This is a genomic window from Psychrobacter urativorans (assembly GCF_904846695.1).
Classification (GTDB): domain Bacteria; phylum Pseudomonadota; class Gammaproteobacteria; order Pseudomonadales; family Moraxellaceae; genus Psychrobacter; species Psychrobacter urativorans.
Genome location: NZ_CAJHBR010000019.1, coordinates 1 through 57,671, shown reverse-complemented (window position 1 = coordinate 57,671; position 57,671 = coordinate 1). Strand labels below are relative to the sequence as shown.

The 57,671-nt window shown below is 42.4% G+C and carries 40 protein-coding genes (1 of these 40 running past the window's edge); 21 read left to right on the top strand and 19 right to left on the bottom strand.

Annotation, left to right across the window (positions count from 1 at the left end; genetic code table 11):
• Positions 1-353, top strand: the end of a protein-coding gene (locus JMY09_RS11695) for a S1C family serine protease (RefSeq protein ID WP_201623774.1). Its footprint begins 967 nt before the window's first position; the window shows 353 of its 1,320 coding nt (coding positions 968-1,320); its start codon lies off the left edge, out of view; it ends in the stop codon at positions 351-353.
• Between the two features lie 112 nt (positions 354-465).
• Here the strand turns inward: JMY09_RS11695 and yfaE are convergent, their stop codons facing one another.
• From yfaE to JMY09_RS11630, 13 genes are all read right to left on the bottom strand, one after another.
• Positions 466-732, bottom strand: a complete 267-nt coding sequence (gene yfaE / locus JMY09_RS11690) for a class I ribonucleotide reductase maintenance protein YfaE (RefSeq protein ID WP_201623773.1) — start codon at positions 730-732, stop codon at positions 466-468.
• A 210-nt stretch (positions 733-942) separates the two neighbouring features.
• A complete protein-coding gene (nrdB, locus tag JMY09_RS11685; RefSeq protein WP_201623772.1) occupies positions 943-2,076 on the bottom strand; it encodes a class Ia ribonucleoside-diphosphate reductase subunit beta in 1,134 nt (377 codons plus the stop codon).
• An 84-nt stretch (positions 2,077-2,160) separates the two neighbouring features.
• Positions 2,161-2,307 (bottom strand): hypothetical protein, encoded by a 147-nt coding sequence (locus tag JMY09_RS11680; RefSeq protein ID WP_201623771.1) that lies wholly within the window; start codon positions 2,305-2,307, stop codon positions 2,161-2,163.
• Positions 2,308-2,352: 45 nt separating this feature from the next.
• Entirely contained in the window at positions 2,353-2,700 is a 348-nt protein-coding gene (locus tag JMY09_RS11675) for a hypothetical protein (protein WP_201623770.1), read from the bottom strand.
• 467 nt (positions 2,701-3,167) lie between these two features.
• Entirely contained in the window at positions 3,168-4,508 is a 1,341-nt protein-coding gene (locus tag JMY09_RS11670) for an SMODS domain-containing nucleotidyltransferase (protein ID WP_201623769.1), read from the bottom strand.
• A complete protein-coding gene (locus JMY09_RS11665; protein WP_201623768.1) occupies positions 4,505-5,158 on the bottom strand; it encodes an SLATT domain-containing protein in 654 nt (217 codons plus the stop codon). The genes JMY09_RS11670 and JMY09_RS11665 overlap by 4 nt, the downstream gene beginning before the upstream one ends.
• Before the next feature lie 114 nt (positions 5,159-5,272).
• Entirely contained in the window at positions 5,273-7,549 is a 2,277-nt protein-coding gene (nrdA, locus tag JMY09_RS11660; RefSeq protein ID WP_201623767.1) for a class 1a ribonucleoside-diphosphate reductase subunit alpha, read from the bottom strand.
• Positions 7,550-8,071: 522 nt separating this feature from the next.
• Positions 8,072-8,431 (bottom strand): YbeD family protein, encoded by a 360-nt coding sequence (locus JMY09_RS11655; protein ID WP_227677302.1) that lies wholly within the window; start codon positions 8,429-8,431, stop codon positions 8,072-8,074.
• Positions 8,432-8,815: 384 nt separating this feature from the next.
• Entirely contained in the window at positions 8,816-9,514 is a 699-nt protein-coding gene (locus tag JMY09_RS11650) for a class I SAM-dependent DNA methyltransferase (RefSeq protein ID WP_201623766.1), read from the bottom strand.
• Between the two features lie 66 nt (positions 9,515-9,580).
• Entirely contained in the window at positions 9,581-10,228 is a 648-nt protein-coding gene (tenA, locus tag JMY09_RS11645) for a thiaminase II (protein ID WP_201623765.1), read from the bottom strand.
• A gap of 615 nt (positions 10,229-10,843) precedes the next feature.
• The gene (gene rpoD, locus JMY09_RS11640) at positions 10,844-12,763 is read right to left on the bottom strand and encodes an RNA polymerase sigma factor RpoD (RefSeq protein ID WP_201623764.1); all 1,920 of its coding nucleotides are present in this window, start codon (positions 12,761-12,763) and stop codon (positions 10,844-10,846) included.
• A gap of 499 nt (positions 12,764-13,262) precedes the next feature.
• Entirely contained in the window at positions 13,263-15,566 is a 2,304-nt protein-coding gene (locus tag JMY09_RS11635; protein WP_201623763.1) for a DNA primase, read from the bottom strand.
• A gap of 206 nt (positions 15,567-15,772) precedes the next feature.
• Positions 15,773-16,981 carry an outer membrane protein assembly factor BamD gene (locus JMY09_RS11630; protein WP_201623762.1) on the bottom strand — a complete coding sequence of 403 codons (1,209 nt, stop codon included), beginning with the start codon at positions 16,979-16,981 and terminating at the stop codon, positions 15,773-15,775.
• Positions 16,982-17,657: 676 nt separating this feature from the next.
• On the opposite strand from JMY09_RS11630, the gene JMY09_RS11625 reads away from it, so the two are divergent.
• The 6 genes from JMY09_RS11625 to JMY09_RS11600 all read left to right on the top strand — a co-directional run bounded on the left by JMY09_RS11625 (position 17,658) and on the right by JMY09_RS11600 (position 25,688).
• A complete protein-coding gene (locus tag JMY09_RS11625) occupies positions 17,658-18,860 on the top strand; it encodes an RluA family pseudouridine synthase (protein WP_379606736.1) in 1,203 nt (400 codons plus the stop codon).
• 43 nt (positions 18,861-18,903) lie between these two features.
• On the top strand, positions 18,904-19,989 hold the full coding sequence (locus JMY09_RS11620) for a polyphenol oxidase family protein (RefSeq protein WP_201623760.1): 1,086 nt from the start codon (positions 18,904-18,906) through the stop codon (positions 19,987-19,989).
• Positions 19,990-20,071: 82 nt separating this feature from the next.
• Complete coding sequence (locus JMY09_RS11615; protein ID WP_201623759.1) at positions 20,072-20,677, top strand: flavodoxin family protein; 606 nt, start codon at positions 20,072-20,074, stop codon at positions 20,675-20,677.
• Positions 20,678-21,686: 1,009 nt separating this feature from the next.
• The gene (locus JMY09_RS11610; protein WP_201623758.1) at positions 21,687-23,171 is read left to right on the top strand and encodes a cytochrome c; all 1,485 of its coding nucleotides are present in this window, start codon (positions 21,687-21,689) and stop codon (positions 23,169-23,171) included.
• 223 nt (positions 23,172-23,394) lie between these two features.
• On the top strand, positions 23,395-24,990 hold the full coding sequence (locus tag JMY09_RS11605; protein ID WP_201623757.1) for a flavin monoamine oxidase family protein: 1,596 nt from the start codon (positions 23,395-23,397) through the stop codon (positions 24,988-24,990).
• Between the two features lie 35 nt (positions 24,991-25,025).
• Positions 25,026-25,688, top strand: coding sequence for a c-type cytochrome (locus JMY09_RS11600; RefSeq protein ID WP_201623756.1), 663 nt, complete (start codon positions 25,026-25,028; stop codon positions 25,686-25,688).
• 161 nt (positions 25,689-25,849) lie between these two features.
• On the opposite strand, the gene JMY09_RS11595 is transcribed toward JMY09_RS11600, so the two are convergent.
• From JMY09_RS11595 to tolQ, 5 genes are all read right to left on the bottom strand, one after another.
• Complete coding sequence (locus tag JMY09_RS11595) at positions 25,850-27,151, bottom strand: PD40 domain-containing protein (RefSeq protein WP_201623755.1); 1,302 nt, start codon at positions 27,149-27,151, stop codon at positions 25,850-25,852.
• Positions 27,152-27,374: 223 nt separating this feature from the next.
• Positions 27,375-27,863 (bottom strand): FlgO family outer membrane protein, encoded by a 489-nt coding sequence (locus tag JMY09_RS11590; protein WP_201623754.1) that lies wholly within the window; start codon positions 27,861-27,863, stop codon positions 27,375-27,377.
• Between the two features lie 81 nt (positions 27,864-27,944).
• A complete protein-coding gene (locus JMY09_RS11585) occupies positions 27,945-28,910 on the bottom strand; it encodes a TonB C-terminal domain-containing protein (RefSeq protein ID WP_201623753.1) in 966 nt (321 codons plus the stop codon).
• 166 nt (positions 28,911-29,076) lie between these two features.
• Positions 29,077-29,535 carry a protein TolR gene (gene tolR, locus JMY09_RS11580; protein ID WP_201623752.1) on the bottom strand — a complete coding sequence of 153 codons (459 nt, stop codon included), beginning with the start codon at positions 29,533-29,535 and terminating at the stop codon, positions 29,077-29,079.
• Entirely contained in the window at positions 29,532-30,254 is a 723-nt protein-coding gene (gene tolQ / locus JMY09_RS11575) for a protein TolQ (protein WP_201623751.1), read from the bottom strand. The genes tolR and tolQ overlap by 4 nt, the downstream gene beginning before the upstream one ends.
• Before the next feature lie 500 nt (positions 30,255-30,754).
• Between tolQ and JMY09_RS11570 the strand changes: the two genes are divergently transcribed.
• From JMY09_RS11570 to JMY09_RS11510, 13 genes are all read left to right on the top strand, one after another.
• Positions 30,755-32,050, top strand: a complete 1,296-nt coding sequence (locus tag JMY09_RS11570) for an NCS2 family permease (RefSeq protein ID WP_201623750.1) — start codon at positions 30,755-30,757, stop codon at positions 32,048-32,050.
• Between the two features lie 745 nt (positions 32,051-32,795).
• A complete protein-coding gene (gene putA, locus JMY09_RS11565) occupies positions 32,796-36,074 on the top strand; it encodes a bifunctional proline dehydrogenase/L-glutamate gamma-semialdehyde dehydrogenase PutA (protein ID WP_201623749.1) in 3,279 nt (1,092 codons plus the stop codon).
• Positions 36,075-36,085: 11 nt separating this feature from the next.
• Positions 36,086-36,775, top strand: a complete 690-nt coding sequence (locus JMY09_RS11560) for a 1-pyrroline-5-carboxylate dehydrogenase (protein WP_201623748.1) — start codon at positions 36,086-36,088, stop codon at positions 36,773-36,775.
• 469 nt (positions 36,776-37,244) lie between these two features.
• On the top strand, positions 37,245-38,609 hold the full coding sequence (locus JMY09_RS11555) for a uracil-xanthine permease family protein (RefSeq protein WP_201623747.1): 1,365 nt from the start codon (positions 37,245-37,247) through the stop codon (positions 38,607-38,609).
• Between the two features lie 762 nt (positions 38,610-39,371).
• Complete coding sequence (locus JMY09_RS11550; protein ID WP_201623746.1) at positions 39,372-41,048, top strand: xanthine dehydrogenase small subunit; 1,677 nt, start codon at positions 39,372-39,374, stop codon at positions 41,046-41,048.
• Positions 41,049-41,142: 94 nt separating this feature from the next.
• Entirely contained in the window at positions 41,143-43,737 is a 2,595-nt protein-coding gene (xdhB, locus tag JMY09_RS11545) for a xanthine dehydrogenase molybdopterin binding subunit (protein ID WP_201623745.1), read from the top strand.
• Positions 43,730-44,692, top strand: a complete 963-nt coding sequence (gene xdhC, locus JMY09_RS11540) for a xanthine dehydrogenase accessory protein XdhC (protein ID WP_227677301.1) — start codon at positions 43,730-43,732, stop codon at positions 44,690-44,692. Before xdhB ends, xdhC begins: the two co-directional genes overlap by 8 nt.
• 365 nt (positions 44,693-45,057) lie before the next feature.
• On the top strand, positions 45,058-46,461 hold the full coding sequence (guaD, locus tag JMY09_RS11535) for a guanine deaminase (protein WP_201623744.1): 1,404 nt from the start codon (positions 45,058-45,060) through the stop codon (positions 46,459-46,461).
• Positions 46,462-46,692: 231 nt separating this feature from the next.
• Entirely contained in the window at positions 46,693-49,068 is a 2,376-nt protein-coding gene (locus JMY09_RS11530; RefSeq protein ID WP_201623743.1) for a WG repeat-containing protein, read from the top strand.
• 80 nt (positions 49,069-49,148) lie between these two features.
• The gene (locus JMY09_RS11525; protein ID WP_227677300.1) at positions 49,149-50,168 is read left to right on the top strand and encodes an alpha/beta fold hydrolase; all 1,020 of its coding nucleotides are present in this window, start codon (positions 49,149-49,151) and stop codon (positions 50,166-50,168) included.
• A gap of 53 nt (positions 50,169-50,221) precedes the next feature.
• Positions 50,222-51,049, top strand: a complete 828-nt coding sequence (locus JMY09_RS11520; protein ID WP_201623742.1) for a metallophosphoesterase family protein — start codon at positions 50,222-50,224, stop codon at positions 51,047-51,049.
• Between the two features lie 132 nt (positions 51,050-51,181).
• Positions 51,182-51,784 (top strand): DUF1543 domain-containing protein, encoded by a 603-nt coding sequence (locus JMY09_RS11515; protein WP_201623741.1) that lies wholly within the window; start codon positions 51,182-51,184, stop codon positions 51,782-51,784.
• Positions 51,785-51,797: 13 nt separating this feature from the next.
• Complete coding sequence (locus JMY09_RS11510) at positions 51,798-52,103, top strand: hypothetical protein (RefSeq protein WP_201623740.1); 306 nt, start codon at positions 51,798-51,800, stop codon at positions 52,101-52,103.
• 128 nt (positions 52,104-52,231) lie between these two features.
• Here JMY09_RS11510 and JMY09_RS11505 read toward each other — a convergent pair whose 3' ends face one another.
• Positions 52,232-52,834 carry a hypothetical protein gene (locus tag JMY09_RS11505; RefSeq protein WP_201623739.1) on the bottom strand — a complete coding sequence of 201 codons (603 nt, stop codon included), beginning with the start codon at positions 52,832-52,834 and terminating at the stop codon, positions 52,232-52,234.
• Positions 52,835-53,152: 318 nt separating this feature from the next.
• Between JMY09_RS11505 and hrpA the strand changes: the two genes are divergently transcribed.
• A complete protein-coding gene (gene hrpA / locus JMY09_RS11500) occupies positions 53,153-57,325 on the top strand; it encodes an ATP-dependent RNA helicase HrpA (RefSeq protein ID WP_379606735.1) in 4,173 nt (1,390 codons plus the stop codon).
• Positions 57,326-57,671 lie beyond the last annotated feature (346 nt).

Genomic DNA, 57,671 nt, shown 5'->3' with positions numbered 1-57,671 from the left:
AAGGTCCTGCGGATAAAAGCGGTCTAAAAGTGGGCGATATCATCTTGACTATTGATGGTGTTGAGATGACTGATGCTAATAGTCTTATTCAATATGTGGCACGCAAACCCCCTAATACTACATTGGATACGCAGATTTTACGTAATGGTAAAAATGCCCAAGTCGATGTGTTACTAACAGAACGCCCAGCGCAACAAGTGGTGGAAGTCCCAATAGTCATCAATGAGGGTCTGAGTGGACAGCCTAACTATCATGGCGAGTCAGCGAATAGACCTATGATGTCAAAAGAAGAGCGTGACCGAATGCGTGAAGAGCTGTTAAAGCTATTTGAACAAGACGCTGTCGCTCAGTAATATTAAGCTAGTAGTAGCCATAAAAAACGCGCTGCCTTATTAAAGGCAGCGCGTTTTTTATGGCTAGTGTTTTTGCGGTAGTGATTAAAGTCTACTAGCAGTTTGCCTGATTTTATTCATCAATGAATTCATGATTAATATAGATAACCCCTTGTACTCGGCAGCAGCAGGGCAGTATCTCGTTGTCTTCAATCATTGCCAAAGGCACAAACGGATAGTCAATCGGATGTGAGCTGGCAATACGCCGTACTCGGCAGCTGCCACAGTAGCCTTCTCGGCACTGAAAGCTGACATCGTGCCCCGTACGCAGCAAGCCATCTAGCAGGCTCTCATCGTCATGCAAGTAAAACTGCCGCTTACTAGTCATCACCCATGTCATAACGAATCCTGCATACTAAAAAGGAGTAAATAAAGTATCTTTTATACTGCAATTATAAAGCTCAGTTCTATAGCTATAGTGCATAAATAGATTCTATATCTTTGCGATAAAGCCTGATTTTATAATCAAGCTTTATAGCTGACGGTTATCGCTGATTTTCACTGTTGAGGCTTATCGTTGCCTTTTACAATTGAATTTTATAACTCAATCTTATAATTCAAAGTCATCAAAATCACTGTTAGATAAGTCTGAATCAATCTGACCTACTAAGTAAGAGCTAATCTCTGTCTCTTGTGGCGCCACTTGCACATTATCAGAAGATAACCAAGTATTGATCCAAGGGATAGGATTAGATTTCGATTTCGGGAACGCTGATGGCAAGCCGACTGCTTCCATACGTAAGTTAGTAATGTATTCGATATATTGGCAAAGAATATCTCTATTGAGACCGATCATTGAGCCGTCTTTAAACAGATAACCTGCCCATTCTTTTTCTTGCTCAGCGGCTTTACGGAAGATCTCGATACCTTGCTCATGACACTCAGCGGCAATCTCTACCATCTCTGGGTCATCTCGGCCATTACGCATTAAGTTTAGGATATGCTGAGTACCAGTCAAGTGCAGCGCTTCATCACGAGCGATTAGCTTGATGATCTTGGCATTACCTTCCATCAGCTTACGCTCAGCAAAAGCAAACGAGCAAGCAAATGAGACATAAAAACGTATAGCCTCTAAAACGTTAACCGCCATGATACAAAGATATAGCTGTTTTTTGAGCGATCTAAGATCTACAGTAACGGTCTGACCATTAATATTATGGGTACCGGCACCATACAAGCTATAAAGCTGCGAGTTACGATACAGCTCATCATAATACTGGGCAATATCAGAGGCACGCTCAAGAATATGCTCGTTTTTCATAATATCATCGAACACTAAGCTTGGGTCATTGACGATATTACGAATAATATGAGTATAGCTGCGTGAGTGGATAGTCTCGCTAAAAGACCAAGTCTCAATCCAAGTCTCAAGCTCTGGAATCGATACTAGTGGCAATAACACGATATTCGGGCTACGACCTTGGATGGAGTCGAGTAGGGTTTGGTACTTTAGATTACTCAAAAATATATGCTGCTCATGCGAGGACAAGTTGCCAAAGTCCATACGATCTTTTGAGACATCGACTTCTTCTGGACGCCAAAAGAAGGACAGTTGCTTTTCGATCAACTGCTCAAAGATAGGGTGCTTTTGTTGGTCATAGCGAGCGATATTGACTGGCTGGCCGAAGAACATAGGCTCTTTCATAGCATCATTTGGCGTTTGATTAAAGATTGAGTAAGTCATGAGGTTGGCCTTTGTTTTTATACGTTTAGTAGGTGTTATAGGCTGTGGTTTTAGCCCAGCAAAAATAAAATTTTGGTTATACTATTATAGATCGTCTAGTGTTACTCGAGTAGGTGTTTGCTCGTCATTCATTCGCAGTTCAACTATTTTACCCAGCTCTATATCATTTTGTTCCTCAGAAATATCTACTGCACTCAATATATTTGTCTGTTCATGAATTTCGTAGCTCATCACAACTTCCATTTTTCATTGATCTTGACTATTTTGCAAAAACAACTATAAATTCTCCAAAGATATCTGCTCTGGCACTTGTTCATTATTCATATAAGCTTTGAGCATTTCACTTAACTCACCATCATCGAATGACTCTAATTCATCGATATTATTCTTACGCAGCGTATCTACTGCTGCTGGTTTTTGCAGCTCTTTTTTGCCCGATTTTTTTACGGGTTTTTTCGCCTGTTTCGGCGCTGATTTTATAGGGTCTTGGTTTAAGCTTAACTGTTGACGAACTTCTTCGATATCGACGACCACTTCCACTATATGAGACTGCCCATCATTTAGGTCTGAAAATACGTTAGGGATAAACAATCCACCATCTTTAATGATTGCAGTATAGTTCATGTTTATAACCTCTGTTCTTTTATCTATTGGTATGTATTTTAATTATAAAAGCCAAAATTTATGCCTTTAATATTATGATGTTTAAGTAGCCAATCCCGCCTACCGCTTGTATCTGCCTAGCCGCTGGCGTGCAGTCTATGGTGTCTGGTCGCATTCCTGTTGCCTCGATACTACGCCCAGTCACAGCCTGCAACGCCATCAGCGTTGGCAGGATACCGCTATAGTCAGGTCTAAAAAGCCTTGTTGTAGCAAGGTTGGTCTTTCTTAACAACTTTGCCTTTTGAGCTTGGTTTGTAAGGTGGGTTAGCTCAAGCGTAACCCGCCTCCAGTTTGAAACTTTCATAAATGGTGGGTTACGTTTTACCTTCATTCTCTGCGAGACCTTGGAAAAACTAACCCACCCTACGCACGTTTTCAAACATAATTTTATTATCATGGTGCGCGGGGCCCACCCTACATTACTACAGCTAAATTGGTACAGAGATTCTATCTCTAGCTACACATATGTTGTTTTTGATAATGTAACATTCTACCCAATGTTCCCCATTAAAATTACTGGATTCAACAAGTTTAGAAGTTTTGTGCTTACCAGATGAACTGGGTTGCAATTTACCTCTTTGCTGTTTTTTTTCTTTTGCCAAAGAACCAACATTACGAACTTTCCACTTAACTTCGTATGGTGGCTCAACATCTATTGAGTGGATATAGAATTCTAACGTTCGGCTCATTGGAACAGTTCTTGAAGGAAGTAAGTTCTTAAGTGTTTTCCAAGTCTTGGACTCTTGACTTATAGAGTAATCAATTGAAACATAGTTTTTTATATCTATATGGCCATTGTATACATATTCAACAAATTGCTCGTCAGGTGCTTTACGTAAAACTAATAAACTTTCTGAGATAGTTTTATCATCTTCTATTGGAAAGCTAACTCCGAAAACTTTCGACCAATTTTCGTTCGCTATTTCTTCGTCCTCAAGTGACTCCAAACATAATTGGTAAGCTTTTTTAATTTTTCTATGACCCTGCCAAGACCCGTGGACTACTTGGTTGCTACCAGGAGCACGCCAAATTTTCTTATCTGGAGAAATCTCATATTGATCATATAAGTATTTAAAAAAATCTTTTACTAAGCTAGCGTAACTCTTGTAGCTACTATTTTTATGTTCTGAATGTGAAACGAAAAAGTTATAAACTAATGTATCTATCCATAGGCCAGAAAAATTAATTCCGACATTGTTTTTCCATGCTCTTATCATTCTACATAAGTGACGATATGTATTATTTATACATTCTTCATTTAAGTCTCTAGTTGTTCTTATCTCTTTCTTAGGTTTAGTTTTTTTCCAACTACCACCATCATTTGAATCAGGATAAGTATATATATCCTTATCTAAATTACTATCATCATATTTATCAAGGTAAAAAGTCGGTAGAACCTCTATACGAAAACCATCTAAGTTAACACCTACAATTTGTCCATCAGCTTTTACCTTGTCATCTTCATAAACCTCTTGAAGCGCTTTTTTTACATCTTGTAGTAGCGAGCTTTGCTCAGAGCCAGAATAATTATTAAACTTGTCATATGTACTTCTAGGTAACTCAAAAGCCATATCTAAATCGCTTATACCATGTATTCCTGTTCGGCGACCATATGAACCTATTTGGTAACAGTTATTAGAGTCATTATCTAACGCATAATAGTAGTCATTTAACGCTTTAGTAACTTTTTTATAGTTTTCGGAAATTTCATCGCTATTGTTTATGTGAATATTCTTTATAAACTGATTAAACAATGATGCCGTAGTCATGTGCATACTTCCTTAATAAAACTTATAATTGAAATAGCATAACCACTTTCTACAAGATAATACGCCAAGAAGAATGTAATGAATCCTAAAAATACTATGCTTAAAAAAGCAAAAACACATAGAAAAAAAGATAAAGGTAGTTTATCTATTAACTTTAATTCAAGTTCATCAACAAACCATTTAGAATTAATTTTTTTATTCCAAAAGGTTTTCTGATGAGCATATAGGTCACTTCCGAAAATTTGTTTACCAATCGCTGCTTCTTTTTGCTTCTTATCTAAACTCTTTAAATTTTTAATTAATAGTGTTAGATCCGCATCGCTATCCTGATTTTTAACTTCGAAATATAGCATTTGTAATTCACGCTCAATACTTTCGAGTTCCTTTGCTGATTTTATATATTGATCGTGTTCTGTATATTTGCTTATGTATAAGACTAGGACTGTTAAGGTCGCACCTAAGGCAATTATAAATTGCGCTTTACTAATAATTGGATAAATTAATCCGAATATGAATATTAACGCTCCGATAACGCCGAATCTAGTAGATGTTTTACTTGTTATGTCGACAGTTGAATAAGATTTATCACGGCCATAACTAGTTAGATATCCGATATTTGCAATTTGATATAACAATTGTTCTTTTGTCATTGATATTACTCATTTTTATAGCATTAACTTCCATATTATGCTTTCCTATTTATACAGGTAGACGTAGGTTTGATTGCTAAATTACCTACGTCTCCATTCTATAATTTACAGATCCTAAATTTTACAAGCCCCACCAGCACAATCATCTTCCATATCCGCTTGCGCATCATTGGCACCATCACGAGTGTTGTGATAATACAAAGTTTTTACGCCTAGCTTATACGCCGTCAACAAGTCTTGTAGGAGCACTTTCATCGGCACACGACCGCCCTCAAAATGCGTGGGATCATAATTAGTATTGGCTGAGATACTTTGGTCAACGAACTTTTGCATAATAGCGACTAATTTTAGATAGCCATCATTGTTAGGCATTTGCCATAGTAGCTCGTACTGACTACCTAGCTTTTCGATCTCAGGCACCACTTGCTTGAGGATGCCATCTTTCGACGCTTTAATAGATACTAAGCCGCGTGGTGGCTCGATGCCATTAGTAGCGTTGGCAATCTGACTAGACGTCTCAGACGGCATCAAGGCAGTCAAAGTCGAGTTGCGCAGACCATGAGTAGTGATCTCAGTACGCAGGGTTTCCCAATCAAGATGCAATGGCTCCTGACAGATTTTGTCCAGATCCTTTTTATACGTATCGATCGGTAAGATACCTTGCGAATACGTGGTCTCATTAAACGCCGGACAAGCGCCTTGCTCTTTGGCTAATTTATTAGAGGCTTTTAACAGGTAATATTGTAGCGCTTCAAAAGTCTGGTGGGTTAACCCTAACGCTGAACCATCTGAATAGCGTACGCCATTCTTAGCAAGGTAATAAGCATAGTTGATCACTCCGACACCTAAGGTACGGCGACGCATACTGCCGTTCTCAGCAGCTTTGACCGGATAGTCTTGATAATCGAGCAGCGCATCGAGAGCACGGACGATCAGCTCAGCTGGCTCTTCGATATCGCTGACATGCTCAACTTTGCCTAAGTTAACCGCTGATAGAGTACACAGGGCAATTTCGCCTGCTTCGTCATTGATGTTATCAAGTGGCTTAGTCGGTAGCGCAATCTCCATACATAGATTGGACTGACGGATAGGCGCAACGGTGGGGTCAAACGGGCTATGAGTATTGCAATGATCGACGTTTTGAATGTAGATACGACCAGTGCTGGCACGCTCTTGCATCATTAAGCTGAACAGTTCCGTCGCTGGAATCTTACGCTGACGAATAGACTCGTCATTCTCATACTTATTATATAGCTCTTCAAACTTATCTTGATCTTCAAAGAACGCATCGTACAAGCCCGGAGTATCGCCCGGTGAGAAGATAGTGATGTCTTGGCCTTTGATTAGGCGAGTGTACATAGTCTTGTTTAGCTGTACGCCATAATCCATGTGACGGACACGGTTGTCCTCAACGCCACGGTTATTCTTCAGGACTAATAGCGACTCAACTTCTAGATGCCATAACGGATAGAATAGGGTAGCTGCACCGCCACGTACGCCGCCTTGTGAGCAACATTTTACCGCAGTTTGGAATAGCTTGTAAAAAGGCACACAGCCAGTATGTTGAGCTTCGCCGCCACGGATAGGGCTACCAAGGGCACGAATACGGCCAGCATTGATGCCGATACCAGCGCGCTGCGAGACATAGCGTACGATGGCGCTGGTAGTGGCGTTGATAGAGTCAAGGCTGTCACCACATTCAATCAGTACGCAAGAGCTAAACTGACGTGATGGGGTGCGCACACCAGACATAATCGGCGTAGGTAGCGAGATCTTAAACTGTGAGGTGGCATCATAAAAACGCTTCACATAGTCCATACGCTCAGCTCTATCGTAGCTAGCGAACAGACACATACCTACTAGCACATACAAGAATTGCGGGCTCTCATATACAGTCTTAGTGACTCGATCTTGCACTAAGTATTTACCAGCCATTTGCTCAACAGCAGCATAAGCCAAATTCATATCACGCCAGTGATCGATATAGTCATTAAGCTCATCGAACTCTTCACGGCTATAATCAGCTAGAATATGGGCATCATATTTACCAGCATCAGTTAAGGTTTTGACTTGGTCATATAAATGCGGTGGGGTAAATTTGTTATAAGCGATTTTGCGCAGATGGAAGATAGCCAAACGTGCGGCTAGATACTGATAATCAGGAGTAGATTCTGATATCAAGTCAGCAGCAGACTTAATAATAGTCTCATGGATATCACGAGTCTTGATACCTTCATAAAACTGAATATGCGACTTTAGCTCAACTTGTGATACCGACACATTATCTAACTTGTGAGCTGCCCACTCGATAACTTTATGGATTTTATCTAAATCAATAGGCTCTAAACGTCCATCGCGTTTGGTCACTTGAATCTGGTCGATATGTGTCATGCTACCCTCGTAAATAATTGCTTATATTATTCGCCAAGCGGTTAAGTCCGCGAAGCGTTTATTATCAAATGAATAATCAAACTACTAATAATCAACAGCTTAGCTGAGCTTTTTAAGGCAAAAACAGGCTACTGCTCACTATAGTGATAAAAATCACTGAGCACTACATATAGCGTGTTTATTAGTAGGTAGGCACAATATAGCGGGAAAATTTTGAAAATACTATATTGATTTTATGCAGATTATATGTTCGCAGCAGAGTGAAGGACTCTGTTTTTGCCCTAAAGAACGATGGGGCAAGGGATAGAAGAATTATCAAAAAAAATAAAATAAATGGCTTGCGTTTTTGTTTTTATATTTCTACCAAATTATCTATGCTCGTTGCTGCAATAGTCATAATAATAGGGCCGATGATTGTACCTGAGACCACAAAAAATCGCCACCCATAAGAGTGACGATAGTGATGCTAAAAAGTTATTTCTATATTTTGCCAATGTCTTATTTCATTAATAGCTTTGCAGCTTATACCACCATGCGTACGGTTTTTGCCTCATCAAGAGCAGCATAAAGGCTGTTAACTTGCTCGGCAGTAGTCAAATATAGATTGACACGGGCAGAGTGAAAACGACCGGTTTTTGAAGGTTTAACTTCGATAGAAGCTAGATCAAAATCGGGGAACTGGCTACCTAAAATTAGCTTTATTTCATTTAGTAAGCTCTCATGCTCACCTTCATGACCGATAATGCTCATCGGATAATCCATTGGGAAGTCCCATAATTCTGGGTTCTGGATATCCGTTTTTTTGCCTTTTAAGTTATCGGTACTGTTCTCTAATTCGGCTATATTGAGCTCTTTTTTAGTGGTTTGTTGCTTATCACTCATTGGGTAATCCTTATGGCTAATTTCAGTTTTAATTTCATTTTTAATTTCAGTTTTAATGCGACTTCTCAAGGTAATGCACTATAGTAAATTTTTTGCCTAACACCTTTAATAGGTGAAAACAGCAGCCACAAAAAAGCTGAGAGCGACTCAGTCTTTCGATGTATTTAACTTTTTGTTGGGCATGACTAATGATAGTAGCGGTTGTATGCATGGTTTATAGTGGCAGTTAAGCGGTTATTCAAGGGCTGTAAGGGTAAAGGCAATAGGCCGTTACCGTAAAGCACCGGTTAATTTTATCTACCTAAAGGCTAGCCAAGCTTGCACCACTTAAGCTAGGCTCTTGGCATTAACAGAGATAGGCTTGCAAAAATAGTCAGCAGTTAGCTACTTTTTAGAAGCACAGATAGCCACATAGTCGCCACGGTCATAACCTGTAAGCACTTCTTGTACTGTATCGTTGGCGTACATAGGGTGAGTGACTAAAGTCTGCGCATACTGAAAGTCGACGAAGCCATTGCTTTGCATAAGGGCGATTTTTTCATCAGAGGTGCGCCAGTTGGCCGATTTAACCAACTCGATCGGATAAGGGTCGGCGGGTGCTATATGCTCAAGCAGCGGATGTTGCCAAGTGCCTAATGAGCTGGCCAAGTTGTATAAGCTGGCAAAGCCACTCTCCTTTGGTACATCGATGAGCACCAGCTTACCGCCACGCTTTAAGGCAGCAAAAGCTTTTTTAATACACAAGTCTAAATCAGTAATGTAGCTGACACTGCCATTGAACATAATGATATCGAACTTATTGGCCTCAATCTCACAAGTTTCCGCAGGGCTAACATCGACTTTAATACCGCGTTTTTCAGCGACTTCTGCCATATCTTTTGAAGGCTCGATGCCGTGCTTGATATGGATGTCATAGTCCTTCGCCAACAGCATCTCAAACAAGCCACTACCACAGCCAACAGATAAGATTTCACTGTGCTTATCCAAAAAATGGGCGACTAATTTTAACTCGCTAGTAAGTAAATTCTGGTTATCAAAAAACCAGCTGTCGTAGGCGCTTGCATGTTCATCGAATGCAGCCATGATAGTTATCCTCCAAAAGGTTTATAGTGATGGGTTGATAAGTCAATGCGTTGATACGTTAATTAATTAAGTCCGATCTAAAGCCATCTGCCAAAAATTAACTTCCATCCGTGAGGCGGTGTTAAATAACTGTTGAAATTTGTCTGCTTGCGAGGGGCTTGCTTGGGCTAATAACTGATTAATATAAGCCTCGTTTTGGGCGGTGATCGCCTGAAAGTCATCGCTAGCAAAGACATCAATCCATAACTGGTAAGGATTATTGGCAATAAAACCTTGAGCTTTAAGGCGTTTACCGATTTCGCCATAGCCCATCAAGCAAGGGGCGATTGCGGCATACAGCTCAGCCAGGGAGCCTGACATAGCGGTATCTAACAGATAGCGGCTATAAGCGATAGTGGCTACCGATTCAGCCGTGTTTTCTACCTCTTCTACTTTTATGCCCCACTGCTGACAAAAATCTAAATACATACCTATTTCCATATCCAGCATAGCGTTAATGCCTGCTTGCCCGATACGCATTTGGGCTAGCGTATCGCTTTTATAGACGCTTAAAGCCATTACCCGAGTGTAGTGAAACAAATATAAATAATCTTGCACTAAGTAGTGGCGAAAGCTGTCAGGATCGAGAGTACCTGCAGCGAGCTGATTGACGAAGTCATGCTCAACGTAACTGTCCCAAGTCGGGCAGTTATAACGTAAGGTTTGATAGTTCATAAGATTAAGAGGTCCATAAAAAGTGTAAAGCTATTGTCGATAGCAATTAACAATTAGCAATCAGTCATCAGTGAGCCTAGAAGTATAAAATAGTGACAAAGTTATTAGCTTAGGCTGCAATAAGCACAAATAAGTAGCACAAGCAAAATAGTAACGGGCAGTAAAATAAGCGCTAAGCAGGCAATGAGTAAGCAATGAGCAGCCAAAAACAGCCACAAAAAAACCTCAGCCGTTTATAGTGAATAAACGACTAAGGTTTTAGTAAAAGGTATGGAGTAAAGAGTCACGCTTGTTTCCTACGTCAGTGTTAACTGCATCAGGTTCGCGGGTAATTCTCAGCAATGGTTATCATAGTGCCACTAGAGCCAAAATAGGCTCTAAAAGGGACATCTGATAGCCAAAGCACCCCGACAAGGTTGGTTGGTTTTTTTAAGCTAAATATCTAAGTTAAACGCTGGTTGATTAACCCATTGGTCTCTATGATAGACGAACTCAGCCATCATAAGCAAGCCATACTCAGAGTTAACTGTACCTATCTAGCAGACACAAAAAAGCTGAGACTTAGCTCAGCTTTTTTGTGATTAATCAGGACTGTTTAAGCGACTGGTCTAAAGATTAGTCATTTTCAAGGAACGAGCGTAAATGCTCAGAACGTGAAGGATGACGCAATTTACGTAGTGCTTTGGCTTCAATCTGACGAATACGTTCACGAGTAACATCGAACTGCTTACCGACTTCCTCAAGAGTATGATCCGTTGGCATATCGATACCGAAACGCATTTTTAGCACGCGTGCTTCACGTTCAGTTAAGTTACTCAATACATCACGAGTCGCTTCACGTAGACCTGCTGAAGTCGCATCATCAACTGGGCTGGAGATAGTTTGATCTTCAATGAAATCGCCTAAATGCGAGTCTTCATCATCACCGATTGGCGTCTCCATAGAGATAGGCTCTTTGGCAATCTTCAGTACTTTACGTACTTTGACTTCGTCCATCTCTAAACGTTCGCCTAATTCCTCAGGCGTCGGCTCACGGCCCATCTCTTGCAACAGCTGGCGAGAGACACGGTTGATCTTATTAATAGTCTCAATCATGTGTACTGGAATACGAATAGTACGCGCCTGATCAGCGATAGAGCGGGTTATTGCCTGACGAATCCACCAAGTGGCATAAGTCGAGAACTTGTAACCACGACGATATTCAAATTTATCAACCGCTTTCATCAGACCGATATTACCTTCTTGAATAAGATCCAAGAACTGTAGGCCACGGTTAGTATATTTTTTGGCGATAGAGATAACTAGACGTAAGTTAGCTTCTACCATCTCTTTTTTGGCGCGGCGAGCTTTAGCTTCACCGATAGCCATACGACGAGCGACGTCCTTCATATCGTGAATTTCCATGTCGAGCTTTTGCTCGTAATCACGGATTTTACGTTGTAGAAGAATAACATCGTCAGTCACTTTTTCTAGAGTCTCAGCGAATGCAGGCTTACCTTTAAGACGTTCAGTCAACCAATCAACGTTAGCCTCATTACTAGGGAAGGTCTTACGGAACTCTTCACGCGGCATACGCCCACGACGAATCACTAAGCGCATGATTTGACGTTCTTGTTTACGCACATCATCATAAACGTCATGCATAATAGCCATAACTTGATCAGACATACGGTTATTAAGCTTGAGCATCATAAAGCGTACAGCCAGCTGCTCGTAGGCTTCGTTAGCTTGGACGCTGCCACGACCAAAATCAAGCAAGGCTTGCTTGGCCGTCATGAATAAGCCTTCGATCTCTTCTAAACGAATACGTACTTCTTCTGGATCGATACCGCTGGTTTCTTCTTCTTCGCTCTCGTCTTCTACGTCATCAGCATCGTCTTCGTCATCATCTTTATCAGCCTTGGCTTTAACCTTAGCTTTGACAACTGGCATTTTCTCTTTCTCTTTTTCTCTTTCTCGCTCTTCTTTAACACGCTCTTTTTCTAGCTTGGCAGCCGCTATATCTTCTTCAGTTTCAGGATCTAAGAAACCCGTAATGACGTCAGAGAGTTTTTTATCACCTTCTAAGACGCGCTGATATTCATCGAGGACATACTGGACAGTACCAGGCCAATATGACATGGCATGCTGGACGTCACGAATACCTTCTTCGATACGCTTAGCAATAGCGATCTCGCCTTCACGAGTCAATAGATCAACTGTGCCCATCTCACGCATGTACATACGTACAGGGTCAGTAGTACGACCTGGATCAGTCTCAACCGCTGCCAATACTGCTGCTGCTTCATCAGCTGCTGATTCATCATCACTCGAATCATCGTTCATCAAGATATCGTCGTCATCAGGTGCAGACTCAAATATCTTAATACCGACATCAGTCAGCATCTGTACAATATCTTCGATTTGATCACTTTCAGTGATAGAGTCGGGTAGCTGGTCATTAACCTCAGCATAAGTTAAATAGCCTTGCTCTTTACCCATTTGGATTAAGGTGGCTAGCTGAGATGTGGACTTAGAAACTGACTTATCGTTCATAAATACTCACTTTTGCGTCGGACATTTTCGCAATACGATAAGCTAATTCTGGCTTCGACCAATGAATCTAGTGAATCGATCATAGCTAAGCACAGTAATTATAAATAATTATCGATAATAACGAAAATGAGTTGATATGAATAAAAAACTCAAAATACTACAATAATAAAACCCAAAAAGCAGGTAACGAGTAAAAGATGGCAAAACAGCCGCAACGCTTTAACTAATGTCCTATTTCACTATTACTCACCAGTCAAGCATAGCGTCTTTTAGGGAGTAAAAAGGTCAATCCAAAACCCCTTTTCACCATTAAATAGTAACGCTACTAATATAGCGACGGCGTAGTTTAACACAGACCCTAGTATTCAAACATAAGCTAGTGCATTTACTATCCGCTAGTAGCACAGACATTATCAGCCATAATCATAAACAATGGGGACAAGCGGGTTGCTTTTAAAGGCCTGACGTCTGCTTTGACTGATTAAGCGCTAAAAATTCATTAAATAATGACCATTTGCGCTGACTGCTCTGCTTGCTGCTCACGCAACCAGTCATTTAAGCGCTGGGTCTGTTTGCGTACGATCGCCAGTTTGACATGATCGGGGTTTTTGATCAGCTCTTGCATCTTTTTTTGTAGATGTAGTTTGAGCAGCTGCATCACTAGATTCTCAATCAGCTCATCTAAGCTCAATACATTGCGCGCACTTAAAGTTTTATAAAAAGCGCCCCAACTTCGGCTCAAGGATAATTGAGTCATTGGCTTGAGATTAGATAAAATAAAATGTGCTGCTGCATTAGCATCACTTGGCAAATAGTTTAAGCAGCGCTTGATAGTGCTAACCATATCCAGTAGGGCCGCGTCCTGCAAATCCTCCCATGCCAGCGCTCGAAAGGCATCAGTAGCTGCTCTTTTTTGAATGTGGGCTGGGAACTGTAATCGATCAATACCGGCCTGCTGCCAAATCATGACAATAGGATCATCGACTAAGGCGCTAGGCTGAAACAAAAAACACAATTGTAATTGTTGACTGATGGTCATATCACCATCGAAGTCTAGCAAGGCATCTTTGGCCTCGATATTTTGACTGCGCTTGCCACCTAGCTTTTGATAGATATCGTTATTGAGCAAATAGCGAAAACTACTGCCTTTTGGCAATAGCGTAGTCAAAGTGCGTACTTGTGACATCAGCTTAGCTTTACCTTCTGCTAAGCTCAAGTCATAGCGCTCGCTCAGATAAGCAAAGATATACTGCGATAACGGCATGGCGTTGGCGATCTGCTCACGCATAGCCTCAGCGCCTTGACTGCTAATAAAAGTATCAGGGTCATGATTATTCGGTAAGCTTAAAAACCGCAGTTCTTTATCGTCCCCAAGGACGGGCAGGGCAATCTCCAGAGTACGCCAAGCCGCCTTTTGACCAGCGCTATCGCCATCGAAGCTTAAGGTTAAGGTTGGGTTAAGAGTCAATAGACGAGCGATTTGGCTCTCATTAATAGCTGTACCCATAGAGGCAATCGCCCCATAGATACCAGCTTGATAAAGGGCGATCACATCCATGTAGCCTTCGACTACCAGCCAATGGTCCGCACGCTGCTGGCGAGACTCATAATAGCCATAGAGTACATGCTGCTTATGAAATACTGGCGAGTCAGAGGAGTTGATATATTTAGGCTTAACTTCATCATCGAGTGCCCGTCCAGCAAAGCCAATGATTCGGCCCTGATTATCATGGATAGGGAAGATAACCCGATCACGCAGTAGGTCATAGTCGCGTCCTGAATCTGAGCTACGCACTAAGCCTAAGGCCTTGAGACCAGCGATATCTTGCGGAAACTCATGCTCTAGATGCTGCCAACCAAAAGGCGCGTAACCTAAGCCAAAAGTGTCTAAACTCTGCTCAGTGACGCCGCGAGTCATAAAGTAATGTTTAGCGTGCGGATGAGTATTTAGATTACGTTGGTAAAACTGCTGGATCTGTATCAGTAGCTCGTATAAGTTGCCGTCTTTTTCACTATTATCATCGGCGCTCGACACTACAAATGAGTCATCGCTCAACCAGGTAGGTGCAGAGCCTTGCTGTGCAGCTGAAGGGTAGTCAGCAGGATGATAGTCGTTGTGATCATAAGCGCTACTGCCGTAATCTGGGTTGCCGTACGGCTCATTACTGTACTGCTCATTACCGTATTCCATATCACCAGCATTGCTGTAGTCGATATCTGAGTAAGGAATATAGGGCGTTACGCTCAGCTCATTAGCGTTGTGCTCATAAGTAGGGTGGCCAGTATCACTATCGTCAGGCTGGCCACTTCGCTGTTGAATATTATCACTATAGTTAGCAGTACTAGACTTAGACGACAGCTTGGACAATGGCGCAAATGACGGCTTAGTAGAAGGTACGGGCGCTGTTCTAGGATTAGAGCTAGGCTGTGGCGAGTTATACGCTGGCTGGCTGGCTGATCTATTAACGGGTTTGGCTGTGCTACGCCGATAACTAACGTTTTGTTGATCTTCTTCAGGTATTTCTATCCCTGTCTGCTTGGATAGCTCTTTAACCGCTTCCATAAACGTCAGGTTTTCGTAGTCACGCAAAAAGCTAATAGCATTACCACCAACGCTACAGCCAAAGCAATGATAAATGTTCTTTTGCGGATTAACATAAAACGAAGGCGACTTCTCACCATGAAACGGACAACAGCCTTTATACTCGCTACCCGCACGTTTAAGCGTGGTATGACGACCAATAATGCTGATAAGATCAGCTTGGCTACTGAGTTGTTCGAGGATATGGTTGGGGATACTCATGAGAGAAATATTTTACCCTAAGACTGCATAATTAAATTTTATTACAAATATTTTATTCTAGGATAGTAGCTACCCTATCATAAATAGAACAGCAAAAGGGCTCAGCCAAAGCTCAAAAAGTAAGGCCAACATAGTCGTTGACCTTACTTTTATGATTTATCCTAATACCAAGACCAGTAACTATTTACTGGTCTTGTGACAGCGACTTATCTTTCATTATTAGTATTAGGGGTATTGTTTGGATTCAGCTGAATACGATCGCGACCACTGTCATTAGGCAGAGTAGTGAGGCGAGTCGGATTGGTATTTAGCGGATCGACAGCAGCTTCTATAGCAGCAGCGCTAGCACTACCTTGTCCAGAAACCTGTTCAGTAGCACTTTCAGGCAGACCTAAACCGATATTGACTCCACCACGGCGAGTTGGCAAAGTGCCAATACCCGATGCAGAAGTGTTGGCGCTAGGCAATTGTAGCTGTGCCGCGTCAAGGACGATTTGGGTTTTGGTAGCACCGCTATACTGACCGTCAGCGTTGGACTTATCCATCATGCTGGCCCGACCCAATTGACCGAAGGTTAGCTTGTTCAGCCATGAGCGATCGGCTCTAGTATCGAGCTTGACTTGTCCATTGCTAGTCAGCATATTTGGATAGTTAATCTGTAGCAGCGTGCGATATTGTTCAGCTAGATCATTCAACCCTAATTGCTTATTGCTATAAGCTAGGATAGCGATAGCATTTGGTACTGACTCGCTAAGAGGATAATATTGGAAAGCCCACTTAGCACGGTTAGCGGCGGCGACATAAGCCTCACGTTTAATATACCAATTGGCGGCAGTCAATTCACTATCAGCGAATTGATTATAAATAAAAGTCATGCGTTGAGCGGCGTCAGGAGCATAAGGGCTGTTAGGGTATTTATTAACAAGCTCTTGGAAGTTGGCAAAAGCAATACGCAAGTAAGCGGTATCACGCTCAGCTTGGTTAGTTTTGAACAGCTTAATGCCTTCAGATGAGCCTTGCATGTTAGCCACACCACGTACGTAATAAGCGTAGCTGACTTGTGGGTTTGAGGGATAAAGACTTATAAAACGCTCAGCACTAGAGGCTGCCGTCTCATAATTACCCGCAGCAAATTGCGCATACATGATATCAAGCAGCGATTGCTCGGCATATTGGCCAGTAGGATAAAAGGTACGTAGACTGTTCAGATCTTCAATCGCTTGAGTATAGCGACCTTTATCAATCTGATCGACAGCATCACGATAGTAGGCTTGCTCAGTTTTTTCGGCGGTTTCAACCGCATCGACATTTTTGCCAGTCAGATTCTTAAAAGTCTGACAGCCCACTAAGTTCACGCTTAATGCTAGCAAGGTTACTGATGATAATTTGATAAAGGTGTTGCCTACAGGACGCATACTTCTCTCCGCACAAAATGCATAACAGCAGCAATGCCATCATACTTATAACAGGTTAATGATAAAAAGGCAGCCCTAGCCAAGTACCGTAAAGTCGTCTGCAAAACAATGGATAAAGCCATCTGCAAATAACGGGACATGACTTATGCTAACGCTAGCAACAAAATCTTGCTTACTTTATAGAATAATAGTGGTGTAGTCTATTTTTTCATGGTTTATTTTAGTCACTTGCATACAGTTTGATGGTCTACTGTCTTTATTTGATAGCCTTTAGCTAGAGCAATAAACCGAGTAACAGAGCACAATAATCTTGCTAGTTTAGCACGAGCGACGATAATGGGCGACGAAGAATCCAATCCACGCTGTTAAATATACAGTAAATTACCACGATGTTATATTGTAGAGAGTTAATAGTGTGCTAATAAGGACTACATAATTGCGCAATCATTACTAGGGTAGCTCAAGCATTAGCGGCGGTTGAGCGGTCAAAAATAACAGATAACTCACAGTGGCTATAGGGCTTGAGCATTTGCCATGCTACACTAGCCAATAACTAAACCGGCTTTTTGTTTCGGCTATTGCCTAAGGGCTAGATAGTCAGATAATTATCTATATTTTTCATAAAGTCCACTATTGTGGCTTTACTATGTATGAATTTGCTATGAATGATAATGCTATGAATAATAATCCAGCGCTAGATGACCAACGAGTTGCAAAAGATTTGTTAGCTACTAATGAGCTATCTGATAATAATGCTAGTGACGAGCTTGACGATGGGGTGGCGGTAGACTTTGATGAGGAAAACGCTGAGCTACTTGACGATGATGAGTTGCTCGATGATGAAGACGAAGATCAAGATCAAGATGAAGAAAGCAGCTATAGTGATGAGCCACGCGTAGCGGGTCAGCCGATACCAGAAGTGATTAACGTCACTCATATCGTTGCAGAAAACGAAGCAGGCTTACGTATTGATAAAGTGGCTTCACTGATATTTACCGACTTTTCGCGGGCGCAACTGCAAGGTTGGATTGCTGATGGCAGTTTATTACATAATGGTAAAGTGCAAAAATCAAAGCAACGAGTAAAACCTAATGATGTTTTACACTTATCGACTACTCTACAGCAGCACGGTGAAGATCAGCCAGAAAATATCGATATCGAAGTGGTTTATGAGGATGAGGCGGTATTAGTCATTAATAAACCAGTTGGCATAGTAGTGCATCCTGGGGCAGGCAATCAGACCGGTACGCTAGTCAACGCCTTGCTTTATCACTATCCGCAGCAACATCATTTGCCACGTGCTGGACTAGTCCATCGTATCGATAAGGATACTTCGGGTCTACTACTCATAGGCAAAACTAAGCCGGCACAAATGGCATTGATGGCGCAATTAAAAGATAAATCAGTTTATCGTCATTATCAGTGTGTAGTAGCTGGTGATCAAGCCAGCTTGATGCGTCACCGTCGTATCGATGCCCCTATTGGTCGCCATCGTAATCAGCGTACTAAGATGACCGTGATGACCGCAGGGCGTGAGGCGGTGACCCATTTATTAGAAGTCACTGCTCTTAATGATAACTATACTTTGTTAGATGTGGGTCTTGAGACTGGCCGTACCCATCAGATTCGGGTGCATTTAAGCCATATTACTTATCCTATAGTCGGTGATCGGGTTTATGGCGGTCGTCGCCAGTTACGCTCAGGGCTGACAGACAAGCAGCGTGAAACTATTAGTAACTTCCCACGTCAAGCTTTGCATGCTTATGCTTTAGGGTTTGTACATCCAACCACTGGTGAAGATATTGAAGTCACTACCCCTATTCCTGAAGATATGCAGCAGCTAATCGCTGTACTAAGCGAAGGTTACTTTCCTGAATAAAAATCGCTAAATAAGCTGTTTATAAAAAGGCGGGCCATAACAGATGATCGATAAGTTGCCTATTAGTGTTTATTCTGATAATAGTCAGGTAGTTAAGCCAGCTCCTATCACTGTGCTGGCTCGGCTGGATGATATTATAGTATTGCAAACGGCTGCTTTTAGTAAAGCGAGCTTATCATCGGCTGCGGTTGCAGCTACGGCTACAATTTCTGATGCTGATGCTGGCAATAATAGCAACGCCATCGATGATGCTAATAGCTCGGATGCTAAAAACGATCAGCATATGCTCGCAGAAGGTCAGAGCAGCTATGCGGCGCTAAATCTAGGTCTACACGTACAAGATAACGCTGAGCAAGTACTGCAAAACCGTATGCGGTTATTGAGCGCTATTAATGAGCAGCTAGCGAGCACACATCAGCCTATCAAAGCTTTGCACTGGGTCAATCAAGTGCATGGTAAGCAAGTCCACGATATTGATGCCACTATGCTAACTATGCAACCGGTGGATGCTGATACTATGGTCAGTTACCAAGACAATATTGGCTTAGCCATTATGACTGCCGACTGTGTGCCTATCGTGCTATATCAGCCTACTACTGGACAGATAGCGGCTATTCATGCTGGCTGGCAAGGGCTGGCTTGTGGGGTTATAAAAGCTACAGCTAAAAGCTTTGATCTGAGCGCACCGATTATGGCTTGGATTGGGGTCTGTATTAGTCAACAGCATTACCAAGTTAATGCAGAAGTAGCAGAGCGTTTACTGACCGGCTGTGTCGATAATCGGTTATTAGCGCCAGAGGCTATCGACAATTTTCAGTCTTGGTTCTGCAAGTGTGTCGATACTGATACTGATACTGATACTGATACTGATACTGATACTGATACTGATACTGATACTGATACTGATACTGACGCTAACAACTGGGCGGGTAAGCTAAACCTTGATTTACCGAAGATTGCCGCCGCTCAGCTACAGTTATTAAATATTAGTGTCGCCAATGAGTTGCCAGTTGCCTGTAGTTATGATGACAGTCGCTATTACTCTTATCGGCGTCAAACTCATAGACAACAACCAGCAACGGGACGCATGGCGTTGATTATTGCTCGCAGTGACCCAATAAAAAGCTAGCTGCTGCCAAAACAGTGAGCGTTAATTATTGTAGCACTGAGTTTTTGCTAACAGACATCATCAATTTATTATTAGAGTTTGTATGAATACATCTATAGAGCCCCCTTTAGTCCCTCCTAACAACACGATATCCATAGCGGTTATTTACCATAGTAACTATGGTCATACTAAAAGGGTTGCTGAAGCTATAGTGACGGGTGCACGCCAGCAGCTACCAGAGTTGCAAGTGAAAGCAGTAGATGTTCATGAGGTCGACTGGGATTTTGTAGACCAGGCGGACTTATTAGTATTCGGAAGTGCAGTCTATATGGGTAGTGTGCCCGCCGGTTTTAAGACTTTTATGGATGAGACCTCAAAGCGTTGGTACAATCGTGAGTGGGAAGGGAAGTGGGCGGCAGGCTTTGCCAACTCAGGTGGTTTAAGCGGTGATAAGCTGGCGGTATTACAGCAGATCTGTCTTTATACTATGCAACACGGTATGAACTGGATTGGCTTACCTTTGATGCCTACAGGTCACAAGGAGCATGATCTAAATCGACTATCTAGTTTCTTAGGCTTGATGACTCAGTCAGGGGATGCTTCTCCTGAAGAAACCCCATGTAAAGGCGATATCGATACCGCTATTTGGTTTGGCGATCATTTAGCCAAGACTATTATCAAGCATAAGCCAGCAGCTACTAACAGTTAGCATAATCAAAGTAATGTAGCGAGTCAGTGTTTATAACTAGTCGGTCGAGCGCAGTGTTATTAGCAAGTTTTATAACTAAATTTTGCAACTGTCTTTGTTAAGTAAGAGCTTTGAATAAGCGCTTCAACCACATTCTATAAATAATTTTTACTAGCATCAAAGGGCAGATATCTTAATAGATATCTGCCCTTTTTAGTACTGGTGAAGTTAGCCCTAACTTTAAAAGCTGCCAAGCTTTAACAATTAGCTATTTGGCACTATCGTAAGCAATAACAGGAATAGGACTGGCGCCAAGCTGTAGGTTTTGACAGCCATTTAACCCTGTTGCTAGCACCAACAGCCCAGTGAGCATCAATATTTTCATATAATTTTTAACCTAGGATAGCTAAGCAATAAAAGAGGTATAAATGTAGATAGAAGTCAGCAATGAAGCGGCAGATCTGCTAATTAGCCACTGTTTGTTAAGGAGTGTCGATAACTTAATGCCATTATAGCTTTGCAGCTAGGATTAACTGGCTGTCTATTCTATTGCTATCAAAATCTCATAATTCGCCCATACTACTGTAGTGATTATGTACAAGCTATAATCGTCATAACGCTAGCAATGACTGGATACTGTACAAGATTACTTAATAAGTAGCGGTTAAAGTTTAGCTGAGTTAATAGATTATGCCGCTTAGTAGCTGTTTTTAATTAGCTTTATTAATAAGTTATCAATACAGCAGTATTCGATAACATTAATGTTGCTAAAATTACCTAATTAATCAATATTTTTACTTTTGTAAAATAATAGAACAAGTAGGTTATTATTCTAGCAATATTAGCGAAATAGTTCTAAATTGTCAGCTATTAGAGTAACGCTAATGCTCTGTGACTACTGCTTAGGATAAACCATCTCAAGCAGGGTCATCCCCAGCACTATAAGTAGTTGTAACATGACAATTGCAAAATATTGAAGATAATTAAAATGCCAGCAATTTACTTAGGTTGCCAGCTATAAGAGGAAATTATGAAGCCACTTTCTATGATGTTGTCGATGCTGACCATCGCTATCATCTCCAGTGCTGCCATGGCTGATGTCGCTACCTCACCAGTTGTTATTGCTAACACTAACAGTGTCGCTCACGCCAGCGGCCTACCAGAAGCAAGCAGCCTGCCCAATGTCAAACCAACTAACAGCGACTTAGTCAATCGTGGCGCTTATATTGCGCGCGCTGCTGACTGTATGGCCTGTCACGGCGAAGATTATACTGGCGGCTCACCGATTGCCACTCCTATGGGTGATATCTATTCTACTAATATCACGCCATCCAAACGTTATGGTATCGGTAAATATACCGAAAAAGATTTAAAAAATGCTCTGCAAAAAGGTCGTACCCCTAAGCATATGCTATATCCTGCCATGCCATATCCTTCTTACAATGGCATGACTGATGAAGACATCAATGCTCTGTTTGCGTATTTACAGACTGTACCAGCATTCGATGAAGCGCCTGAGCACAAAACTAGCCTGCCATTCCCGTTTAATTTTCGCACCTTAATGTTAGGGTGGAATGCTATTAATATTCCTTCTTCACATAAGCGTGAAGGTTTAACTGAGCCTCAAAAACGTGGCGAATATTTAGTCAATAATTTAGAGCATTGTGGCACTTGTCATACACCGCGTAACAGTACTATGGGCTTTAATAAGGGCATGTACTTATCGGGTGCCCCTTTGGGTAACTGGTATGCCCCTAATATCACTCCTGACAACGACAGTGGTATTGGTAGTTGGACTGAGCATGACATTGTCACTTATTTGCGTACGGGTAAGCTTGATAAGCGTGCTTATGCTGGCGGACCTATGGCCGAGGCAGTGGCACACAGTACCCGTTATCTAAAAGACGAAGATTTAAACTCTATAGCTTCTTATCTAAAAGCTGTACCGGCGATCGCTACTGAAAACAAGATCACTGCTGTAGATATCTCAAAGCTACCAAATCCAGTCAGCCAGTCAATCACTCATGACCTTATTGCGCAAAAAGACCATCTAAAACAAGCCAAGGCTAAGGTAGATGGTAACTCTGCAGAAGGCTTATACCTTGCTGCTTGTGCTAGCTGTCATGGGGTCAATGGATACGCTCAGCCCGATGCAGGTTATGCACCTATCGTGGGCCTAACTAGTCTGCGCCGTGAGCAGCCTAATGCCATTATTAATGTGATCGCACATGGGGTTAAAGGCGGTACTAATACTAGCCCGAGTATGCCAGGATTCTCAGAAGATTTGAGCAGCGCACAAATAGCCGATATTACTAACTATGTACGCGTCAACTTCGGTGGTTTGCCTAGTAGTGATGTCAGTGCTGATGATGTTGATCGGGTGGCGACTGCGGAGCCTGAGCAGCCTTTTTTAATCAAATATGCCGGCTTTTTAGCGATACTAGGTATGGTCGTAGCGTTGATAGTTATTGCCTTTATTATTCGCACTATGATCCGCTCACGCCGTCGTACTTAGCTACAAGGTATAGGTTTTTGCTTTAAAAAACCTTAGCCTACCGTATTAATTTTAAAGACAGCTATAACAAAATTAGGGTTAATGACTAGGGAGTAGAGAGTAGGGTATTTATTTACGATTGACTATTATTTTGAGTGACAGCGAAGATCTAGCCCTCCTCAATAGTAATCGTACTACTAAATATTGCCTACCGTCATACTAGTTATCCCATAAGGATAAGATTATGAAAGATATGCTTCAATCACCCACCCGGCGCCAACTATTGTCAATGATTGGTAAGACTGCTGGCGCAACGGCAATGTACCAAGCAATGACTACTTTGGGTTTTGCCTCAGAGTCTAGTTTTAAACAGAGTATGGAATTATCAGGTGCTCCTGCTGGCGCTAGTATTATTATTCTCGGGGCTGGTCTTGCTGGACTCACTGCCGCTTATGAGCTACGTAAAGCGGGTTATAGCGTCAAGGTATTAGAGTACCAAAATCGTGGTGGCGGTCGTAGCTGGTCTGTTAATGGTGGTGAGAGCTACACTGAGCTTGGTGGCGAAACGGTAACTTGTGATTTTGAAGAGGGTAATTATCTCAATGGTGGACCTTGGCGTTTGCCGAGCCATCACTATGCCGTTATGAGCTACTGCAAAAAATTCGGCGTAGCGATGGAACCTTTTATCCAAGATAACTCTAGAGCCTATTTGCATCGTACTAACCACTTTAATGGGGTACCGCAGCGTTTAGGGGATGTACAATCTGACGTCAGAGGCTATGTCTCAGAGCTATTATCAAAAGCGGTTAACGTCGGTAGTCTTGATCGATCAGTGAATACTGAAGATAAAGAGAAACTGCTTGAGGGCCTAAAAGGCTGGGGCGTGCTCGATAAAGATTATCGCTATCTTCGCAGCCATGATACTGGTATTTACCGTGGGTTTAGCGTCTATCCGGGTGGGGGCTTGATGCCTGATGCTAAGCCTTCGAAGCCTATTCCGCTCAATAGCTTATTAAACTCAGGAATGTGGGCTGACTTATCTAACTTCACTATTGAGAACCATCAGCCAACGATGTTTCAGCCTGTAGGCGGCATGGGTAAAATTGGCGATGCATTCACTCGTGAGTGCCGTGACATGATCACTCTGAATGCCAAAGTGACCAAAATCGAGCAGGATGATACTGGGGTTACTGTACAGTATGTCGACAGCAATGGTGGCGGCAATGAGGCCAAAACAGTGCGCGCGGATTGGTGTATTTGTACTATTCCGTTAACGATATTGACCCAGATGGATATCAATGTTTCAGCGCCTATGAAGCAAGCTATGGCCGCTGTGCCTTATGACACATCATTCAAAGTAGGACTTGAGTTTAAACGTCGCTTTTGGGAAGAGGATGAGTGGATTTATGGTGGGGTGACTTATACCGATATGCCTATCACCCAAATATCTTATCCTTCGCAGAATATGTTCAAAGATGGCACAGGGGTATTACTTGGCGGCTATGGCTTTGGTGAGACCTCTTATAAATTTAATGCGCTAACGCCGCAACAGCGTATTGATGCCGCTTTAGCCTATGGTAAGCATATTCATCCCCAGTATCCGAAAGAGTTTAAGGCGGGTACTTCGGTAGTCTGGCATCGTATTCCATGGACGCTCGGCTGTTATGGTATATGGAGTGCATCTAGTCGCGAGCAGTACTACGATACGCTGTGTAGCATTGATAATCGTATTGTATTGGCGGGTGAGCATTGCTCCCATATCCCTGCATGGCAAGAAGGGGCAATTTTGTCCGGACTCGACACTGCTAATCGACTACACAAAAGAGCGAAGGCCGTATAGCCATCCGTCATAGATAAAGAAATAAAGAGGTGACTATGAATTATTTTAAATATCCACTTGTGACGGTTATTGCTAGTGTTAGTTTGGCCATGTCAGCATTGACTGGCTGCTCGTCTACAGATGCAGATGCGCCAACGATAGCAGAACCTGCAGTACAAGCTAATGGCACGGATTCTGCCAACAGTAATGATGACCCTAAAGCTTATGATGTTCAATCTAGCCGTAATGATGGCGCTTGGGGCGGGGTATATATGACTCGTGAAGAACTTACTGAGAAGCCGGTCAATATTGTGGATACTAGCTCATTACCAACGATAGCAGATGATCCTGAACTGAAGCAGTGGCAAGCGATATTTGGTACAGACAACTCCTATAGTACTAATGATGGTGAAAAACTATATCATGAGTCTTGTGCGGCCTGTCATATGCATAAAGGCGAAGGGGCTATAGGTGCCGGTTATTATCCTCCGCTAGCTAATAATAGTAAGATGGAGTCTAAGTACTACGTGATTGATATTTTGATCAATGGTTTTCGTGGCATGCCCTCATTCCATACTATGATGGATGATGAGCAAATGGCAGCAGTGACTCAATATATTCGTACTGATTTGAATGGTTATAAAGATCCAGTGACTGCCGCTGACGTGGCAAAACTTCGTCAAGATAATCCACCAGGTCATGACCCTTCTGATGATTAACGGCTATAGCTGGTTTTTTAGAGTAAACCACTAGAATATAATAAGCCACTATAATTAGTACTCATAAAAAAAGCGTCCGATACTAGTATCGGACGCTTTTTTGTTCATAATGCTAACTATAATAAGGGCGTTAGAATTTAACAGTTGTTAATTGTTAATTGTTAGTTGTTAGGATTGGCTGACCAGACAGGTGAGCGGATAGTTCCTTGACCAGATTTACCAAAAGATGCCCCGCCATTAAGCGACTTAATAGTGATCACTCCTTTGCCCCCTTGTGACGATGCGTAGACCACACGCTTACCATTAGGTGAGAAACTGACCCCTTCATCGAGACCTGTGTTACCAATGTTAGTGATTATCGCACCATTATTATCCATAATAGCCGCTGAGCGCCCACTCAAGAAACCAATTTGTTTACCATCACTGCTGTATTTGGGCGTAGAGGCATAGCCACCTCTAGAGACTTTACTGATACGTCCTGAGTCAAACTCATAACGATAGATCTCAGGTCTGCTAAATGCCGCTTTGTTAGAGGCAAATACAAAAGATTTGCCATCAGGAGCATAGCTTGGTTGCGATTCACTCGACGACCAGTTAGTCAGTTTTCTTAAGTTGCCTCCACCAGCATTGATCTCATAAATATTTTCGCTGCCTTCAAAGCTTCCCGAAAATATAATTTTGCTACCATCAGGGGAGAAGGACGGGCTAATACTAGTACCATTGTAAGGGGTGATATGGGTGGCACCGCCGCCGTTAACATTCTGTACATAGATCGTCTGATAAGATTTATCACGCAGGACGGAATAAGCTATTTTTGAACCATCAGGTGACCAAGCGGGAGCAAAGATAGAACCTTTTACTTCAGTAATAGTCTTAGCATTCTCACCGTCAGCATCCATCACTTTTAGGCGTGAGACTTTATTTTTACCTACGCCAGTCTCTTCAATATAGGCAATACGGCCTGAGAAGTCACCGGGTATACCAGTGATTAGCTGATATATTTTGTTAGCGATAACGTGGCCTGCATAGCGCATGCTCTCTTTATTGTTATCAGCGCTTAAGGTCTGTTTGCCCTCAAGCAAGCGCCCAGCTTTGACATCTATTACTTCATAATCAGTGACGATCTTACCGCGATCAGTGCGGGTGCTACCTACTACTAAGTAGGGAATACCAGTATTTTGCCAAACGGGCAAGGTTCCTGCCAACTCACTGATACTACGAGGCTGTTGTGGCAATCCGGTACTAGTGGCTTTTAATTCGGTACGGTTCAAATCGTTTAGCACCACTGCAGACATAACCGAATCCCCAGCAAAAGGCACAAAAGCCACTTGGTTTTGTTCGACAGGAATTTCATAGTCCAACTGTAATACTACAGGAGCGGCAAAGGCAGTAGGGGCGACAAGTAAACTTGTGACGCTAGCCAGTAGCACTGTTAATAACTTTTTGTGAGTATGTAAGGCCAAATCAAGCTCCTATTAGCATTAAGATAAGTGTGTCATAAACGGATAATTTCATTAAAGATAAGTTTAATATGAAAGTAATAGGGTAAATGTAACAAATTACTAAAATAAAAATCACAAAGGCTCAGCTAAAGTTGAGTTAATAGTAAGTAGGGGCGCTGATATTCGCTCTTAGGTAATCGACTATTGTTGTAAAAAAACTTTGTTAGAAGGATCACGAGCGTTATTACTTCTGACTATTGTCGATTATCTCATAAAGGCTGTCAGCAATGCGGTGAGCACCATAACGTAAACTATAGTCATCATTATCTAAAATCAAATGTTGTTCGTTGGCAACGATTTGCCCTGAATGTATATCGACAACTTTATAATTGATGATTATTTTAGCATTATTAACAGTGGTAGTGCCTGTAATAAGATAGTCAGCAATATCTGGCCCCTGTGATAGATAACTGGTATCGTCAACATCATTAGGGGAGCGTAAGGGCGAATTTTCGCTAATGATAGTCAGCTCAGTGCGCTGCAGATCCTTTATTATCATCGGCGATAAGATACTATCATTAGTAAAAGGTATAAAAATAGCGGTAGCGGGTGGCAGGCTTGTATCAAGATTTAGGGATGCAGGGATGTTCTTGGCCGTTAATAGGGGAGATGCAAATAGGCTTAAAACCGCTATTGAGATGACAAGCAATATTGTTATAGGGTGAAGTCTCATCCGACGAATCTCCTAGACTAAGCTCCTACATTAGGCTCCTAAAGTAAGCTCAGTTATTGGCTCAGTGAGCTTTTATCCATGCTAGTTACTGCCATTAAACTGAATAGTAAAGGTAGGGTATTTAGGGTCATCAGTATCAATAGGTAGGTTGCGAGCCCCTCTTACCGCTTGCTTGGCGGCTTCGTTGACCGCCTCATTGGCACCAGAAGCAGAAACGCTGACTACATCACCATTAGCATTAACAGTGATAGATAAGGTAGTGCGCTGAGTTGAGCCTTTAGCACCAGTAGGAGGGCTATAGTTGCGTTTGATTAAATTGACGATCTCACCATTACTGGCACCACGACTGCCCCCTGAGGACTTGTTACTCGTTCCAGATGAGCTGCCAGCACTGGCTGTCGACTGACCGTCTGATAGATCAAAGCTCTTGCCTGAACCGCCCAATTCGATATTTATGTTGCGATCATCTCTACTAGGCTTGTTAATTTTAACTTGATCAGTACTTTTGGCTCGGGAGTCTGCAGGCTTTTTTTGCTCGTCAATTTGCTGTTGATCGGCTTGAGTTAGATTTTCCAGACTACTGTCATCTAAGTCTGTAGTCCACTCAGCTATGCTGCGATCATAATCTCTCGATTGCTCAAGTAAGCGCTGTTGCTGCTCTTCACTCATTAGCAGCGGTCGAGTCGCTGGGTCATTAGATTGGGTGAACACCGAGGATTGTTGTGAGTTTGACTGCGAGCTACTTGGATTGGCAAAGCTATTATTAGACTCGTTCATTGGCATAGTCGCTGAGTTGCTACTGGCACTGGAGGCTTGCGCTTGGGCAGCAGCACGGTTGGCCAGTATCTGTCCTTGCATCTGTGCCAACTCTCCTGGAGATACCATAGTAGTCTCAATACTGCCAGCCGGTTCTATTTCAGGCTGCTGGTAAGTATAGATTAGTACGCCAAGCACTATACCATGCGCCAGCAAACTGAGTAGCATAGGCAAGGTGAGCCCATTGCCTTCAGGTTCGGTTGGCACGTAGACGGCAGGGGCATTGTTCATGGTATAAACACTCGTGGAGATGCAGTAGTAAAAAATCGATAATAGCTATATTAACCAGCTGTTTTCAAGCCCTAAAGCTTACTATTAGTAAATCCGCCAATCAATAGTTAGTGATGGTTTTAGGATCTAGGATGATGCTTTTAGGGCTGTTGTTTAACGGTGGTGATTACAGTGTAGGGGTAGCCAAAGGTGCACCAGTCAATAGTCCTACCTTTTGGATACCTGCTCGCTGCAGCGTCGCCATTAAAGTCACGATATCACCATATTGATTGCTTTGGTCAGCGTTAATCATAATCTGTACAGGTTGGCCGCCCTCAGCATTACTCTGAGCCTGCAGATTAGATAAAGTATCGATCAGCTCAGGCTCACTAACGGGTACATCCATATTGTCTTCATAACTGATAAAAGTTTCACCACTGCTAGTCAAAGAGATGATAACCGGTAGCTGATTTTGACTCAAGCTAGTGGTCTGCTCTTTGGGTAAGTCAACATCTACACCAGTAGTGAGCATAGGGGCAGTTACCATGAAGATTACTAATAGTACTAACATCACATCGATGTAAGGTACGACGTTCATCTCAGCATTGAGGGGGCTTTTCTTCCGGCTATAAGGACTTGGTTTCATAGACCAGTACCTTGACTGATCGCCGTAGTAGGCATAGCGGCGGCTAGGTTTTCTGTACTAGTTTCACGCTGTAGCATACCCGTCATCTCATCACAGAATAGTGCACGTGTCTCATAGAGTCGGACTGACTTTGCGGTAAAATGATTATAAGCAAGTACCGCTGGAATAGCCGCAAATAGGCCCATCGCTGTGGCAATTAGCGCCTCAGCAATACCAGGAGCGACAGAGGCTAGAGTAGCTTGCTCAGTTTGTGACAAGCCTAAAAAGGCATTCATAATACCCCATACCGTACCGAATAAGCCCACATAAGGTGCTACCGAACCTATACTAGCAAGCGTGGCGATACCAGATTCTAATTGCTGCTGCTGACGACCGAGTCCAACCCGTAGTTTACGCTCGACGCCATCGATAATATCGTCTTTGGGTTGGCGTTTTTTATGCATTCTTAAATATTCAGAAAATCCTACATAAAAAATCTGTTCAAGGCCTTGGCGATCAGGCGATCCTTGAATACCTTGATAGAGTTTAGCTAAGTCTTCTCCTGACCAAAACCAAGTCTCAAACTGCTGATCAAAGTTTTTAGCAGTACCTAAACGGGAACTCAGACGAAAGATAATCACCCAACTTAGCAAAGACGCTAATAATAGTAGTCCCATGACAATCTGTACCAAGAGACTGGCTTGGGTAATAAGGTCAATAATATTTAAAGATTCAGGCATACGAAGAACTCATGGGTAATGAACAATAAGCCAGTATCAGTGGCACTTTTGCGTTAGGCCACTAGTGTACTGCTAAAAATGCATACTGGACAGTCGTTTTATGAAATTTGTAATGACAAGTTAATAAAAATGTAATATTGTTTCTAGCAATAATCTAATTGTATCTATAAAATTACAAAGTAACTGTAGGAATTTCAATTGTAAATTAATTCCTAATTAAGGTTATACTTTGTTACTGAGGTTTTTATGAGTTCTATTCTATGTTGTCAGTATTGTCCTAGTTAAAGCTAGGGTCACTGAATGATTAGCATCATAATTCAACTTAGTATAAAACGCCATCTACAGTCGCAATTTGGAAGCGTCATCTACAGCCGCAATTTGGAAGCGTCATTTTATCCTTAGTTTATAAGCGACATCTATAGTTGCAATTTGGAAGCAGCGTTTACATTCGCAATTTGGAAGCGAAAGACACTTATCAACGCAATTTGGAAGCGATACTTATGAATGCTATTGAACGCTATTTTGGAATTAATGGCGAAAATACCACCATCAAAACAGAGATTCTTGCTGGTATAACCACGTTTTTGACGATGGCTTATATCATTTTTGTCAACCCTAACGTGTTAGCAGATGCTGGCATGGATAAAGGTGCGGTCTTCGTTGCTACTTGTCTAGCAGCAGCGATAGGTTGTTTTATAATGGGTATTTATGCCCGCTTGCCAGTGGCTTTAGCCCCCGGCATGGGTCTTAATGCTTTTTTTACTTATGGCGTAGTTTTAGGTATGGGTTACACTTGGCAAACCGCGCTTGGTGCGGTATTCCTGTCCGGTTGTATCTTCATACTTTTAAGCCTGTTTAAGATCCGTGAAATAATTATTAATGCCATCCCAACTTGCCTTAAGCAGGGCGTAGTCGCTGGTATTGGTGCGTTTTTAGCCTTTATTGCGATGCAAACTTCAGGCGTAATCGTCAATAACGATGCGACTTTGGTTAGCTTAGGTGATATGACTACCTTTTCACCAGCAATGGCAGCTTTAGGTTTTATTGTCATTATTGGCCTGTCTTATAAAAAGGTGCCAGGGGCAGTAACTATTGGTATCTTGCTAGTGGCTTTAATCAGCTTACTAACGGGCCATACTGAGTTTACCGGTATCATATCGGCACCCCCAGCCATTGCACCGACCCTCATGCAACTGGATATCGCTGGTGCCTTTGATGTAGGTATGATCAGTGTTATTTTTGCTTTCTTATTCGTGGATTTGTTTGATACGGCAGGGACTTTGATCGCGACTACTACTCAAGCAGGCTTAGTGGGCAAAGACGGCAAAATTCCTAACATGGGCAAAGCCTTACTTGCAGATTCAACAGCGACAGTAGCAGGTACGTTACTAGGTACTTCATCGACTACTAGTTATATTGAAAGTGGTTCTGGTATTGCTGCAGGTGGCCGTACTGGTCTAGTTGCTGTAGTAGTGGGTACTTTATTTCTACTAAGTATTTTCTTTGCCCCTCTAGCTAGTATGATTCCAGGCTATGCTACCGCTGGCGCTATCTTTTATGTGGCTGTATTAATGATGGCTACTCTAAAAGATATCGATTGGCATGATTTAACAGAGTCAGCTCCAGTAGTCGTCGTGCTGTTATTCACGCCTCTCACGTATTCTATAGCCGATGGTATTGCGCTAGGGTTTATTACTTACACTGCGGTTAAAGTATTAGGTGGTAGGTTTGCTGAAGTCAGCGTTCCCGTCTGGTTGTTGACAGCAGTATTACTGGCTAAAATTGTATTTATATAAGTCTTTAAGATTTATGTTTTTAGGATACGGTCGTACTGAACCCTTCTAATCAAAGACTGTCTTTATTAGCTACTATTATCCTCTTTGCCTATTATGGGTTGAGAGGATTTTTTTGTTTAAATAGGGGGTATTTTTGAGTAATTAATAGGCAATTGTCAGGACATTAATAATAAAAATTAGCAGCGCTAGGGCCACTGAGTACCTTTGTTCACTGAATATTATACTTATACTGACAACTATAGTTAGGTGGTTGTTTTTAAGATAGAAATTTGCATAAAATCGTTAGTTCGAAAAAAACTTTCATGCTAACATAGCAACGTTAAGCGCATCACCTCAATCAACGCCGTAGAGGTTTTTCTTACCAGTGAATTAGTTCTAAACAAGATGACGGATTTGGGTTCATTAAAGTAGCGCTATATTGGACATTACTTAGATAAAAACCAGTGCTATCACTATTTTTAGCGTTAGTATCAGTTTTTATTAGTATTGCCCTTTAAGGGTTACCCTTTATTGATAGTGCTCCCATCACCTGTCTATCATGCTCCTTTCACTACTAACAAGAAGAAGGCATTAATGCTGCTTAACTGTTTGTTGTTGCCTTTGAATTGTTAACGTAGCCCGTTTAACATCAAACGACCTACTTGACCTTATCTAGCTGATGCTGGATTTGCTGGTATTGTGATGAGACTTCTATTTTGGACGTCGCATTTATTATGGTTTTTTAAACGCTAGTTATGGAGTTGGTATGAATCCTGTAGAACAGTTTACCCCGCAAGAACCTATTTTATTTAGCCCAACAGCTATGTTGGCTCCTGAGTATATTAGTGTGTCGACAGCAGAGCTTTACGCCCGTATATCGCCTTTATATAGTGTCGATGAGCAGCGTTGGTTGTCAGAGTTATTGCCTTTAGCTAAACCTAGTGATGAGGAGCGACAAGCTTCTGCTGACCAAACGCGCAAACTGGTTGAGTATGTGCGTAACGATGGTAAAGCTATCAAAATGGTTGATTCACTGTTGCTAGAGTACAGCTTAGATACCCAAGAAGGTATCTTGTTGATGAGTCTAGCTGAAGCTTTGATTCGGGTGCCTGATAATTATACTGCCGATGCGCTTATTCGCGATAAAATGAGTGTAGCGGATTGGAAAAAACATCTTAAAAATGATAACGGTATGATGGTCAATGCTTCGACTTGGGGTCTGATGATGACCGGACGGGTAGTAAGCATAGATAATGGCACTACGGCTGCTGGATTTTTGGATAGAATGACCAAAAAGATGGGCGAGCCGATGATTCGTGCTGCTATGCAAAAAGCTATGCGTATTATGGGTCATCAGTTTGTATTGGGCGAGACTATTGAAGACGCTAATAAGAACAGCAAAGTCTACCGTGATAAAGGCTATACCTATTCGTTCGATATGCTTGGCGAAGCGGCTATCACCCATCATGATGCCGAGAAATATTTTAATGATTATTTGCATGCTATCAAAGCCACTGCCAATGTAAAAGTTAAAGAAGGTATGCCTAAACCTTCAGTTTCTATCAAGCTGTCGGCCTTGCATCCACGCTACGAAGCTACCCAAGAATCACAAGTTATGGGCTTGTTACGCCAGCGTTGTATGCTGCTTATTGAGGCGGCGCGCGAGGTCAATGTCGATCTTAGTGTCGATGCTGAAGAAGCCGATCGTCTAGAGATCTCTCTAAAATTATTTGAATCACTATATCGCGATCCGTTAACCGCTGGTTGGGATGGTTTGGGTATCGTAGTACAAGGCTATTCAAAACGTGCTATTGCTATTTTTGCTTGGCTAGCGAGCTTATCTACTGAAGTCGGTGACCGTATTCCTATCCGTTTAGTTAAAGGCGCTTATTGGGATACTGAGATTAAACTGGCTCAGCAAAAAGGCTTGTCAGGCTATCCAGTATGGACTCGTAAAGAAGGTACTGACACCGCCTATCTTGCTTGTGCTCGCTTCTTATTATCAGATCATCTGCGTGGACTCATTTGGCCACAGTTTGCCACTCACAATGCGCATACTTTAGCGACTGTGATGACTATGAGCGCGCACAGAGATTTTGAGTTCCAGCGCCTGCATGGTATGGGTGATGCATTGTATGATCATATTTTGCAAACCTATCAGATACCTGTGCGTATCTATGCTCCTGTTGGTGCGCATAAAGACTTGCTACCTTACTTAGTGCGCCGCTTGCTGGAGAACGGAGCTAATAGCTCATTCGTCCATCAGCTGCTAGACAAGTCTTATCCTATTGATAAGCTAGTAGTGCATCCGTATGACAAGCTACTGAGCAATGCCACTTTGCATAATCCAGATATTCCATTACCACTCGATGTTTATGGTGAGCGTAGAGCCAGTTTTGGTCCTAATATCTTTATTGAATCGCAGTGGACGCTGTTTAAAGCAGCTATCGATAAACAGCTAGAAAAAACTTGGTCAGCAACGCCTATTATTGATGGTCAAGCTATTAGTACTTACTCAAATAATGGCACGTCTGAAAATCTCGATAAGCACAGCATACGTGCGCCTTGGAATCATGAAGTGGTGGCCGGTGAAGTGTACTATGCCAATGCCGCTATCGCTCGTCAGGCTATCGATGCTGCAGTTGCCGGTCAACAAGCATGGCAAGCGGTATCTGCTAGCAAGCGCGCTGATATACTGCGCAAAACTGCTGATTTATTTGAAGAGAATTATGCTGAGCTGATGGCTTTATGCCAAGTTGAAGCTGGCAAGACTATTCAAGATAGTATTGATGAAATCAAAGAAGCCGTTGATTTCTGTCGCTTCTATGCCGATGAGGCAGAGCGCCTAGACGCTCATGCTTATGAATTCACTGACTTGTCTGGCAAGCTGACGCGTCAAGTCTATAAAGCGCGCGGTACTTTTGTCTGTATTAGTCCTTGGAACTTTCCATTAGCGATTTATACCGGTCAGATAGTAGCAGCATTAGCAGCAGGTAATACTGTTGTTGCTAAGCCTGCAGAACAAACCAGTCTGATTGCTCACTTCGGTGCACAATTGATGTATCAAGCCGGTGTTCCTGCTACTGCGCTACAACTGGTTACGGGCGCGGGAGAAGTTGGAGCTGCCTTGACCATGGCGGATAATCTTTCAGGGGTTATCTTTACTGGCTCAACCCAAACCGCTCAACGTATCAATCAAAGCCTCAACAGTCATCCGCAAGCTAATGGTGAATTGCCAATCTTAATCGCTGAGACTGGCGGTCAAAACGCTATGATTGCTGATTCAACAGCATTGCCGGAACAAGTGGTTGGGGATGCAGTATTGTCAGCCTTTGGGTCAGCAGGTCAGCGTTGTTCTGCTTGTCGTATTCTATGCGTACAAGAGGAAGTCGCTGATGGCATAATCGAGCTATTGCAAGGTCATATGGCAGAGCTAATAGTAGGCAACCCAACGCAAGTTTCTACTGATGTAGGCCCCGTAATTGATGCTGATGCCAAGCAGAGTCTTGAGCGTCATATCGAACGGATGACAAACGAGCCGACAGCCAGTATCTTGGCCCAGACGCCGATGAGTGTTAGCTCGATGGTTAGCGAAGATCAGGCTACTTTTGTACTGCCAACAGCCATTGAAGTTAACAGTATTGATGTGATTGGTGGTGAGCATTTTGGGCCAATATTACATGTATTGCGCTATAAAGCTCGTGATTTAGATAAGTTGATTGATGCGATCAATGCTACGGGCTTCGGTCTGACCTTAGGTATCCATAGCCGCATCGAAAATATCACTGAACACATAGAGCGCCGTGCTTATGTGGGTAATACTTACATTAATCGTAATCAGATCGGTGCAGTAGTGAATGTCCAGCCGTTCGGCGGTTGCGGCTTATCAGGTACTGGCCCTAAAGCTGGCGGTCCTCATTATGTACCTCGCTTGATGCGTCTCATCACTGAAGTCATCACTGACTCTAATACTGATGCCAATACGCAAGCAGCTATTGAGACTGCAAACCATACTTCATCTAGCACTCAAACAGAACTCGCATAGGGACTAGCAACATGGCAACTGAATTCAAAAAAGATCATGGCCAAGTTTGTGAAGCTTGGCGTCTATTAACGGCAACTGATCGTGCTACTCATCTTCAAGCCGCTATTGCTAAGCTGGCTCTGCTCACGGGTGATAGCAAAAAAGCTCGTAAGCTATTCAATCATTTATTAAGCTTTGCACCTATGCTTGATGAAGTACAACAGATGAATGGGGCTACTGGTGAGTCTAATGAGTTGTATGTGACTGCCCGTGGCAAGACTATGGTCATCGGCGGTGAGTCAGCAAAAGCTTTGGTGATACTAGGCCAGCTTGTTGCCGCATTATTGACTGGTAATGAAGTCATTCTACATTGCCCAAGCCAAGAAGAGATGTGCCTTGAGGCAGTAAAAGCGCTCTATGAGGCAGGCATTAGCGAAGATGTTATTAGTATCGCTAACGACTCACAGCTAGTGACTTTATTGCATATGGATCGTCTGTCACAAGTAGCAGTGGCTGGCATTACTAGCGAAGTACAAAGCATTAGTCAAGAATTAGCCAATACTGATGGTATTTTGACTCAAGTTATTGCCGTTACGGATATGGACGGTTTAGCAGAGATGCTAACCCCAGATTATCTGTACCGTTTTGTCACTGAGCGGGTAAGAACTATTAACACTACCGCTATTGGTGGTAATGCTACTTTGCTTGAGCTGGGTACTTAATAGCTTAGCGTTAGTTAGATAATTTTTAACTTTGCAAGCATTTTAGGGCTAGCAGTTTACAGTCTTATAAGCATTGGAAAACTAAGGTCAGCAGTTATTTATCAGGATTGAGAAAATCTATGATAAATAACTACTGGCCTTTTTTGTGCACTACAGTATTCCTGATTTGTAGTGTCAAATGATAGTCAATTAATTTAATATAAGTTTTTGTTTTTATTGAATATTTATATTATATGCTAGGAAGGATTTTTTGTGGCTTGCAAAGGAAATGATAACGATGATAGGATATGAAAAACTGACTAAATAGTCAGCTGTTGTTTAATATTAATACCTTGAATCAGGATGATATAAAGGCTTTTTTAAATCAAAATACAGTAAGTAGTAAGTAGTAAGTAGTACCCACAATGGATAAAAAATAAACCCAAGCTACTAATTAGCTTTCGGTTATATTAATCAAGGATGATTACTCATGTCTGAATATTTAGAGTCAGAACATAATAGCGAGTTGATGTATCAACTTGACGATAAGCCTAGCTTTTGGCCTGCCAGCTTTGCCGCTCTACAACATTTGCTAGCCAGCATTGTTGCCATTGTCACACCCACCTTAATCGTTGCTGGAACTCTAGATCTAGGGGAGTATGTACCTTATCTCATCAGCTGTGCTTTAATATCCTCTGGTATTGGTACTTATATTCAATGTAAAAAAATAGGACCGATAGGCGCTGGGATGTTGTCTTTACAAGGTACCAGTTTTGCTTTTCTAACCGCTATTATTGCAGCAGGTCTGATTGTTAAAGGTAGGGGCGGTTCGTCAGAAGATATTTTGGCAACCATTTTTGGCGTTAGTTTTTGCGCCGCTTTTATCGAAGTTATTCTGAGCCGTTTCATTCATAAATTAAAAAGAATATTCACTCCGGTCGTCACTGGTACTATTATTATTTTAATTGGTATTCCTCTGATTGAGGTTGCAATGACCGATATTGCTGGCGGTTATGGTGCATCGGACTTCGGCAGTCTGCAAAACCTACTTTTGGGTATGATAGTACTAGTCTCAGTGATTGTATTCAACCGCTCAAAAAATCCTCTACTCAGGCTATCTTCAATTGTCATCGCATTAATTTTTGGCATGATTGCAGCTTTCTTTATGGGTCGACTAGATTTTTCTGCATTAAATAATGTTGGATTTATTACTATCCCAATTCCATTTAAATTTGGTTTTCAATTCGATTTTGCAGCATTTATTCCCCTAGTGATTCTTTATTGTGTTAGTGCCCTAGAAACCACAGGGGATCTAACGGCTAACTCTGTTATTTCTAAACAGCCAGTCAATGGTCCTATTTATCTTAATCGTATTCAAGGAGGCGTATTAGCAGATGGGGTCAACTCTATGATTGCTGCAGCTCTAAATAGTATGCCATCCACTACTTTTAGTCAAAATAATGGAGTTATTGCCTTAACTGGAGTAGCTAGTCGCCATGTTGGTATCTACATTGCAACTTTTATGATTGTCATTGGACTGTTCCCAATCTTTGGCGCTATATTACAGACTATGCCTCAACCTGTGCTTGGTGGGGCAACTTTAGTTATGTTTGGTACTGTGGCAGTTGCAGGCATTAAAGTGTTGGCAAGCGCTAAGCTTGACCGTCGCGATATGTTGATTATCGCCACTTCTGTAGGTATAGGGATTGGGGTATCTATGGTGCCTGAAGTATTGTCTCAGTTGCCTGAAGCTGTGCGTAATGTACTTATATCACCTGTGGCAATAGGGGCTATAACAGCAATTATCTTAAGTTTATTCTTACCCGAAGAAGGGCAAAATGCTCAGGATTCATGAGTAAATAGTCGTCGTCCTAAGGCGTGTCAGCAGATGCGCCCAACGACTAAAGTTAGCCGAATGACAGCAGCTATAAAACAGGTCCATAGACTAGCATACGGTGTTGTCAAACTTGTGCATGCTATCCTTAACAATTATCAGAATATTTTTAGCCACCTTGATAACTTTATAGTTAAAAATGCTAGTGCTATTCATTAGTCAGCATGACAGTATTAAAAACATTATCACAGGATAATTAGACAATAAGGTGATATATGGGTGCTTGTAGAAAAAGTAGCCGTTACTTAAACAATATAAGCCTAAAGAGTTAAGGCATAACAATTGCCTTAATTTATAACAATTGGGTAGTCAGTTATGCAAAAATAATTGACTAGCTGAAAATGAAGTGCTATAAATATTAGCTATCGCTACTGATATAGATATCTTTAAGGTATCTACTATCTTATCTAAAATCTCATGCATACTATATAGTGGATGACCTCCGCCTTTAGCTATCAAAGTTCTACTGCCATCAAATTGAAGGCTTTAAAACAGTAAAGTAACCCAATTACACATCATTATACTTATCTACCTATTTAGATATTATTAGTAATGTATGGGATTTATTGAACGGATAGCTACAGGCCATATCAAGGCGCACTATATACAGTCAAGCTACCCTGCAAGTTAGTTACTAGTATTTTTTAGTACTAAGCCGTCAATAAGTACCCGCATTTGCTGAATTTAATGATACCTCATTAATCCAGACAGCCGAGTATTGCCATGATTAGTTTTTATTTGAACGGAAAACAGCAGCAGATAACTGAGCTCAACCCTAATACCACAGTACTTGAGTACTTACGTCTAAACGCCCGTCAGATGGATACCAAAGAGGGCTGTGGCAGTGGTGACTGCGGGGCTTGTACGGTTATGGCTCAGCGTTTACCTATGAACAATAGTACTGATGCTAGCAGTAGCCAGCCTTTTTATACCCTCAATGCTTGTATAACGCTATTATCGCTGATGGACAATCATCATCTGATGACGGCAGCTTATTTGGCAGATAACCCCGAACACCATCCTGAGCGTGCACAGCTGCATCCTGCTCAGCAAGCAATGGTGGACTGTCATGGCTCTCAGTGCGGCTTTTGTACCCCCGGGTTTGTGATGTCGCTGGCAAGTACTTATGAGAACCATCGTCTGCAAAAACATCAACACAATAATGGCCTTAGCGATAAAGACTTAAGCTATGCAGACATTGTCGCCTCGATATCAGGTAATTTATGTCGTTGTACTGGCTATCGTCCTATCATTGAAGCCGGTCTTAGTATGCAAAAGATTGGTCAGCAGCGAGAGGCTGAGCAGCTAGCGGCAAAAGACTTGACCTTGACTCTAGCTACCGATGCGATGGCCAACACGCAATCTAAGACAACTGCTAGCGAATCAGCTACCAGCATGGATAATACTAATAGTGCTAGTAGCACTATAGCGCCAGCCCTTATCGAAGGCTCACGTCAGCTATTCATTCCACAATCTACCGCTGAGCTTGATCAGCTATTGGCAGTCCATCCAAAAGCCACTATTTGGGCCGGAGGCACTGACTTAGGTTTAACGGTCACTCAGCAATTGATTGATCATGAAGTCATTATTCAATTGTCTGCTATCGAGTCACTAAAATCTTGGTCAGTCGCTGATGCTAATGCAGCAGGTGATAACTATTCAGCGACTGCAGCAGTACCAGAGCTGATATTTGGCGCTGGCATGAGCTATAAGAAGATGTTGCCAGCACTTGAACAGTTCTTCCCTGAATTCGCTCAATTATTTGAGCGTATTGCTTCACCGCAAATCCGCAACATGGGTACTATCGGTGGGAATGTAGCTAATGCATCGCCTATTGGCGATTTGCCACCGATTCTATTAGCTTTAGAATCACGTATTCATTTACGTCATTGTGCTCCTGCTGATGATAGTCAAAACAGTCAAGCTGCTGAAAAAACTTATAGTGATGAGTGGATGCCATTGTCAGCGTTCTTTTTAGATTATAAAAAGACTAAGCTACGTGCCGGCAGTTATGTGGTCGCTATTCATATTCCACTAATGCAAGATTATGAGCATTTATTTATTCATAAAATCAGCAAGCGTTATGAAGATGATATCTCAGCCTGTTTAGTCGCTGTCAAAATAGCTTTATCTAGCGATGGCATGACTATTGATGAGGCAAAAATTGGTTTAGGCGGCATGGCAGCTATACCTTTGCTAGTTAAAAACTCTCAGCAAGCCCTCAGGGGCCAGCCTTTTACAGTCGCAAGCTTTGAGCGTGCGGCAAAGGCTCTACCTATGGATGTATCACCGTTGACTGATGTTCGAGCCAGCCGCGAATATCGCTTACATGTGGTACAGCGTTTATTAATCAAATGTGGTAAGCAATTGCTAAATAGTAGTCAAGCGCAAAGTGTTTAATAGCGCTATTTCAACTAGAGTTTTAAGCTCACACAGCTTAGCGGTTTCCACATTTTGTCTAACCCATTAGAGTCCTAAGAATAAGAGAACTATTATGAGCCATCATTCTTCATTATTTGACAGCTACAATATTCGCCGTGTGCGTCCACCCAAAAATAAAATCGGCACTAGCGCTAAGCACGATAGCGCCATAAGCCATGTTATGGGGAGCGCCACTTATGTGGATGATATCCTAAAGCCGCAAGATACTTTGCATGTAGCGATCGGCAAAAGTACTCAGGCTCATGCCCGCATATTAAGCATGGATTTGAGTGAGGTAAAAGCCGCCGCTGGGGTAGTGGATGTTATTACCTTTGCTGATTTACCAGCTAAAACGGATATTGGTCCCGTATTTGACGGCGATCCATTAATGGTCGATCAGATCACTGAGTATGTGGGGCAGACCCTCTTTGCAGTAGTCGCTGTCAGCCATCGCGCTGCAAAAAAGGCCAGTCTAAAAGCGCTAGTAAATTATGAGCCTCTACCAGCGATACTGACTATTGAACAAGCGCTTGAGCAAGAGCAATTTGTCCGTCCTAGCCATTTTATGCAGCGCGGTGATACTGAGGCTGAGCTTGATAAGGCAACCACGCGCATTGCAGGCCATATTCATATACTGGGCCAAGAGCACTTTTACCTTGAAGGTCAAGTGTCTTATGTAGTGCCTTGTGATGATGGTGGACTAGAAGTCTATACCTCATCGCAGCATCCGAGCGAAGTGCAGCAATTGGTTGCTGAAGTAGTCGATCTACCTTTTCATGCGGTTACTACTATAGTACGTAGAATGGGTGGCGGCTTCGGTGGTAAGGAGACGCAAGCGGCAGCTTGGGCTTGTCTATGCGGTGTGGTTGCTAAACGTCACAACGTGCCAGTTAGCATGCGCTTAGATCGTCAAGATGACATGGTAGCGACGGGCAAGCGTCACGAGTTTGCTAACCGCTATGATGTTGGTATCAATGACGCTGGTCAAATATTGGCTGTTGATATGCAGCTGTCGGCCCTATGTGGTTATTCACCAGATCTGTCGGATGCTATTGTCGATCGTGCTATGTTCCACTGTGACAATGCCTATTACTATCCAGCGGCACAAATAGCGGGGCATCGCTGTAAGACTCATACGGTATCTAACACTGCCTATCGAGGCTTTGGTGGGCCACAAGGTCTATTAACGGCTGAGTATATGATGGATCATATAGCTTATACTTTAGGCAAAGATCCGTTACAAGTGCGCTTAGCTAACTTATATCAAAACGGTCAAAGTACCCATTATGGGCAGCCGATTGAGCATTTTGATTTAGCCACTATCATGAATACTTTAGCCACAGACTGCGATTATGAACAGCGTCGTCAACAGATCATGGTAGCTAACAAAAAAGCTGAAGCTGAGGGCAGTGATAAGCGCTTAGGTCTAGCACTAACCCCAGTGAAGTTCGGCATCTCATTCACCGTGCAGCATTTGAATCAAGCCGGCGCCTTAGTGCACATCTATACTGACGGTACTATTCAAATTAATCATGGTGGTACTGAGATGGGACAAGGGCTATATATCAAAATTGCCCAAATTGTCGCTAATGAATTTGATGTCGATTTAGATACCGTCAAAGCCACGGCCACTCGTACTGACAAAGTACCTAATACTTCACCCACAGCAGCTTCATCAGGTACCGATATCAACGGCAAAGCGGCACAAAACGCTTGTATTACTATTCGACAGCGCATTGTCGAGTTTGCAGCTGAGCATTTCGCAGTGGCCCCAGAAGCGATTCGTTTTGAAAACAATCATGTCTACATTGAAGATAAGGAAGAATTAACTTTTGCTGAAATGGTGCTATTGGCCTATCAGCACCGCATTAGCTTGTCTGCTACTGGCTACTATAAAACCCCAAAGATATTTTATGATCGCTCGAAAGCTTGGGGTCGACCGTTCTTTTATTTTGCTTTAGGAGCCTCGTGTTCTGAAGTGGAAATCGATACTTTAACGGGGGAATATACCGTACTACGCTGTGATATCTTGCATGACGTCGGGCAGTCTATTAATCCGGCTATCGATATCGGTCAGATCGAAGGCGCTTTTGTCCAAGGTATGGGTTGGCTCACCGCAGAAGAGCTGGTGTGGGACAACAAAGGTAATCTGGCTTCTAACAGTGCCGCCAATTACAAGATCCCAACTGCCCACGACTTGCCGAAGCAGTGGACTGTCAACCTATTCGATCGCAAAAATGAAGAACAGACTATTTATAATTCTAAAGCCGTCGGTGAGCCACCGTTTATGCTAGCGGCTAGCGTTTGGTGTGCTATCAATAATGCGGTAGCCAGCTTAGCGGATTACCATAAAAACCCAGAGCTGACTATGCCGGCAACGCCAGAAGCAGTGTTAAAAGCAGTGATGCGCATGCAAGGCGAGCCTTGGGAAATCGATACTGATGTTAATGCTGCTGCCATTGATAGCTTGACTAATAATGTTGACTATAACCATGTTAATCAAGACGGTGATGACGGTATCAACGACGATAAAGTCAAGCCGCAGCAAGTGTCGCACGGTAAAGACGTCAAGCCGCCAGAGGTTGCCGGTCAGCTAGTAGATGATCAGCCTGAGGCTATAAAAAATCCTAATGTTTCAGTAAGTAGAGGACCGGCGCACAGTGAATGATCTGTCTACTGCATCGATAGCGCCGACACGCTGGTACGACGGATTGGCTCAGTACCAGCAGCAAGGAATCGCTCACGTCTTGGCCACTGTTGTTGCCGTCAATGGCTCAGCACCACGTGCGCTGCAAGCCAAGATGATTGTGACTCTTGAAGGTATCTGTGACACGTTGGGCGGCGGCGGTCTTGAGCATGACGTTACTACAACTGCAAGAGCGCTACTCAATGCTGAACTAGATACGCCAATAGCAGCAAACTCTAAGCAAGCAAAACAAGGCAAGTCTGAGAAGGCTGAAGCTGTACGCCGAGAGTCTGTTTATACTAAGCATTATCCACTAGGAGCAAAGCTAGCACAGTGCTGCGGTGGTAGCGTCACGGTAATGTTTGAGTGCTTCAATGTCAAGCCACCCTTATCGATATTGGTGTTCGGTGCGGGGCATGTAGCAGCTGCATTGATGACTATTTTGGCGGAGCTACCTTGTCAAGTGGATTGGGTGGACAGTCGTGCTGAGAGGTTTGAGCGTTATCTGATCGATGAGTCTACAACTGAAAATCAGCCACCGTCTTATCATTTGCCTGCGCATATTCGACCACATATTAATGACGATCCTACTGACTTTGTTAAACCGTTTGTCAAAAAGCAAGGCAAGCGCTTTATTTTAGTAATGACTCATGATCATAGTCTTGATTTTGATTTGGTACGAGCAGTGCTAGATAGTTATATAGCGCTTAATGCTGATAATACCAAGCAACAGCATATTGCAATGCCGTATATCGGTTGTATTAGCTCAGCAACTAAAGCTAAGCGTTTTCAAGATCGCCTATTACAGCGCGGTTATGATGAGCAGCTGGTTGATCAGATTACTATGCCTATCGGTTTGCCGCTTGGGGGTAAAGAGCCAATGGCAGTCGCTGTGTCTATCACCGCGCAGATTTTGCAACAGTATCATCAGCCTTAGCTTTTTTAGTGATAATGATATTGATCTCAGTTGTTAGCTTTAATGACTATTAGTTAGTAGCTATCAATGACTATCAATTGCTATCAGTGACTATCAAAGCGATTAGCCATAATAAGTTATAGGCGGTTTTTTAACTTTTTAACTTTTTGACTTTTTAACTTTTTAACTTTTTAACTTTTTGACTTTTTAACTTTTTAACTTTTTGACTTTTTGACTTTTTGACTTTTTGACTTTTTGACTTTTTGACTTTTTGACTTTTTGACTTTTTGCTGAGGTTATGGTGATTGAATACTTGGCAGTCTTATCAAAGCTCTATTATTTAGCCTATTAGTTACCCTATTTATTGTTTTATTTGAGGTATATTTATGACCCTACACATTTATCAAGCGCAACTGCTCCATTACCTGACCGAGAGTGATAGTAATAAGCGCACAGAGTCTGCGCCTATGCAAACCTCAGGCATTGATAAACACACTATCCTTAACCCCGTTATAAAAGGCATTACTGTCTTTGCAGAGTATATCGCTGATGGCGCATTAGTCATTGATGATCAGACTGGCCTAGTGGTAGATTACGGTAGTAGCGCTAGCATAATGGCAGAGTATGGCCGTACTCAACAGGGACAACAGCCAGTACAAATCCATGACCACAAGCACAAGCTTATCCTGCCAGGCTTTATTGACACTCATGTGCACTATCCACAAATAGATATGATTGCCGCTTTTGGTGAGCAGCTACTAGATTGGCTTAATAACTATACCTTTGTGACGGAAGCGAACTTTGGCGATCGCAAAGTTGCCGACGATACCGCGAAGTTTTTTTTACAGCAACTGTTAGCTAATGGTACGACCAGCGCTATGGTATTTGCTACTAGCCATCCTGAATCGGTTGAGGCTTTTTTTACTCAGAGTACTCAGCTGAATATGCGTATGATTACTGGTAATGTGCTGATGGATCAAAACGCTCCTGAGCATCTGTGTGTACCTACTGAACAAGGTATACGCGACAGCCAAAACATTATTGATAAGTGGCATGGACGGGGTCGCCAGCATGTGGCTATTACGCCAAGGTTTGCCATTACCTCAAGCCCCAAACAGCTAAAGATGACGGGCGAGCTCTATGCTAGCTATGATAATGTCTATCTACAGACTCATCTGGCAGAAAACCTTGCTGAGGTAGCTTTTGTACACGAGCTTTATCCCAATCATAAAGGCTATCTCGATGTTTATGCTGATATGGGTCTATTGGGTCGTTATACGACGTTGGCACATGGCATTTATCTTGACACCTCAGAGTATGAAGTGCTGCGTGATACTGGTACCCAAATAGCTCATTGCCCAACCTCTAATCTGTTCTTGGGCAGTGGTCTATTTGACCTGTCGAAGACTTTGAGCTATACCGGAGTGAGCATTGCTACTGATGTGGGAGCGGGGACTAGCTTGTCGATGCTCACTACGTTGTCAGAAGCCTACAAAGTTCAGCAATTACAAAGCAACCCTTTATCTGCTCATCAAGGGTTATATCAGATCACCTTAGGCAATGCTCAATCGCTGTTATTAGAACAAAAAATCGGTAACTTTATGCCTAATAAAGAAGCGGATTTTGTGGTTATTGATTTAGGGGCAACAGCGTTACTTGAGCGTCGGATGACGCAGACCAGCTCACTAGAAGAAAAGCTATTTGTCCTGATGATGCTTGGCGATGATCGAGTGATTGAACAAACCGTCATTGCTGGGGTCAGTCGTTATAAAAACAGGACTCGGGTATAACTTCATTAGGGCTATATGCCGATCAGAGTTTACTTCAGCAGCCTTGCATTTATAGACAAAATGGCCAGTAATTATTTGCTAAGGTTTTTAAGATAACGTTTCTGAGAGCCATGCAAGTAAATGCTGGTATTTTTTTATATTTTAAGATTGCACAATTTTCTATTTTTAGCTACTGTAATCACTTAACATAAGTTTAAAATTACTATTAACGCTACGACTAGGGAGCCGATTATGAAGCCTGCTGTTACTACCACTGATACTATTGATGTTAATAAAACCTTGTACCTCAAAAAGTCTCTGAAAGGCTTCTTAATAAAACCTCTAGTAGCGGCTATATTTATGATATCGGCGTTAACTACCTCAACAGCAGCGCTTGCTAGTGACTGCTCTTGTAGCAGCAATAGTCTACCTACTACGACTATTGAAGACAGTAATGACACTCATCCCAATCAGCTAGCTTTAAAGGCTAACAAAGCCTATTACCAACTGACTAATCAGAACGGACAAGTGTTGCAAGATCGCTTGTACGATGTAACGCCTTACGAAGATGGACGGATTATTGCCAAGCGTGATGGCCGCTTTGGGCTTATTGGTGCCGATGGGCAACTGATATTCGACTTTGCCTATGATGCTATAGAGATTCTGCCTGCTGACTTATATCGTTTATCAAAGTATCAAGGCGCTATCAGCATGGACGCATTGGTAAAAGGCGGCAAAGACTGGTTGTATCCTGCTAGTGGCAAATTTGAAAACAAGGTAGCTATCGAGCAACTGTATCATGATGAAACCAATGATATTAGCTATTTTAAAGTAACTGAAAAGGGCAAAGTAGGTCTCATAAATGATAAAAAACAAACTTTAGTCCCTAGCATTTATGATGAGTTAAACTTACTAGATACTTGTCCTAATGAGCGTCTATTTATGATGGTCAAATCAGGCGATAAAACAGGACTAATGGATCAGTATCAGAAGTTTGTGGTGCCACTGGCAACCAACCAGAGCATCGATAATTTTAACCGCGATGAGCAAGTATTCAAAGTCAGTAAGAATCATTACAGTAGTTATAATAGCGATGACAGGGATGAGGGTTTTATCAGCGACACGCTTATTAAGGGCAATGGCAAAACATTAGTTGAATCAGATTCGCCTATAACAAATGCCTCTAATAATCTGTATCAATTTTCACAGGCGGGTAAGTACGGTATCATAAATAGTGACGGCAAAATCATATTGCCGGCCAGTTTTGAGTATATCTCTACCGGCTCAGATGCGCCTATAATAGTGACTCAAAAGGGCAAGCAAGGCATTTTAAGACAAGATCAAACCACTAAGCAGTTTATAGTAGCTAACTACTATGATCAGTTACAAAGTATCGATATTGCTGATCGATCTTTAGCAGAGCTACAGACACCGCCGGAAGAAGAACAGAGCGAATATGCGGTGAGCGATGATGCAGCAGAAGCAGTAGAGGTAGTAGAAGCAGCAGAAGCAGTGGAAGAGACAACAGCAGACTATGATCAAATAGAAGTAGATAGCGCAGAAGAGGCAGAAGTAGACTATACAGACAATGATTATGGTTTCGATAACACCCTATATGTAGCCAAACTCAATAATAAATTTGGACTTATCGATGCAGAGGATAACGTTAGAATCCCCTTCTTTTACGATGAGATATCGCAGTCGATGAATGCTTTGCTAGTCAAGAAAAATCAAGAGTATGGTTTGCTGACTACGCAAAATGAAACTGTTGCTGGTATTGTTTTTGATAGTATCGCTGTGATTGAGAATGCAGAGTCAGAGCCTTTATATATCCTCACCCAAGGTGATAAGCAAAGTATTATTGACAGTGTAGGCCGACCGATTTTACCTCTATCCCCTTATCGTCTTGCGGCTGGAGAAGAAGAGTCTCAGTTCGAGAGTCGCATTATAGTAGATAAAAATGGCAAATATGGGCTACTAAACGACCGTTATGATGCAGTATTAGTGCCTACTAGCTATGAAAAATTTGATTATGAGCTATCAAATAAAACTATCCTTGCACAAAAAGACGGTAGAAAGGTTTTACTTGATTCATCAGGTCAAATCATGCACATCGACTTGAGTGCCTATACTGAAGTTACTGAGATGTATGCCAGCGAAAACTTAAAAGTCGTTGCTCAAAATGGCAAGCAAGGTGTATTAACTCCTAACGGTAAAGTGCTTATCGCCCCCTTATATGATTCTGTAGATAACATTATGCTTGCATACTACTCTGATAATAGAACAGATTACTATATGGTTGAGCTTGATGAGCGTTATGGCTTATTAGATGATAAAGGTAAAACCATTATAAAACCTAAGTATACCGGTTTAAACCCTTTACAATATTTACCTTTTTTAGTGGTAAGTGACTACGATAGTGGTGCTGACTACTCTAAGGTAGGACTGATAAATGCTCAAGGTAAAGTAGTCAAAGCCTTCAATTATGATGCTATCTATGAGAGTTATTACGATGACGATCAGCAAATCGTTCTAATCATGCTTACTAATAACAAAGTTCAAATTTACAATCAAGACTTAAAGCTTATAGAGACTATGAGTGCTGAGGAGTATGAGAAAAGCCACTGATGAAATGGCTAGATTGCAAAATTGACTAGCATTAAATCAAGCGCTAGCTCGTTCAACCTTAACCACCGAGAAGCTCGCGAATGATAAAGCGTTTGGCTAAAATACTATTACTGGCTATAGTTGGCACTGGTATATCGCTTATCATTTTGCTAACGGTGTTTTGGGCTCCTGACCGTAGTGTCGCTCAATTGAAGCAATGGCAATTCCCTGACAGTGAGTTTATTAATATTGAAGGTATGCAAGTGCATATCCGGCGCTCGCAAAAATGCGCTGTCGATGTCAACGACCAGTCACTAAGCTCTGCGTCTGTAGCTAGTATAGAACAAGTCGATACTATCGTCTTGCTACATGGGACCTCAGCTAGTCTACATACGTGGGAGGGCTGGACAAAAGAGCTTAGCGATGACTATTGCGTGGTAAGTATGGACTTGCCAGGCTTTGGGTTGACTGGCCCTTTTGTTGATAAGCGTAGCGCCTATAATAGTACAGACTATGCCGCATTCGTCACCCAAGTATTGGACAGTTTGCAGCTACAACAAGTGACGCTAGTAGGCAATTCATTAGGCGGCAAAATTGCTTGGCGTACTGCTGCTTTATATCCCCATTATGTCAAAAACCTTATAGTAATCGATGCTGTTGGCTATCCAGCTATGCCAAAGAGTATCCCTATAGGTTTTAGACTAGCCAAGTACCCCATATTAAGCCCTATTTTAAATCATGTATTGCCACGGGCAGTGGTGAGAAAAAGCCTTATTAGTGTCTATGCTGATAAGACTAAAGTTACTGATGCCTTAGTCGAGCGCTATTATGACATGGCCCTACGGCAAGGTAACCGTCAGGCACTCATAGAGCGGTTGCGTGACTTTGATAACTTTGAGAATCAGGAGGAAATCAAGGCCTTAACGATACCGACGTTGATTTTATGGGGCGCAAAAGACGAGTTAATCCCTGCTGAGAATGCTGAGCTTTTTCATCGAGATATAACTAACAGCCAGCTAAAGATATTTGCTAATTTGGGCCATGTGCCACATGAAGAAGACCCTATTACTACTGTCGCTGTTGCCAAAAAGTTTTTAGTAAATCAGTCCCCTGTTAGGTGAATAATAGCGGTTAACTTTAATCGCTGATATATCTTAGATAATATGAGATTGTAATGACCATCAACCCTAAGCTCAAAACTATAGATTGCAAACCATCCATTAAGACTGCGGCTATTTCTGATATCCATAGCAATGTCTTTGCCTTAGAGGCAGTATTAGCTGATATCGACGATCGTGATGTACAGCAAGTGGTCAATTTAGGCGATATCCTATATGGGCCTATCGCGCCTAAGCAAACCTATGAGCTGCTGATGAATTATCAAGCTTGCCAATCTAAACCTATTATTACTATCCGTGGCAATCAAGATCGGCAGATTTATGAGGCAACAAAGGATGAGATCGCCTCTAATCAGACTATGTCGTTTATCTATGATAGTTTGCCACTTGCTGCCATAGATTGGTTGCGCTCACTACCTTTTGACTATCGCTTAAATCAACAAATTTATCTATGTCATGGCTCTCCAATCGATGACATGATGTACTTATTAGAAGAGGTCAGTAGCGGTACCCCAAGTGTCCGAGAAGATAGTGACATTATCGAGCGCTTAGCGGGACAACGTGCTGAGGTTATCGTCTGTGGTCATACCCATATTCCCCGCACTGTCACTTTGTCTACCGGACAGATCATCGTCAATACCGGTAGTGTTGGTTATCCTGCCTATGAGGATGAGCTACCCACCAGCCATAAGATGCAGACATATTCTACTCATGCCAGCTACGCTATTATCGAGGGTATCGAAACGTCAACAGGTCTTTGCTGGCAAGTTGAGCAGCTCAAAGTGCCCTACGATTACCAAGCAGCTGCATGCTTAGCCTCGAACAATGGCCGAGAGGACTGGGCCTTTGCTTTACGTACAGGTAGAGTAATGCCAACGTCCTAGTCTGATGATGTGTTTATTACCTTGAGTCTATAATAAGTAACGTTTGTTGACGCTGTTAAGTCTATGTACAAGCTAGAATAAGGTAACTAAAGACAGTTAGATAAAACCTCGCACAGCATTTACGGAGATAGTATGCCTACAGTTTTTATGGTTCAACTTGGCGGTCGTCCTAAAGGGCGCTTGATTGAGCAGCATGATATGTTCTTTGGCGTGGCAGATACGCTTATCGAGCTGATACCAGCGATCAATGAGCATTGGCCTGAGGTAAAAAATAAATGGCATATCGACTCTTATCGTAAAGTCACTAGTGTGGGCGGTTATCATATTGATTGGGTTGCTAAAACCGATTCAGATGCTGCTCCTATAAGTGCTGCAAGTGCCGCCGAGGATTTAAAACTGTATTTTATTAACCTAGGAGGTTATCTGCCTGATGACTTTGAAGAGTATCATCATAAGCTGCTAATCGTAGCGCCGACCCAAGCTGAGGCGGTTAAGCAAGCTAAGCAAAGTGATTTCTATAAGCAGTTTACTTTTAAAGACAAAGACACGCCCTTTAATGCCGCCTCGCATATTGACGATAAGCTGCTGGTAGATGTCGATGAGATTTATAACGTCAATGAGTTGCTAGGCGCAGGAAGCTTACAGATTAGCGTTGATAAGACAGCTGTAGAACGAATAGAAGATAAGTCCTATATCGGTTATTTAAGTATTAAAAATTTAAAGAAGTTACCCTAATATGGCTATTAATATGTACTACAAGAACGGTATGTTTCGTAAAGCACGCGGTCAAGTCGCTGATGATTTAGTGCCGACTCTTTATCAAGTTCGCAATAACCCTAAGTTTCCACAATTGACTTGGCTGATTGATAATCTTTATGAACACCCGCAGATTCCAGCTAAAGTTGCCAAGGCTTTAGCTGATGAAATGCTAGCGCTTGAAAGACTAATACTATCGTTGCATTTGCCTTTCCCTAGGCTGCCTTTACAGCAGCTGCATACCTTCTTTGAGTCGGCTGCTCAGAAACAACAGGTTATTTATACCAGTAGCGAGTGATAGTGTTATTGAAATCAAAGCGATGGCATATCTACAGCACTACTAATAAACTTGAAGTGTAATAAAGAATCTCTGTCCGTACTAGGATCGAAAACTTAGCCTGCTCTAATTAACAGTGGCACAAAGTATTAGAATCGATTGTAGAATGGAATCATTTTTTCAAATACTTGTGTAGTATTCTCTGCTATAACCTTACTGGACTGAGTATCAATGATTTGAATCTGACAACTAGTGTCTTCAGCTTCTATTTTTTCATTGATAAAGTTAGTTTTATTCCTAAAGTTTTTAGCGGTTGAATGAGCTTTTAAAAGGTAGTTGCCGTTTGCAACTAAAGTAGCTTCTACAGTAACTACACATAACACTGGCCAGTCACCTAAGCCTTTAACCATCTTATGCTGGTAAGAAAACCTTAGTTTCTTATTGGCTTCAAAGGTATTTATTTCACTGAAAGCTCCTCGCTTAGCCAAATTCATATAAACAGTCTCAGGCTTATTATTAACCGCCAATGCAATAGATAAAGGGCTGGGCACTAACTCTATATCAACTCTTTCTGCATATCCCTTATCGATGAATCTAGCAGGAGCATAGAAAGTTGCTGGGTCAATGTCATAAGCTAAGGTTGCTATAGCAGCGTTTGTTGGCGGCTCGTATGGTTTGGTGCTTAGACAACCTGTAAGCGTAACCGCTAAGATAGGTAAAATAGCTATCGTTTTATAGAATGGAATAGACATCAGTCTGCCTTATTTGCAGTTTTCTTATGAGCTTGAGGGTGCCATATATTAAGTCATTTTAACTAAATTACTAGAATTAAATTGATAATATTATCAAGCAAAACTAGCAGATGACGGTAACATAGTATTTTCTTATCAACATAATCGTAACTTGAATCACAGCCAAATTAACCCCATAATCTAACCACTTATAAATAATAAATAGCCTAAGCAAATATGTCTGATACTTTAAATAATACAAAAAATATAGCAGAAGCCGATAACGCTAACCTAACAGAAAAGCTAACTAATAGTGTTGAGGCTAATGCTGACGCTGTTGTGAATAATCTAGTGGAGATTCCGGTACTCGCCAAAGACAGCTATCAGCTAAGCCGCCTTGAGCGTGAGCTGACTCGTGCAGCCGTCTCTAGTAAAAAACAGTCTAGTAAAGAGCCAGCTAACAAAAACTCAACCAACGAAAAAGCCGACGCAATATTAGCGAAAAAGCGGGCGCAATACGATAAGCTCAAGAGTCGCTCGCAGCAAGCAGTACAAGCACGCATAGACAGCATTCCGCAAGATTTACCTGCTAAATTAAACCTTGATTTGCCCGTGAGTCAACGTGCTGAGGATTTGATACAAGCCATTATCGATAATCAAGTGATTATTGTTGCCGGTGAGACCGGGTCGGGTAAGACCACCCAGTTGCCTAAGCTGGCGATGCTAGCAGGACGGGGTATCACTGGGCAGATAGGGCATACTCAGCCACGCCGGTTAGCGGCGCGTAGCGTATCGAATCGGATCGCAGAAGAGCTTGGTGAGAAACTAGGTCAAACCGTCAGCTTTAAGATTCGCTTTAATGAGCAAGGCACTGCTCAGTCGGTGATTAAGCTGATGACCGATGGTATCCTACTGGCTGAATTAGGCCATGATAGGTTTTTAAGTAAGTACGATACTATTATTATCGATGAGGCGCATGAGCGTAGCTTAAATATTGACTTTATTATGGGCTATCTAAAAAAACTGCTGCCCAAGCGTCCAGATCTAAAAGTAATTATCACTTCGGCAACTTTAGACACTAAGCGTTTTAGCGAATATTTTAGCCATTACGATGCTAAGCAAAGACGCCAAGTACCAGCGCCTATCTTCAATGTAGAAGGCCGTAGCTTTCCCGTTGAAGTGCGCTATCGTCCGCTCACTGAGGAGCCAGTAACTAGCTCGGATGATGATAGTTATGACGAGTTTGAAGAGAACCTACCACGTGCTATTGTGGCGGCGGTCGAAGAATGTTTTAGCGACGCGCAAAACAAAGCCCATGCTGATCAAGCGGATATCTTGATATTCGCTGCCACCGAAGCCGAAATCCGCGAGACCCAAGAAGTTCTTGAGCGTCATGGACCTAAGCATACTGAAATACTGCCGTTGTTTGCCCGCCAAACTTATGAGGAGCAGCAACGTATCTTTCAGCCATCAGGTCGTGGTCGGCGTATCGTTATCGCTACCAACGTCGCTGAAACGGCGTTAACTGTACCTGGTATTCGTTACGTGATTGACTTAGGATTTGCGCGGATTTCTCGTTATTCTTATCGCTCACGAGTGCAGCGTTTACCGATTGAAGCGATCTCACAAGCCGCTGCTAATCAGCGTAAAGGGCGTTGTGGTCGTGTGGCCCCAGGCGTCTGTATTCGTCTATATAGCGAGGAGGACTTTACGGGTCGTCCTGAATTTACTGAGCCTGAAATACTACGTACTAACTTAGCCTCTGTTATCTTGCAGATGGCGAATCTGCGTCTAGGTAGCGTTGATGACTTTGAGTTTATCGAGCCGCCTGATAGTCGTTTAGTAGCTGATGGACACAAACTACTTAATGAGCTAGGGGCCATCAGTGAAAAAGACGATAAAGGCTCTGAGCAATCAGGCAAGCAGTCTAACGGCAAACCCAATAGTAGATCAGCACGCAAGCCAGGTTTAGATCATTTACGTCTGACGGCTACTGGTCAAAAGATGGCGCGGATGCCAATCGATCCTAGGCTGGCACGTATGTTGGTTGCTGGTAGCGATTTTGATTGTATCCGTGAGATGCTCATTGTAGTGGCTGCGCTGGCAGTGCAAGATCCGCGTGAGCGTCCGGCTAATAAGCGTCAGCAGGCCGATCAAAAGCATGCAGAATTCCGTCAAGATGACTCAGACTTTTTATTCTATCTAAGTTTGTGGAAGGCTTTGTTCGAGAACGATGAGGACGGTAATAAGCTCTCCGGTAATCAGCGTAAGCAATTTACCAAAACCAACTATCTTAGTTTTCCACGGGTGCGCGAATGGCATCAGACTCATCGTCAGCTAGTACAGATGGTGACTGAGCTAAATCTTACTGACGATAATGATGACTCTAATAAGTCTAATAACAATGATCCGACTAGTATTGTTGATGAACAAGTTAAAGCGGTTAAGTATGCCAATTTGCATCGGGCTCTATTAACGGGTCTGTTATCGATTATCGCTCACAAGACCGAAAATCGTGGTGAGTATTTAGCAGCACGCCAACAAAAAGCCAAAATCTTCCCAGCCAGTACCGTATTTAAGCAGATACCCCCTTGGGTTATGGCCTTTGAGATGGTAGAGACTTCACAAGTCTTTATGCGTACTGTGGCTAAGATTGAACCCGAATGGATCATCTCAGCGGCAGGTAATTTACTGAAATACCATTATTTTGAGCCGCATTGGTCAAAGAAGACTGGTCGTGTTAAAGCTTACGCGCAGATCAGTCTGTTTGGGCTGATTATCATTCCTAAGCAGCTGACCAACTATGAGCAAGTGAATCTAGTTGAGTCGCGTGAGATCTTTATTCGTGATGGTCTAGTGACCGGTAATTTTGGTCGACAAGCGCCGTTCTTGCAGCACAATATGGATAAGGTTGCTGATGTCGAGCGTATCGAAGATAAGCTACGTCGCCGTGATCTATTAGTCGATGAAGAAACGCTGTATCAGTTCTATGATAAAAAAATTCCTGAGCACGTCGCTAGCCGTAAAGCTTTTGAAGACTGGCGAGCGGAGATGGAAAAGAGCGATAGCAAGTATCTGTTTTTCACTGATGATGACGTATTAAATAGCCAAGCTCCGACTACTGGCGACTTCCCAGAAGTATGGCAATTGGGCGATCTGAAACTGCCATTACGCTATGTCTTTGATCCTTCTAGTGATGACGATGGGGTAACCATTCGCGTGCCATTAGTAGCGCTACCGCAACTGGATGCTATCGAGCTATTATGGGGCGTACCCGGTTGGCGCTTTGAGCTGGTACTACAGTTGCTAAAATCTCTGCCTAAAGAGATCCGCCGTCAAATTGTTCCTATTCCTGATACCGCAGATAGTTTATTCGATGAGTTACAGCCTGCACAATCTCAGGGTTTGCTCAAACAATTATGCCAAGCGTTAAATCGTCGTGGTGTTATGTCGGTGACGCCAGATAGTTTCAATCCGTCTACTATTGATCGTTATTTACAGCCACAAATCTGCGTGGTCGACGACAAGAACCGCATTATTGAAAAAGGTCGTGACCTAGAAACCTTGCAAATTCGTCATGCTAGCGAAACTAGGCAAGCGGTGAATGAGCAGCAAGGGGTACATACTAGCTTCCCTGAACATTTTAACTTTAGCAAAAACCATCACAGTGCTGGGGTGGTGATGAAGCAGTTCGCCGCTTTAGTGGCTGATGAGGCAGGGGAAGCGGTATCGATTCATCAGTATACGGATGTTACAGCTGCTCTACAGGCGCATCGTATCGGGGTATTAACCTTGATGAAAGCCAAATTGGGCGCGAAGAAAAAGCAGCTTACCAGTCAAATAGATAAAATATTTAAGCTGTCTTTTGCGCCACTTGGCGATATGGAAAAGCTAAAAACTATCGTCATTGATGCGGCACTGGATGCGACTCTTGAGGAGCATTATGTATTATTCGATCACAGCGATGACTTACCGTTAAGTATCGATGATACCGTTGCAGGTTTGGCTGAGGAGTTGCCATTCACCCCTGAGGAGTATGAGCAAACCTTGCAGGTAGTAGTCAGTAACTTTTTATTGACGGGTCAGAATGTGATTAAGATACTTAAAAATGTCTACACTCGTTGGCAACGCATTCGTCAAAGCTTACTGATGCTCGATCGTGAGATATTTGGCGAGTCTATTGATGATATCGAAGATCAACTAGAGGACTTACATTTGGCTGATTTTGTCTATCGGATGGATTATAGTCAGTGGCAGCAGTATCCCCGCTATTTAGAAGCGCTGGAAGTTCGCATTGAGCGCCTTGAGCACAATATCGAAGCTGATCTAGAAGGGGTCTATGCGTTAGACTTACATATGGAGCGCTTGTCAGGTCGTGCTGACAAGGAGTCGATCAGTGCTTACCGCTGGATGGTTGAGGAGTATCGTATCCAGCTATTCGCCCAACCGATGAAGACTCGTATGGCGGTATCCCCTAAACGCCTTAGCAAGATATGGGATGAGATACGTTAAAAAATTGCACTGCAATTTTAGTATCGCAAGGAAAAATCCCTTAAAGGGGATTTTTTGGGATAAGTTAAAAAATTGCCTGCCAGAAAATTATAAATTTTCTCTTGCGCTAGGATAAAGATTTCCCAAATCTTTATTTATTCCTAGCTCATAGTAGCGCAAGGAAGCTTTATTTAAAGTCAGCCTTAAAGGGGATTTTTTGGGATAAGTTAAAAAATTGCTTGCCAGAAAATTATAAATTTTCTCTTGCGCTAGGATAAAGATTTCCCAAATCTTTATTTATTCCTAGCTCATAGTAGCGCAAGGAAGCTTTATTTAAAGTCAGCCTTAAAGGGGATTTTTTGGGATA

Bases quoted from the DNA above. Each gene is read 5' to 3' on its own strand.
- JMY09_RS11670 (WP_201623769.1), bottom strand. From the start codon at position 4,508: ATGACTACGGCATCATTGTTTAATCAGTTTATAAAGAATATTCACATA.
- JMY09_RS11630 (WP_201623762.1), bottom strand. From the start codon at position 16,981: ATGCGTCCTGTAGGCAACACCTTTATCAAATTATCATCAGTAACCTTG.
- guaD (WP_201623744.1), top strand. From the start codon at position 45,058: ATGACCCTACACATTTATCAAGCGCAACTGCTCCATTACCTGACCGAG.
- JMY09_RS11680 (WP_201623771.1), bottom strand. From the start codon at position 2,307: ATGAGCTACGAAATTCATGAACAGACAAATATATTGAGTGCAGTAGAT.
- rpoD (WP_201623764.1), bottom strand. From the start codon at position 12,763: ATGAACGATAAGTCAGTTTCTAAGTCCACATCTCAGCTAGCCACCTTA.
- JMY09_RS11615 (WP_201623759.1), top strand. From the start codon at position 20,072: ATGAATACATCTATAGAGCCCCCTTTAGTCCCTCCTAACAACACGATA.
- JMY09_RS11555 (WP_201623747.1), top strand. From the start codon at position 37,245: ATGTCTGAATATTTAGAGTCAGAACATAATAGCGAGTTGATGTATCAA.
- JMY09_RS11530 (WP_201623743.1), top strand. From the start codon at position 46,693: ATGAAGCCTGCTGTTACTACCACTGATACTATTGATGTTAATAAAACC.
- xdhB (WP_201623745.1), top strand. From the start codon at position 41,143: ATGAGCCATCATTCTTCATTATTTGACAGCTACAATATTCGCCGTGTG.
- JMY09_RS11650 (WP_201623766.1), bottom strand. From the start codon at position 9,514: ATGGCTGCATTCGATGAACATGCAAGCGCCTACGACAGCTGGTTTTTT.
- JMY09_RS11635 (WP_201623763.1), bottom strand. From the start codon at position 15,566: ATGAGTATCCCCAACCATATCCTCGAACAACTCAGTAGCCAAGCTGAT.
- JMY09_RS11570 (WP_201623750.1), top strand. From the start codon at position 30,755: ATGAATGCTATTGAACGCTATTTTGGAATTAATGGCGAAAATACCACC.
- JMY09_RS11510 (WP_201623740.1), top strand. From the start codon at position 51,798: ATGTACTACAAGAACGGTATGTTTCGTAAAGCACGCGGTCAAGTCGCT.
- JMY09_RS11590 (WP_201623754.1), bottom strand. From the start codon at position 27,863: ATGAGACTTCACCCTATAACAATATTGCTTGTCATCTCAATAGCGGTT.
- JMY09_RS11665 (WP_201623768.1), bottom strand. From the start codon at position 5,158: ATGACAAAAGAACAATTGTTATATCAAATTGCAAATATCGGATATCTA.
- tenA (WP_201623765.1), bottom strand. From the start codon at position 10,228: ATGAACTATCAAACCTTACGTTATAACTGCCCGACTTGGGACAGTTAC.
- JMY09_RS11585 (WP_201623753.1), bottom strand. From the start codon at position 28,910: ATGAACAATGCCCCTGCCGTCTACGTGCCAACCGAACCTGAAGGCAAT.
- nrdA (WP_201623767.1), bottom strand. From the start codon at position 7,549: ATGACACATATCGACCAGATTCAAGTGACCAAACGCGATGGACGTTTA.
- JMY09_RS11520 (WP_201623742.1), top strand. From the start codon at position 50,222: ATGACCATCAACCCTAAGCTCAAAACTATAGATTGCAAACCATCCATT.
- yfaE (WP_201623773.1), bottom strand. From the start codon at position 732: ATGACATGGGTGATGACTAGTAAGCGGCAGTTTTACTTGCATGACGAT.
- nrdB (WP_201623772.1), bottom strand. From the start codon at position 2,076: ATGACTTACTCAATCTTTAATCAAACGCCAAATGATGCTATGAAAGAG.
- tolR (WP_201623752.1), bottom strand. From the start codon at position 29,535: ATGAAACCAAGTCCTTATAGCCGGAAGAAAAGCCCCCTCAATGCTGAG.
- JMY09_RS11605 (WP_201623757.1), top strand. From the start codon at position 23,395: ATGAAAGATATGCTTCAATCACCCACCCGGCGCCAACTATTGTCAATG.
- JMY09_RS11625 (WP_379606736.1), top strand. From the start codon at position 17,658: ATGAATAATAATCCAGCGCTAGATGACCAACGAGTTGCAAAAGATTTG.
- putA (WP_201623749.1), top strand. From the start codon at position 32,796: ATGAATCCTGTAGAACAGTTTACCCCGCAAGAACCTATTTTATTTAGC.
- JMY09_RS11675 (WP_201623770.1), bottom strand. From the start codon at position 2,700: ATGAACTATACTGCAATCATTAAAGATGGTGGATTGTTTATCCCTAAC.
- JMY09_RS11515 (WP_201623741.1), top strand. From the start codon at position 51,182: ATGCCTACAGTTTTTATGGTTCAACTTGGCGGTCGTCCTAAAGGGCGC.
- JMY09_RS11655 (WP_227677302.1), bottom strand. From the start codon at position 8,431: ATGAGTGATAAGCAACAAACCACTAAAAAAGAGCTCAATATAGCCGAA.
- JMY09_RS11600 (WP_201623756.1), top strand. From the start codon at position 25,026: ATGAATTATTTTAAATATCCACTTGTGACGGTTATTGCTAGTGTTAGT.
- JMY09_RS11610 (WP_201623758.1), top strand. From the start codon at position 21,687: ATGAAGCCACTTTCTATGATGTTGTCGATGCTGACCATCGCTATCATC.
- JMY09_RS11550 (WP_201623746.1), top strand. From the start codon at position 39,372: ATGATTAGTTTTTATTTGAACGGAAAACAGCAGCAGATAACTGAGCTC.
- tolQ (WP_201623751.1), bottom strand. From the start codon at position 30,254: ATGCCTGAATCTTTAAATATTATTGACCTTATTACCCAAGCCAGTCTC.
- JMY09_RS11525 (WP_227677300.1), top strand. From the start codon at position 49,149: ATGATAAAGCGTTTGGCTAAAATACTATTACTGGCTATAGTTGGCACT.
- JMY09_RS11560 (WP_201623748.1), top strand. From the start codon at position 36,086: ATGGCAACTGAATTCAAAAAAGATCATGGCCAAGTTTGTGAAGCTTGG.
- JMY09_RS11505 (WP_201623739.1), bottom strand. From the start codon at position 52,834: ATGTCTATTCCATTCTATAAAACGATAGCTATTTTACCTATCTTAGCG.
- JMY09_RS11620 (WP_201623760.1), top strand. From the start codon at position 18,904: ATGATCGATAAGTTGCCTATTAGTGTTTATTCTGATAATAGTCAGGTA.